A 43,048-nucleotide genomic window follows, 5' to 3' on the forward strand; every position below is an offset into this window, starting at 1 on the left:
GTCGAACGACGAGTGGGCGACTGGGCTGTCGGCGCCGCCGGCGCGTTCGTGACGCTCGCAGCAGATGGCACTATTACTGACGCCGCCGTCGGGCTCACCGCCCTCGGCCTGGACCACACTGTCGCCGGGGCCGTTGAACTGCTCCGCGGCCAGCAGCCCCGGGAGGAACTGTTCGTGGCGGCCGGACGGCTCGCCGCGGCAGCCTGCGACCCGGTGGCCGACCAGCGCGGCCCCATCGACTACAAACGGCACCTCGCTGACGAGCTCACCCGGCGGGTACTGCGGCAGGCCTGTGCCCGCGCCGCCCAGACACAGGAAGGCTGAAGCGGATGCAAATCAGCATGACCGTCAACGGCAACGAAGTCACCAACGACATTGAGCCCCGTGTGCTCCTGGTCCACTACATCCGCGAGGTCCTGGGCCTGACCGGCACCCATTGGGGATGCGACACCAGCAACTGCGGCACCTGCGTGGTCCTGATGGACGGCCAGCCGGTGAAGTCCTGCACGGTCCTCGCGGCGATGGCGGCAGGACACGACATCCGCACCGTCGAAGGGCTCGCCAGCGGCGCAACCCTTGACCCTGTCCAGCAGGGCTTTATGGAGGAACACGGGCTGCAGTGCGGCTTCTGCACTCCCGGCATGATGCTGACCGCCCGTGCCCTGCTGGACAAGAACCCGCACCCGGACAGCACCGAGATCAGGAAGGCCATTTCGGGCCAGATCTGCCGGTGCACCGGCTACGCCACGATCGTCCGGTCGGTGCAGTGGGCAGCCTCCCACCCGGCGGGCGCCGACAGCGTCGCCACGGTCGACGAGGTCATCGACGGAACCGACACCGTGGTTGAGGACATCGCAGCGCACACGGAAGACGCAGAGGTGAAGGCATGACAGTCATCCACGAACGGCCGTCCAATCCGGCGGCCGGTGACTCGGACCGCCCGATCGGCTACGGCCGGATCCAGCGCAAGGAGGACCCGCGCTTTGTGCGGGGCAAAGGCAACTACCTGGACGACATTGTCCTGCCCGGCATGCTGCATGGCGCCATCCTGCGCGCCCCCGTCGCGCACGCCCGGCTGGTCTCCATCGACACCACCAATGCCCTCGCCCACCCCAAGGTCCTCGCCGTCATTACCGGCAAGGACCTGCTTGGCCTCAAGCTCGCGTGGGCCCCCACGCTCTCGGCGGATGTCCAGGCAGTCCTCGTAACTGACAAGGTCCGCTTCCAGGGCCAGGAAGTCGCCTTCGTCGTGGCCGAGGACCGCTACGCAGCCCGCGACGCGCTCGAGCTGATTGACGTCGAATACGACGTCCTGCCCCCGGTCATCGACGCCCGGAAGGCCCTCGACGCCGGCGCCCCCGTGATCCGCGACGAGATCGAGGGCCGGACGGACAACCACATTTTCGACTGGGAAATGGGCGACAAAGCCGAAACCGAAGCCGTCTTCGCGAGCGCCGATGTCGTTGTCTCACAGGAGATCGTCTACCCGCGCGTGCACCCCGCCCCGATGGAGACGTGCGGCGCGATTGCCGACTTCGACGCCGTCGACGGCAAGCTGACCCTGTACGAAACCACGCAGGCCCCGCATGCCCACCGCACCCTGTTCGCGATCGTCGCCGGGATCCCCGAGCACAAGATCCGTGTGGTGTCCCCGGACATCGGCGGCGGCTTTGGCAACAAGGTCGGCATCTACCCCGGCTACATCCTCGCCGTCGTCGGCTCGATCGTCACCGGCCGCCCGGTGAAATGGGTGGAGGACCGCTCCGAGAACCTGATGTCCACCTCCTTCGCCCGCGACTACATCATGCAGGGCGAGATTGCGGCCACCAAGGAAGGCAAGATCCTCGCGGTGCGCACCAACGTCCTGGCCGACCACGGTGCGTTCAACGCCACTGCGCAGCCCACTAAGAACCCGGCCGGCTTCTTCTCCATCTTCACCGGAAGCTATGACTTGAAAGCCGCGTACTGCTCCGTCACTGGCGTCTATACGAACAAGGCACCCGGCGGCGTCGCCTACGCCTGCTCGTTCCGCGTCACGGAGGCCGTTTACCTCGTCGAGCGGATGGTGGACATCCTGGCCCGCAAACTGGAAATGGACCCGGCGGAACTGCGGCTGAAGAACTTCATCAAGCCCGAACAGTTCCCTTACGCCAATAAGACCGGCTGGGTGTACGACTCCGGCAACTACGAGCCCGCGATGCGGCTCTCGATGCAGCTCGCCGGCTACGACGAGCTGCGCCGCGAGCAGCAGGAGAAGCGCGCCCGGGGCGAACTGATGGGGATCGGCATCTCCTTCTTCACCGAGACCGTTGGTGCCGGCCCCCGCAAGCACTTCGACATTGTGGGCCTCGGCATGGCCGACGGTGCCGAACTGCGGGTCCATCCCACCGGCAAGGCAGTGGTCCGCCTCTCGGTGCAAAGCCAGGGCCAAGGCCACGAAACGACGTTCGCGCAGATCGTCGCCGAAGAACTGGGCATCCCGCCGGAAGACATCGACGTCGTCCACGGCGACACCGACCAGACGCCGTTCGGCCTCGGCACCTACGGGAGCCGCTCGACGCCGGTGAGCGGCGGCGCCGTCGCCCTCGTCGCCCGCAAGGTGCGGGAGAAGGCGAAGCTGATCGCCGCAGCCATGCTGGAGACCCGGCCCGAGGACCTCGAATGGGAGAAAGGCCGCTGGTTCGTCAAAGGAGATCCCAGCGCCGGGAAGACCATCTCGGAAATCGCCATGGCTGCCCATGGCACCATGACGTTGCCCGAGGGTGTTGATGGCAACCTCGACGCCGAGGTCACCTACGACCCGCCGAACCTCACGTTCCCGTTCGGAGCCTACATCTGCGTGGTCGACATCGATCCGGGCACCGGGCACGTCAAGGTCCGTCGCTTCATCGCCGTCGACGACTGCGGCACCCGGATCAACCCGATGATCATCGAGGGCCAGGTCCACGGCGGGCTGACCGACGGCGTCGGGATGGCCCTGATGGAGATCATCGAGTTCGACGCCGACGGCAACTGCCTGGGTGGATCGTTTATGGACTACCTGATCCCCACCGCGATGGAGGTGCCGGACTGGGAGACCGGATTCACGGTCACGCCGTCCCCGCACCACCCCATTGGGGCGAAAGGCATCGGCGAGTCCGCCACCGTCGGCTCACCGCCGGCGATTGTGAATGCCGTCGTCGACGCACTGGCCCCCTACGGGGTGGTTCACATGGACATGCCCTGCACACCGGCCCGGGTCTGGGCCGCCATGCAGGGCCGGGCAAGGCCGCCGATCTGACATGGCACCGACTGGAGATTCCCTCGCGGCCCGGGCGAATGACCTCGCCTCCCGCCGTGAGCCGTTTGTGCACGCCACTGTGGTCCGGGCCCAGCACCCCACCAGCGCCCACGCCGGGGATACAGCCCTCATCCTGCCCGGCGGCGAGATCCAGGGCTTCGTCGGCGGGAGCTGCGTCGAGTCCTCGGTGCGGGAGTACAGCCTGCAGGTCCTGGCCTCGCAGGAACCCCTGCTGCTGCGCGTTGTCCCCGGCGAGCCGTCCCGCAGTGCTGAGGAGGGGGCTGTTGAGGTGTCCAACCCCTGCCTGAGCGGCGGGGCGATCGAGATCTTCCTTCAGCCGCGCATCCCGGCGCCCCGGGTTCTGGTGGTCGGTACAACGCCCGTGGCCCAGGCGCTCGAGAGCCTCGGCTCCGGCGTCGGAATGGCAGTGGAACTCACGGACGGCGAATCCGCGGCTCCGCGGGGAGACGACGCAGCGCTGATTGTGGCCTCCCACGGCAAGGCGGAGGAGGCCGCGCTTGAGTCCGCACTGCGTGCCGGGGTGCCGTATGTCGCGCTTGTGGCCAGTGGGACCCGGGGCGCAGCGGTACTGGAATCCCTTGACGTCGACCCGGCGCAGCGTTCGCGGGTGTTCACCCCGGCCGGCTTGCAGCTGGGGGCCCGCACTCCCGGCGAAATCGCGCTCTCGATCCTGGCGCAGCTCATCCAGGAGCGGTCGACATCACGGCAGCCGGCGACGGCAGACCCGGCGACGGCAGCGGAAGTTCCGCCCACCGCGATCGACCCGGTCTGCGGCATGTCCGTTGCGGCGGCCGACTCCTCGATCCACCTTGCGCACAACGGTGTGACCGTCTACTTCTGTTCACCCGGCTGCCGTGCCGCCTTCCGCAAAGATCCGGAGCACTATGACCTCACCCCCTGAACGTCCACCCGCACGGCACCGGACGGCGGGGCTGATCCTGGCGGCCGGAGCGTCGCGGCGCCTGGGCCGGGCCAAGCAGCTGCTTCCCTACGGGACGGGGGTGCTCCTCGACGCCGTGCTTGCTGTCGCCCGGGACTGCGGCCTTGAGCAGACCGTGCTGGTCCTGGGAGGCTCTGCCGGGGAGGTCCGGCGCACGGTCGACACCACAGGCTGCGAGATTGTGCTCAACCCGGACTTCGGGGCGGGCTGTTCCTCCTCGATCGCCGCCGGCATCGCTGCTCTCCACCCGGAAACGGGCGCCGTGCTCCTGCTGCTTGGTGACCAGCCGGGTGTCCGTTCCGTCGACGCCCGCGCCCTGCTGCGGCTCCTGGCCGCTGATACGGATCATGGTGGAAAAAATGCCCCCGGCATCGCCGTCTGCCGCTACGACGACGGCGTCGGCCACCCCCTGGCGTTTACCCGTCGGATGCTCCCGGACCTGGCCGCCCTGCACGGCGACAAGGCAGTCTGGAAGCTGCTGGAGCAGCGGTCCGACGACGCGGTCGAACTTCGCGTTCCGGGACCCGTGCCGCTCGACGTCGACACCGACGAGGACTACCGGCGGGTCCTGGCCGGGCTGGAGGGCGAGCTGTGAACGCCGCTGCGCGCGCCGGCGCGGAGGAGGATATCCAGCGGCGGATCCCCGACGTTGCGTCCCTGGTCTCGGCGCTGGACAGCAGCGACTACCTGGCCGACGTCGGACTGGCCACCGCGCTGTTCCTGGCCGTCCGGCTGCCTCAGCCACTTCTCCTGGAGGGCGAAGCGGGCGTCGGCAAGACCGAGGTGGCGAAGACCCTTGCCGGACTGCTGGATACGCCGCTGTACCGGCTGCAGTGCTACGAGGGGATCGACGCCGGCGAGGCCCTCTACGAGTGGAACCACCAGCGGCAGCTCCTCGGCATCCGGCTTGCCGAAGTGCGGGATGCCTCCGTGACCGAGACCGACCTCTTCGGCCCGGAGTACCTGCTGCGCCGGCCGCTGCTGCAGGCGATCGAACATCCCGGACCGCGCCCGGCGGTGCTGCTGCTGGACGAGATCGACCGCGCCGACGCCGAATTCGAGGCCTTCACCTTCGAATTGCTCGCCGAAGCCGCCGTCACGATCCCGGAACTGGGCACCATCCGGGCCACCCATCCCCCGATCGTTATTCTGACTTCCAACCGGACACGGGACCTGCACGATGCCCTGACGCGGCGATGCCTGTACCACTGGATCGATTACCCCGGTCCGGAGCGGATCGCTGAAATTGTCCGCCGCCGTGTGCCTGCCAGCAGCGGCCCGCTCGCTTTGCAGGCCGCCGCCATGATCACCAGGCTACGCACGCTGGACCTCGCGAAACCGCCGGGGATCTCCGAGGCCATCGACTGGGTGTCCGCCCTCGCCGTGCTTGGCATCGAGCACATTGACTCGACGACAGCGGAACGAACCCTCGGGTCGATCGTCAAGAACCGCGACGACCTGGAACTGGTTGGCGCCCGGGGGGCCAACTGGCTTGTGGCCGGTGCAGGCGGGTGAGCGCGTTGACCGCCGGAACAGTCCAGGATACGGCCCCCGTGCCCCCCGCAGTGGAGGCGGCCGCCTTGTCCGCTGCGTTTGTCACCGCCCTGCGCAGGGCCGGGCTATCGTGCTCTCCGGACCGGGCAGTCCGGCTGGCCGAGGCTCTCCGCCTGGTCCCTCCGGCCGACGTCGAAACCCTCTATTGGGCATCCCGGGTGGTCTTGGTGTCAGCTCACGGACAGCTTCCCGCGTTCGATGCCGTCTTCGCTGCCGTATTCCGCGCCGGATTCGACCCCGCTGCACCGCCGCGCACCACCGCCCCGGCCGCCCCGCCGCCCGGCCCCCCGGAGCAGGCACGCACCAGGCCCTCCCCGGCCGAGGACCGTGCCCCGGGCAACGCGCCGGCCGACCCGCGGGCGACGCCGCCGGTTGCCGCCGCGGGACCGGACAGCGACGGGGACAACCACGCCCCGGAACGGGAAGCAGTCCTCGCCATGGCCTCCACCGATGAGCAGTTGCACGCGATGGCTTTCGCTCAGCTGACCGACGCGGAAGTCCTGGAAATCCGGCGGCTGGCGTCCGGGTTGCTGCTCGCCACCCCCACGAGATTGAGCCGCCGCACCCGCAAGTCCACCCACAGCAGCGCCCGGCTGGACGTCCGCGCCACGGTCCGCGCGTCGCGGCGCTCCGGCACCGACACGACGGGGCTGTTGTACGCACGGCGCCGTGAGCAGCGCCGGAAGCTCGTGATGCTGTGCGACGTCTCCGGTTCGATGGAACCGTACGCGCGGATCTTCATCTCACTGCTGCAGGGAGCCGTGGCAACAGCCGGCGCCGAGGCCTTCGGGTTTTCCACCCGGCTGACGCGTCTGACCCGGCAGCTGGCGCTACGCGACCCGGACGAGGCCCTGGCCCGCGCCGCGGAGGCCGCCCCGGACTGGGCCGGCGGCACCCGTATTGCCGACAGCATCAGGCACTTCGTTGATGACCACGGCCGCCGCGGGCTGGCACGGGGCGCGGTGGTGGTCATTTTCTCGGACGGCTGGGCGCAGGAGGACCCCGACAACGTCGCGGCGCAGATGGCACGGCTGCGGCGCCTGGCCCAACGGATTATCTGGGTCAATCCGCGCAAGGCAGCCCCGGAATACCAGCCGCTGGCGGGCGGCATGGCGGCCGCGCTGCCATACTGTGACGCCTTCGTCAGCGGACACAGCTACACGGCTTTGGCTGCGGTGGCGGCCGCAATCCGCGGCGACAGCCAGCCATCACTCAAGGGAAGAGGGAACTGATGCAAATAGACAGCACCTTTGCGGTCGTAGCACCGATCGGCACCGTCTGGGACACCATTATGGACTTTGAACGTGTGGCTGGCTGCGTCCCAGGCGCCAAAATCCTGAACAAACTCTCCGACGACGCCTACCAGGTGGGCATGGGCGTGAAACTGGGCCCGGTTAACATGCAGTACAAAGGCCTGCTCAACGTGATCGAGCGCAATGCCGGCGAACACCGTGCCGTACTCGGCGGAAAAGCCCAGGAAACCCGCGGCCAGGGCACCGCCGAAGCCACAGTGACGCTGCTTCTGACGGAAGAGGCAGGCGGCACAACCCGAGGGACAGTCAAGGCCGAGCTATCGCTTTCCGGCAAGGCCGCCGCGATGGGCAAGGGTGTGATCGGCAGCGTCACCGAACAGATGATGACCCTCTTCGCCAGCAATCTGCAGGCCATGATCGCCGCGCCCGCCGCGCCCGGCACCGTTCCGGCAGACGGGGTCCCCGGACCGGTGGCCGCCCCGGAAGCCGGGGCCGCAGCGGTGGCCCCGGCGCCGTCGTCGGAACTTCCGGGACTGCGGCCGGGCGCCGTGCCAGCAGCGGGCGCGCCTGCCCCGACAACCGCCCCGGCATCTGCCACCGCCGGCAGTTTGGACGCACTCAGCCTCGCCAAGGGCATTGCAACGGATCAGCTCTCCAGCCCTGTCAAGGTGCTGGCACTTGTAGCCGTGGTGGCGTGCATCTCCTACGTGGCCGGGCGGCTCTCGGCGTTCCGCCTGATCCGGGCGATTGGCAGGCTGAAGTCCGACCGTGCGTGATGTCCTGGCGGCCATGATGACGGGCTGGCGGAGGGGTGACACCGCCGGCCTCGCCACGGTGGTGGGCACGTTCGAGTCAGCCCCCCGCCTCCCTGGGGCGTCCATGCTTGTCACGGCTGAGGGGACGGCAGCCGGCTCGGTCTCCGGCGGCTGCGTCGAAGGTGCTGTGTACGAGCTGGCCACGCAGGTCAGGCAGGACGGCACTCCCGTCCTGGTGCGCTACGGGATCAGTGACGACGACGCGTTCGCCGTCGGTCTGAGCTGCGGCGGGATTATCGACATCTTCGTGGAGCCGGTTTCCCGGCAACGCTTCGCCGAACTCGACGCCGTCAGGCAGGACATCGACGACGGACGGCGCGTCGGGGTCGCGACAGTGATCGAACACCCGGACAGCAGCTGGCTGGGCCGGCACCTGATTGTGCGGTCCGACGGTTTCGAAGGCGACCTCGGGTCCGGGCGGGCAAATCATGCCGTGGGCGATGACACCCAGGGCCTGCTCGCCGCGGGACGCTCCGGCATCCTGAGCTACGGCCCCGATGGCGAGCGGCTGGACACCGGGATGCGGGTCTTCTTCGCGAGCTACGCGCCGCCGCCGCGAATGCTCATTTTCGGCGCGATCGATTTCGCTTCTGCGCTGGCCCGGTTGGGGACCTTTCTCGGCTACCGCGTCACGGTGTGCGATGCGAGGGCCATTTTCGTTACGCCCGCCCGCTTTCCCGACGCCGCAGAGGTCATCAACGCCTGGCCGCACCGCTACCTCGCCGAGCAGCTGGAACAGGACCTGGTGGATGAGCGCACCGTGATGTGCGTTCTGACCCACGATCCGAAGTTCGATATTCCACTGTTGGACGTTGCCCTGCGCGGCCGGCCCGTGGCTTTTATTGGTGCCATGGGTTCGCGCCGGACCCATGACCATCGGGTCGCGAGGCTGCGTGAGGCGGGAGTGGACGAGGAAGCGCTGGCGCGGCTGCACAGCCCCGTGGGACTCGACCTTGGCGCGCGGACTCCCGAGGAGACAGCGGTGTCCATCGCTGCCGAGTTCATTGCCAAGCAGTGGGGCGGCAGCGGGGCAGCACTTCGGCAACTCGAGGAACGCATTCACCACGAAGAGCAGCATTGACCGGGCTCCGTTGATCGCTAACGACGTCGCGCGCTGGGGGCTGACGGCACTGCTGCTGGCAGCGTCGCTGTTCGCGGTTTTTCAGGCCAGCCGCAAGTCGCCACCGGCCACTAGGGTTGAATATTGCCTCCATGCCGCGATGCTGGCGGCCATGGCGGCCATGCTTGCTTCCGGGGACCGGTGGCCCGCGCTCCCCCAGATTATGGTCTTTGGCCTTGCCGCCTGGTGGTTCGTGCTCCGCGCCGTCTCCCGGCGCCCCATGGTACTCGCCGTACTGAACGTCACCGCCGCCGGACCATGGCACGGCCGCCGCGAGGGCGAAGCCAGCCGTGGCAGGTTGCTGTACAACGCCCTAACCATGGCTGCCATGGCCTACATGCTGGCGGTCATGGACTTACGCGGCACCCACCGGACACCGGCCGCTCCGACGGCCGCCGGCCTTGCGGACCTGGCGGCGCACCACGGTGGCTCCAGTGCGCGGCCGTCGCTGGCAGGGTCCTTTCCGGCCGCGCTGCCGGAATGGACAAGCCTGTCCGCTCCCGTCCTGGCGGTAGCCTTCGGGGCGGCCGGCGCCGTGTGGGGCGTGCTCCTGCTCCGGCGCGCCCGACGCCGCAACCGGACGGGCAGCGGCGCGCCGTTCCTGGAACTTGTGTCCGCGGTTTCGATGGCAGTTATGTTCGCGGCTTTCGCTGTATAAGAGCCCGGAGCTGGCATTCACCCGCGTGGGATCGATCCGACCCTGCCGCCAGCGGACCGGAAGATGACTCACGGGCCCTGCGGCAGGCGGTCCAGCCACCGGCGGCGGTAAGCTCGTGCCATGGCGAGATACTTCGATGTTCACCCAGAAAACCCCCAGGCGCGCTCCATCAGCCAGGCGGTGGAAATGATCCGGTCCGGCGGGCTGATCGCGTACCCCACCGATTCCTGCTACGCGCTCGGTGCTCAGCTGGGCAACAAGGAAGCGCTGGACCGGATCAGGACTATCCGCCACCTCAATGACAAACACCACTTCACGCTGGTCTGCAAGGACTTTGCCCAGTTGGGCCAATTCGTGCAGATCGACAACGACGTGTTCCGGAGCATCAAGGCCGTCACGCCGGGAAGCTACACCTTTATCCTGCCCGCCACCAAAGAGGTTCCCAAGCGCCTGCTGCACCCGAAAAAGAAGACGGTGGGGGTGCGTATCCCGGACAACCGGGTTGTCCAGGCTTTGCTCGCCGAACTTGGCGAGCCGTTGCTCTCCAGCACGCTGTTGCTGCCGGACGAGGAAGAGCCGCTGACCCAGGGCTGGGAAATCAAGGAACGGCTTGAGCACGTGGTCGACGCCGTCATCGACTCCGGCGATTGCGGCGCGGAGCCGACCACAGTCATCGACTATTCCAGCGGCACTGCCGAAATCGTCCGGCGCGGCATGGGTGACCCCGCACGCTTCGAGTAGCGCGGCCCGGGGGCTAAGCTGACGCCGTTTCGGCGTTCCCCGCGACGCCCGACGCCCGGTGGCGCAGCCAGCGGCGTGACAAGTCCAGAGCCGCGAGAAGTCCCGCGAGCGGCGTGAGGACGGCTGCGACATAAACGAACAAAAGCCAGCTAAGCGTGGTCAACGGCGTCTGGTGGTCGCTCAACAGCGACAGGCCCCCGCAGAGTCCTAGGATCCAGAACACCGCCACGCCGGCGAGCACTGCTGCCGCGGGGAAGTACTCGCTGGTGACGGCGTTTTTTGCAATACTCATCGTTTTCATAAACTGTCCTCGTGCGGGCGGAAAGGAAAGAGGTCCGCTGGGCCTTTTCCAGTATGGGGCCCGCAGCCCCCGGATTTTCGGTGAATGCCCGTCGCGTGATGAAGCTAACGCCCGTTCCTGCTCATCGGTGGCATGCGACGCGGCTTTTCATTCACGTGCGTTCCCGAAGCGGCGGCACCGCAGCGGACTTCAGACCGCCATGGCCAGCGCCTGTTGCATAAAAGAGCCGAGCACCCGGCCGGCGTTCTCCTGCAGGCGCCGGGAGTCCGCCGCGGCAGGCTGCACCGATTTGGAGCCATGCAGCCGCTCCCCCAGATAGAGCACCGCTGCCAGGACTTCCGAGAGCTCCGCGTTTCCCTCGGCTTGTTGCCTCAGCAGCCTCAGGTGGGCAGTCTGCAAGGCTGGCCCCGGAGCGCAGCCCAGGTCACGGTCGAACAGCCGGCGGCAGCGCTCATACGCTGAGAGGCCCTCAACCGGCAGGCCCGCCTGCTCGTATCCGGCGACAAGGACCGTCCATGCACGTTCGTTGAGCGGCTCGGACCGGATTACGGCCTGCGCCAGTGAAATGGCGAGCTGGGGCCGAGCGAGGAACGCAGCCGTTTCAGCCGCGAGAATCTGGGCCCCCAATTTGTCGGCTTCGTGGCGGGTCCGGGCCTCCTCCGCCCAGTCGGCCGCGAGTTCAAAGCCCAGCAGCGGTTCCCTCGCCAGTTCCAGGGCCCGCATCGAGAGTGCATGCGCCTGGGCCGGCGGAGAGTTCCGGGCCGTGCGTAGCAGTTCGCGGAACTCAAACAAGTCCAGTGTCACCAGCTGCGGGTCCAGCAGGTAGCCAGAGTTTGCGGTACGAAGCGGGCCCGACTTGGTGTTGCCTGGCTGGATCGCGCGCCGGAGGCTGCTGACATAGCTCTCCAGTGTGGCGACGGCGCCGCCGCTGGCCCGGGGTCCCCACAGGATCTCCACAAGCCGGGCCTTTGACACCGGTGTGCCAAGGTTCAGCAGGAGAATCTCCAGGATGTGGCGCGGCTTGCAGCCTCCCAGGTCCGCTGCTTTGAGGACGGTGCCGTTTCGCCGGACCTCGAACGATCCGAACAGCCGGACCGAAATTGCCACCGTGGGTTCGCTCGGATTCTCCACGTTGATCCCCTCCCCAACTATCAACTAATCGCGCCTGGAAGCGCCGAAAGGAGCTATTCGGATCCGCCCCTGAGACTCAATTCCATCCGGCCTTCTAGGTAAACCGTTGCACGCGGATCCGGGTGCAACAAGAAGTGCAACTACCCGATCCTTTGTTCCGTGGAAAGTCGGGTATACGTCCTTGTGGCCCCAAGTATTAGGCGGGCGAATTCTGAGTACCCGCAACGTAGGGCAGGTACCGCAGCGCCGGACCGGTGGGGCTGCGGCGGCACAACACAGCGCCGGAGCCGGGCAACCCGGCGCCACAGTTCAGCTGCCGGGCAATCCGCCGATAGGCTCAGAGGAGACCAGCCTTTCACCTACAGGAGAACCTTCGTGAACCGAGCGTCCGATCCAGCCGATCGACTGCCCCCGCTGGGCCTCAGCTGGGGCGTCAAGCGCAGCTTCATCGATTACATCGCCAGCCTGGCTGATGGGTCCGTTTCAGCAACCAGCGGGGCTGCCAAGGCCGATGACTCGCTTTTCTGCTTCGGCCCCGGTTCCTGCGACTACGACGTTGCGCGCGGAACTGGAGTGCTGCGCTTCCGCGGAGACGTCCGGCTCGCCGGCCACCATGGAATGCTCTTGGTCAGGTTGCTGGACCCTTGGATCACCTTCACGGGCGGCAGCGGAGTGCTCTCCATCAGCACCGGCGACGGCGGCGGCCAGGACCGCGCCACTATTGGTTTCCTCAGCCCTGCAAGACCAAACCAGTCCGACGGGTCCCTGGTGTGGGATCACATCGACGTCGTCATATCTCCGGAAGGATCCGAACTCTTCGACGGACAGTACGCTGCCGGCCAGCCGATGGATCCGCTCTTCATCCGGGTCACCCAGTAGGAGAACCCTGCGGGCTGCAGCCACGGACACCCCTGATCCAGGGTGCTGGCACGCACGCTGTGTTGCCTAGTTCTCTTTGGTGCCCTGCGGCAGCAGGGAAGGTTTTCCAAACAGCCAATCGGAGACGTCGCTGCGCAGCACCAGGTGGGGCCTGCCCGTGTCGCTGACACTGCCGCTGGGAACGTAGTAGCCCCGCCCGGAGCCAGGACCGCCTGCTGCCCGGTCAAGCGCATCCGTGAGATCCCTGGGCAGGTGACCGGCCGGCCCGCAGGCCCGGAGGCCTTGAACTTCCTCGGGCGTAAGCCTTCCTAGAACTGCGGTTATATCTGCCATAACGTCTCCTCTGCGGCGGCTGGTGCCTAAGTAATCAGGCTAAGACCCCGGCGTAAACGGCAGATGACATCCGGGCGAAGATCCTTACACACCCGGGATGTAGGTGACGGCCAGCCGGAGGTGTCGTGAGGGTCACTGCCCCGGGGGCGCCCGCCCGCAGCTATTGCGCACGTGGATGCTGTACCGTTCAATCCCGGGAAACTCAGAACTATGGAATCGAGAATCAACCAGGTGGCAACCGATTATGACGAAGTCCGATCCGACGTTGCGGAGACCCGCAACGCTTCGCTGGAGGCTCTTCGCTCCGCGAACGCACCGGACGCGCGCAGCGTAACCCGCGAACTCGACGAGGCGGACACCTCCGAAGGTGTGGAATTGCCGGGCGCTGACTTGTCCGGCGAGGAACTGACGGTCACCGTCATTCCGCAGAAAGACGACGAGTTCATGTGCTATTCGTGCTTCCTGGTCCGGCACCGCTCGCAGCTGGCCCGCGAGAAATCCGGCCACTCGTACTGCGCTGACTGCATGAACTGACGGACTGTCCGCGTCACATTTTCCCGATAGCGACGCAGGTCATGGCTTGCGCGGCCCGTTCCGATACGCTTTTCCTTGACGATTCGGCGCGTGCCGGTGCGGAGCCGGAGGCGGAATCATGCGGAACTGGACCACGACGCCGGAAGACAGGCCTGCGGTGGCGGCCGGGGCTGCCCCGGACGGGGACGTTGTCCTCAACAGCTTCGGCACCGGCAATGCCGGTACCGAAGCTGTTCCCGCAGGCACCGCGACCCGACGCCCCGGGCGCACCTGGAGCCTCAAGACTGAATGGTCCAGGGCGTTCGCAGTAATGCTGGTGGCGCTCCTCCTGGGGGCCGTCGCTACGGTTGCCGGAGTTCGGGCCGTCGGTAACCAGGTTCAAAACGCTTCCGCCGGACTCCACAGCGCGTTAGAGACAGTCGCGCAGTTGCGCACTGCAGTTGATACCCACGAACAGGCCGCGCAGCGGCTGCTGTCCAATGCTCCGGTTGACCGCACGGAATTCCTGCGCCAGCAACTGGACGTGTCCCGCCGCTTCGACGAGGCGATCCAGGTCCTGCCGGCAGAGAGGGACATGCGCGGGACCGCCGCCACAGCCCAAGCGCAGTGGCAGGACGGTCTCGCAGCACTTGGGCTGTGGGGCAACCAGGTACAGGGCGTCACGGCAAGCCGCCTGACCGGCGCACCGGCCCTTGCCATGTCCGGCTCCGGGGTCCGCGTCCTGCTGGATGAGATCCAGCAGTCGGCCCTTGAAGCGATGGACTCCGGTCTGGCCTACAGTGCTGAGCTGGAGCAGACAGTGATCGCAGCGCGCAGCGCCCTTTTCGCCTTGGCCGCGGCTGCCGTCATCTACTTCCGCGGCAGATTGGTCAAGTTCCTGATCCGGCCCGTCGAGGGCATGCACGTCGGTGTCCTTAAACTGCAGGCCGGGGACTACAGCCACCGCATCGACGTCGTCCGGCGCGACGAACTGGGTGAACTGGCAGAAGCCTTCAACTCCATGGCCGCTGCTGTCCACAACAGCCATCTGGCCCTGACGCACCGGGCCACCCACGATCCGCTCACCGGGCTGGCCAACCGGGCGGCGCTGACTGAGCGTCTCGCGGTCTCCTTCGAGCCCGCTTCCGAAGGCAAGCCCCGGCACGAAGGACTTCTGATCGTCGATGTTGACGACTTCAAAGATGTCAATGACACGCTGGGCCACGAGGGTGGCGACGCGCTGCTTATCCAACTGGCCGGCCGGCTGCGGGCCTGCGTGCGCTCCGGCGACCTCGCCGCCAGGCTCGGCGGCGATGAATTCGCGATCGTCGTAGCGGACGACGCCGACGGGTCCGCCACGGCCGCGATCGCGGAGCGGATTCACAACGTTCTCGGGTCGCCATTCGCCGTCGGAGACGTCCGGTTGAAGGTTTCAGTCAGCATGGGGGCCACCCTTCACCGGCCCGAAACCGGGGAGCCCGCGGATCTGCTGCGGCAGGCCGACTTCGCGATGTACATGGCAAAACAAGGAGGCAAGGGGCGGTTCCAGAGCTTCGATGCCGAGGGCTATAACAGGATGACGCACAGTGCGGCACTGCGTGCCGCGCTGGCCGCGGCAGTGCCCGAGCGGCAGTTGCAACTCGCCTATCAGCCGGTCGCTGACCTGGACACCGGGAGAATCCTCGGCGTGGAGGCACTGGTGCGCTGGAACCATCCCACACTGGGGTTGCTGGAGCCGGACCAGTTCATCGCCCTTGCCGAAGAAACCGGTGATATCGAGGCGATCGGCGGTTGGGTGCTCAGCACGGCGAGCCGGCAGGGCGCCCGCTGGCGGGCCTCGATCAGTCACTGCGAAGACCTTTGGGTGTCGATCAACCTCTCCTCCCTGCAATTGTCCAGTCCGCGGAACCTCGGCAGGATAGAGAGTGTTCTCGAGGATCCCGCTGCGGAAGCAGACAAAATTGTGCTGGAGGTCACCGAAACGGCTCTGGCCAGCAGCATCGACGGCGGTGTCCAGGCGCTCCACCGGCTAAAGACCTTCGGGGTCCGGATCGCCATCGACGACTTCGGCACCGGCTACTCCTCGCTGAGCACTCTCGCCGAGCTGCCTGCGGACATCCTCAAGATCGACCGCTCATTCCTCTCCGCCAGCGCTTCCGACACAGCATCCGCGGCCCTGCTCGAAGGCATCCTGGGACTGGCCCACAAACTTAACCTTGACGCGATCGCCGAAGGCATCCAGGACGACGCGCAACTGGCCCTGCTCCGCCGCCTGGGCTGCCGGATGGGGCAGGGCTACTTCCTCTCCCCGCCGGTGCCCGCATCAATGATCGAGTCCCTTCTCGCCGCCGAAGCGCGGCTCCAGCCGGCTGGCGGTTCGCCAGCGCCAGGCTTGTGAGGACGCAGCCCGCAGCCTGGTTTTGAACCGGCCGTCCAGTCCCGGTTCAGTGCACGGCAGGCCGCGGCTACGCACTGCTGTGGCGGGGGCCGGGCTGTGCTGTGCTGTGCACCGACGAGGCTTAGTCCCGGGGGCGGAGTCTGGCGTTCGGGAGCGCAGGGGCCGGCAGCGGTGCCGGTTCCCCGTTGGGGAACGTGCCGAACCGTGGTGCGGCCGGGTCCGTCCCCGTGGCAGCAGCTGGATCCCCGGCGCCGATCTCCGTCTGCCACTGCGAGCGGTACTCGACGATTTCTTCATGGTTGCGGCCCACGAAGTTCCACCACATCACGATCTGCTCGCCCAACGGTTCACCGCCGATCAGGAGCAGACGCAGCGGTTCGTCTCCGGCCACCAGCGTCAGGGACGTCCGTCCGACCGGCACGAAGGCGAGGTGGTCCTGCAGGACCGGGCGCCCGTCCAGGATGAGGGTTCCAGCGTCCACCAACAGGCCATATTCGAAGGTTGGATCGGTGTCCAGGCTGAGACTGGTTCCGGCGTCCAGCACGATCTCGGCGCCGAGCAGCGGGGTGTGGGTGGTGACCGGCGATGTTGTTCCCGCGATGGATCCCAGAAAGACCCGCATCATCCAGCCGGGTCCGGTCAGTGGTTCGGGGCGGTAGTGCTCAAAAGTCGGCTCCATCCCGCGTTCCCTGTCCGGCAGCGCCACCCACAGCTGCGCGCCGTGCAGGACATCCGTTGCGGGAGTGGAGAACTCGGAATGGCTGATACCGCGACCTGCAGTCATAAGGTTAACCTCGCCGGGACGCACGGCCGCGTGGAATCCGGCCGAGTCGCGGTGCTCAATCTCACCGGTGAACAGCCAGCTGACCGTCTGCAACCCGGTATGCGGATGGCGCGGCACGCGCATGCCCCCGGACCCGCCAACCCGGTCCGGGCCGTAGTGGTCCAGAAAGCACCACGCGCCGATGAGGCTCCTGCGCCGTTGCGGCAGTGTCCTTCGTACGTCCATGGCCCGCGGACCGCCCAGCGGGACCCGGCGCGGAACGAGAATCTCCACCCCGGCGCAGCCGACGTCCTCAGCACAAATAATCTCCTCCGGCGCCACCTCGGTATTGCTCATAACAACAGCGTAGCGACCGAGCCGCGCCTGCCGAAGTAGTCCGCGGCGTTGCAGCCGTCATGATGGAGTTATGACCGTCACCGAGTTCCCCGTCGCCATCCCTGTGGGAGGATCCTCCGTTTCGGGCCTTTATGCCCGCCCCGAGAATCCGAGTGCCACACTGGTTATCGCCCACGGGGCCGGGGCCGGCATGGAGCATCCGTTCCTCACCGGCTTTGCCCGCGCCCTGAACCAGCTGTCCATAGCCACACTTCGTTTTAACTTCCCCTCCCGGGAGGCTGGCCGGGCGTTCCCCGACCGGCCGCCGGCGGCCATGGCGGCCTGGCGCGCGGCCATGACCGAGGCGGCTTCCCGCTCCGCGGGCGAGCCGCTCTGGGCAGCGGGCAAGTCCTTCGGCGGACGGATGGCCTCCATGGCGGTTGCCGACGGAATGCCCGCAGCAGGACTCGTCTACCTTGGTTACCCGCTCCATCCGCCGGGAAAGCCGGAAAAACTCCGGGATGAACACCTCTACGGGCTGGGCCTTCCGATGCTCTTCCTGCAGGGCACCCGTGACCCGTTTGCCACGCCCGAGCTGTTGGCGGCGGTGGTGGCCGGGATTGGCCCGTCGGCGGTGCTTCAGTGGCGCGATGGCGGCGGCCACAGTTTCGATGTCGCGGGAACCAAACGCGGCCCGGACGAGGTCGGGGCAGCACTGGCCGGACCCACCGCGGACTTCATCGCAGCCCACCAGGCCAACTGAGGCGTGCGAAGGCTCAGAGCCACGCGGTCCGGCGAAGCGGCGGCTCGGCGCCGCCGGGCCGCTGCACCAGTACCTGGTTAACGCCGGTGATTCCGGCTTCGAAGCCCAGTGCGCTGGCGGCCATGTAGAGCCGCCACACCCGGGACCGGCCTTCGCCTGCGAGTTGCGTGGCCTGACCCCAGTGATCCTCGAGGTTCTGCACCCAGGCCCGGAGTGTCAGCGCATAGTGCCGGCGCAGGGCTTCGACGTCGAGGACCTCGAGTCCGCCGGACTCGAGGGCTCCAACCATCTCCGCGAGGCCGAGCATCTCACCGTCCGGGAACACGTAGCGTGGGATGAACGAGTCCGGATCCGGCGCGGTGGGGCCGGCGTTCCAGGAGATGGCGTGGTTGAGCAGCCGGCCGCCCGGCCGGAGCAGCCCGTGCAGCTTGGCAACATAGCCGGCCATCTGCTCGCGGCCCACGTGCTCAGACATACCGATGGAGCTGATCGCGTCAAAGGGCCCGTCGTCTACGTCGCGATAGTCCTGGACCCGGATGGCCACCCGGTCCGTCAAACCGGCGTCTGCCACCCGCTTGGCTGCCATGGCCGCCTGTTCACGCGAGAGCGTGACGCCTACGACCTCGACCCCGTAGTTCTCGGCCGCGTGCAGGGCAAAGCTCCCCCAACCGCAACCGACATCCAACACGCGCATACCCGGGCGCAGTCCCAGCTTCCGGCAGACCAGTCCCAGCTTGGCGTCCTGCGCCGCTTCCAGCCCGGTGTTCCCGTCCTGCCACACCGCGCAGGAATATACCAACGACGGGCCCAGAACCAGAGCGTAAAAGTCATTGCCGACGTCGTAGTGATGGGAGATCGCCGCAGCGTCACGCTTGCGGGTGTGCCGCCGGCCGGCGCGCACGGTCTTTGCCTCTTCCGGGGGCGGCGCCGGGTTCGGCCCCAGGGCGCCAAGCAGGGCGGCGTTTTTGAGAATCGTCCCAAACTCCCGGACCGTCAGCGGGCGGAAAGGTCCGGGCTCCGCAAACTTACCGGCGGAGCTGAGGGCGCCGAAGCTGGCGAAGACGTTACCCGGCGCGTCGATGTCACCGGAAATATACGCGCGGCTGAGTCCGAGCTGGCCCGGGGACCACAACATTCGTCGCAGGGCCCGCCGCGTGCGGAACTCGACGACCGGGGCGCCGACCGGACCCGCCTCCGAGCCGTCCCATGCCTTCAGCCGCAACGGGATCTCGGCCGTGCCCAAGACGATGGCCAGCACTTCGGCCAGCCGCGCTGCCACCCCGGTTCGCTTCGCCATCATCTTGGTCCCTTCCAGCACGACGTTCCACTTCCAATCTAATTCGGCGCGCCACGGCCGGACAGGGGCCGGATGGCCCTGACGCCGTCCCGGTAGCGGCGGCCTTGTCCTTCCGGTGGGCCGAGTGTGTTCCCGGCGCGGCGTTCTGCCCCGATATCGGCTACCCCTCAGCCCAGCGTCCTGCGGGACCGGACCGCCTCCGGAAGCGGGGCCTTGATGACAACTGGTTGCGTCGGCTTGGCGGGTTCACCGGCCGAGGGATGCGGGGTATCTGAGCCGTTACTCCTTGTTCCTGGCCCGGCTGGGCTGCACCCGCATCGGTTCGCCGGGCATCTTGGGAAAATCCGGCGGGAAGGGCAGCTCCCCCAGCCCTGCCGCCAGGTCACGTTCCCACCACTGGAGCAGAACGTCGATGGTGCCCGGCTTCGCGTGCATATCCGCCCACGGGTCTCCGGTGGCCCTGAGCCGTCCCGGCACGGTGGCGATGGTGAAGTCCTGGGCGCTGACGTGCTCGAGGTCCGCCCAGCTGATCGGGCAGGAAACGGTCGCCCCGGGGATTGCCCGCGGGCTGTAGGCCCCGGCCATGGTGCGGTCGCGGTTCGCCTGGTTGAAGTCCACGAAGATCCGAGCGCCGCGCTCTTCTTTCCACCATGCGGTGGTGACCTTCTCCGGCATACGCCGCTCCAGTTCACGGGCGGCAGCGATCACGGCGTGACGCACCTCAAGGAACTCCCTGCTGGGTTCAATCGGCGAGAAGACATGGAGTCCCCGATTGCCGGAGGTCTTGATGAAGGCATCCAGCCCGGCCTCAGACAACACGGTACGCAGTTCCTGCGCGGCGGGAATAGCGTCATCGAATCCGGTGCCCGGCTGTGGGTCGAGGTCGATCCTGAGCTGGTCCGGGTTGTCCGGATTGCCGGCCCGGGAAGCCCAGGGGTGGAAGACCACAGTATTCATCTGCACGGCCCAGACTGCAGCGGAAACCTCATCGAGCACAAGCTGGGGATGTGATCGTCCGCTCGGATACACCACCGTCACAGAGCCGACAAAATCCGGGGCGCCCCTGGGCGGGTTCTTCGAGAAGAACTGCTCGCCGTCGATAGTGCCGCCGAACCGCTGGAGTGTGAGGGGGCGGCCGCCGTTTGCGGCCAGGAAAGCCTCCCCGACGTCGACAATGTACCGGGCGAGGTCCAGTTTGGTAAGCCCGAGCTGCGGCCACAGCACCCTGCCGGGACTCGAAATCCGTATGTCCCGATCGCCGTCGGGGCGGCTGACTGTGATGGTGGCTTCTTCCTTGGCCATGGGGACAACCTACCCCCGGACCCAGGACAACTGAAGAGGCGAACGGATGGCCGCAGTGGCCTGTAGTTTCCGCATTTCATGTGGCACTTGGTGCTGCGGACATTCGGGATCACTGGAGGCGAAAGACTCTAGCTACGGATTTTTGCCCGTGGTTGCGTTAATGCGGGATCCGAAACAGATAGAGAATCGAGCATCCAATGACCGGATGGCTGGCCGCAGGCGTTGGCACGCTAGGGGTTGGAACCTATTTTGGCTGGGATGGCTTTACTATTCAGTCAGGAAACCTGGTCGTGATCATCGTAATGATCATCTTGTTCGTCGTTGCCCTCGTCCTACCCTTTCCCGGCGGGAATCGGCGCAAATGACTGCCCGGGCCACAACGGCGCACGGTTTGCCGGAGGAACGCGAGGCTCATACCTGGACCGGACGGGCCCGCCGGTGGCTGCTTGGGAAGCTTCCGCCGGAGAAGCTGTTGCCCGAGGACCAGCCCAGCTATGTGATGTCGTGGGCCTATGTGTTCGGCATGGGGGCAATAGCTTCGCTGCTGTGGATCATCATTTCCGGCGTCGTGCTGGGATTCAACGGGCCCCACTGGTATCACGTGTCCGCATTGGGCGGCTTCGTCAACAGCACCCATCTGTGGAGCGTGGAACTGTTCTTCATCTTTATGGTGGTGCACCTGTGGCTGAAATTCTGGATGGCGGCCTGGCGCGGAGGCCGGGTCCTGACCTGGATTACCGGAGTAGTCGCCTTTGTCGTTTCCATCGTCGCTGCCTTTACCGGGTATCTGCTTCAGACGAACTTCGATTCCCAGTGGATCGCTTTCGAAGCCAAGGACGCGTTGAACGCCGTCGGGGTGGGCGCCTGGTTTAATGTGGCCAACCTCGGGCAGATCTTCGTCTGGCACATCACCCTGCTTCCCCTGGCCGTCGGGGCCATCGTTATTCTGCACGTCCTCCTGGTCCGGGTGCACGGTGTAACACCCCCGCTGGAGGCAGGCGAGGGCGACGCCCAATTGATGCACAACAGCCCGGAGCCCACTGAACCTCCGGAGTCCACCAAGACCAAGGACGTCGCGCGGTGACGAGGCAGAACAACAGCACCTCCTGGCGTAAGGCGAACAACATCGCCAGTCGGCCCTGGACGGGCAGCGTCCGCGAGTACGATCTCGTCAAGGAACTGACCATCGGCGTTGTCGTGGTTGGCCTTCTTGTGCTCGGGGTGTCCGCCATCTTCGGGTCACCTGATGAGCCCAGTGTCAGTCTCAAGGGGTGGGCGATTGCCGCCCCGGCTGATTTCGTCGCCACCGCCGCAAAGGAACTTGGCAGCACCAGCGACACCGCAGGGTACGGGCCGCCGTACAACGCGACTCCGGATGCAGCGCAGAAAATCGGTCCCATCGACCTGCAAAGCCTCTCGGGCGTCCGCATTCGGGTGGATACAGCGAATGACTTCGTGATTGCGCCGCTGGAGACGTTGCCCTCTCCGCCGGCCGCCGTAGCCGATTGGACTGCCGCCACGGATCAGCAACGCTCCGACTGGACAGCCGCCTATTCCGATGCCCTCGACGCCGCCCCGGACAACGCCCCGGCCAGCGTAGCCGCGGGCGACTACGGCCCGGTTCCTGCGCTGACCGGCGCGCTGCTGGACATGGCACGGAACGGCAATCTGGACGGCGTGCTGGAAGGTGGCGGCAACTTCTACAACATGGACTACACCCGCAGCCTGCTGTTTCTCGGCGACGGCACCTATTTCCCGGACCTTGCGGCCAGCCAACACCTCACCGGGGACCAGTGGGGCGTCATGAACGAGACCGGCGACACGCCCGGGCAGTCCTGGCTGTGGCTTTTCTCGCTCCTCTATCAGGTGGAACCATTCAAGTCCTCGCCTAATGCCGATGCCCTTGTTGTGGTCACAATGCTCGTGTTGACCGCGTTGCTGGCCGCACTGCCGTTCATTCCCGGCCTGAGGTCGCTGCCGCGGCAGGTACCCGTGCACCGCCTGATCTGGAGAGACTACTACCGAAACCGTTGACCCCGTCAGCAACGGATCGGGTGCCACGGTCGGGCGGACTACCGGCCAAAGCCAACTGGTGACGATGTGGTTCGTTCCCAAGGGTTCGCCGCTGTGGTGTTCGTGCGTCTACAGTGCCGGCCGCCCCTCCCGCACCGCTCCGCCCTCGCCGAGGAAGCCACCCACTCCTGACCCTGCATGGGACAGCCCGTTCCTCAGCTCCGGTTTTTGGTCCGTGAGGTCGCCGGCGCCGTCCAAGGATCCACCGGCCAGGGATGCCTGGGGTAGCGTCCGCGCATCTCGGCACGGACCTGTGCGTAGGGCCCGGACCAGAACGAGGCGAGATCATCGGTAACAGCCAACGGCCGCCGGGCGGGCGACAGCAGATGGAAGAGCACGGGTACCCGGCCGCCCACCAGCCGCGGCGTCCGGTCCCAGCCGAAGCACTCCTGGAGTTTGACGGCGACGACGGGGCGGCCACTGCCGTCCCCATCAGCGGGGTAGTCGATCCTGACCCACGAACCGCTCGGCACCTCAAGGCGTTCGGGAACGAGTTCCCCTAGACGGGAGGCCTCGGGCCATGGCAGCAGGCGCCGCAGCGGCTCCGTCAGCTCGATCCCGCTCGTGGCGGCGCCGCCGGCCAGCGCCTCAAGCTCCGGCGCCAGCCACTCCTCGAGCCGGGCCAGCAGCGCCGGCTCGGAAACATCCGGCCAAGGCCCACCCAGTTCCCGGTGGAGCAGGGCGAGACGGCGGCGGAGTGCGTCCGCCGCCGTCGACCATCCAATGGTTCCAAGTCCTTCCTTTTCCAGCGCCCGGGCCACGGCTGTGCGCCCTTCAGCAACAGAGGGACGCACGGGAGTGGAGGACAGGACGATCGCGCCCAGCCGGCGGTCCTTGCGGGCGGTGACCCTGCCTTGCTTGAACCGTGCTTCCACGCTCTCGGTGAGGAGGTGCCGGGCTGCGGCCTCCGCCGTGTCCGCCGTCAGCGGCGCAGCGGAACGGATGACGGCTCCGGTGCCGGCCGCATCGCGTCCCTGGGCCCGGGAAACTTCGGCGACAGCGAGCCATTCGTGACCGGCCAGGGAACTTCCGGTGGGGAGACCGGCCCGCGTCCCGGAGCTGAGCAGGTAGCGCTCCGGGCCGTCACCGGCGACCCGCCGAGCGACGCGGTCCGGGAACGCGAGGGCAACGACGAAGCCGACTGATTCAGTGGCGCTTACCGCCGCCTGCGGCAGGGTTGTGGCGCCGAACTTCTTCTGGCGAGCGACCGACTCCATCCGCCGGACATCCTCCAGCCAGCGCCGGGATGCTGGTTCCCGGCCAGCGCGCAGCGCGGCTACCAGCCGCGGCAGGTCGGCGCCGGGGGCACGCTGGTCCCCGGCGACGACGGCGACGGCTTCCGCGGCGGCACGGATTCCGACGACGGCCCCGCCGTCCAGCAAGGCGCGGGCAAGCCGGGGATCGGCAGGAACTCTTGCCAGTTCCTTGCCGAGATTCGTGGCGAGGCCGTCCGGGGCCACCGCGCCGAGTTCGCGCAGCACCTCGACGGCCTCGTCCATCGCAGCCTGCGGAGGGGCGTCGGGCAGGGACAGGCCGCGGCCGCCAGGCGAACCCCAGCAGGCCAGGATCAGGGCGGAGGCGGTGAGGTCCGCGACGGCGATCTCCGGCGTCTGGTGGGCCGGCGCTGCACCGTAGCTCTTTTGGTCGTAGCAACGGACCGCGCGTCCGGGGCCTTGGCGCGCAGCCCGGCCGGCCCGTTGTTCGGCGGAGGCCCGGGAGCAGGAAACGTTCACGAGGCCGGACATCCCCCGGCCCACATCCCGACGGGGCTCGCGGGACAGGCCTGAGTCGATGACCAGACGGACGCCCGGGACGGTCAAGGAGGATTCTGCGAGCGACGTCGACACGATGATCCGCGGGCGCCCGCCGGTTTCCCGCCCGGAGACGGCGCGGTCCTGTTCTGCGGGTCCAATCTGTCCGTGCAACTCAAGGACGTCAGCACCGGTCCTGCCACGGAGCCGGCCGGCAACATAGGACACTTCCCACGCTCCCGGCACGAACACCAGTGCGTCCATGTCCTGGCCCGCCGCGAGTGCGTGGGAGTGCGACGATGCCGCGGTGTCCGCCACGTGGTCAAGGAACGCGCGCGTGACCCCGCGTTCATCCAGACGCGGCACCGCGGCGGGCACCCAGTCCACCTCGAGCGGATACAGTGCGGACGGGCAGTCAACCACCGGTGACGGCAAGCCGCCGTCGTGGTTTCCGGAATGACCCGCCGAACCGATCAGGGCGGCGAAGCGGGGCGCGTCCAGGGTGGCGGACATCGCGACGAGTCCGAGGTCGCCCCGGAGCTGGCGCACTTCCGTGAGCATACCGAGCAACAAGTCGGTTTCGAGGCCGCGTTCATGCACCTCGTCCAAAATGACGGCGCTGGCACCTTCCAGTCCAGGATCCGCGAGCAGCCGGTTCAGCAGGATGCCCGGGGTGACAAATTCGATCAGGGTGCCCGGACTCGTCTGCCGTTCCCCGCGGACTGTGTATCCGATGCGGTCCCCAACCCGGCTGCCGTCCAGAGCCGCCAGTCGCCTCGCCGCGGACCGGGCGGCGACGCGCCGGGGTTGGGTCACGATGATGCCCGGGGCGGGCCCGGGGCCGGGCCGCCAGGCAGCGCCCAGCGCCAGGTTGGCCAGCAAGGGCGGCACCAGGGTTGTTTTGCCCGTGCCCGGCGGCGCCTGCACCACAGCAGCGGCGCCGGGCCCCCCGCCCTGCAGCGCCCGGGCCAGCTCACCGAGCGAGTGTGCGAATGCCAAGCCGGCCCCGATGACTCCCAGATTGAAGGGGCCGGGAGCAGCGGGCAGCGGAGCGGCTGGAGAAGTCACGTTCCCATTGTGCCCACAAAGCCGGGGCCGGAGTGCAGCCGGACGTTCCCCTGGACCCGGCGGGCCAGCGCACCATGTCCGGCATGCCTAAGCCGGCGCAGGGCGGGCTCGTTGCTGCCCGGGTGAGGTAGGCGGGCTTGGGCTTCCAACCGCGGCCAGGTCCGGGCAGGTCAGCCGTTCGTCAGATCAGAGTGGTGGGCAGCGACCACGTTAGGGTGGGCCCGCACCCGGTAGCGCAGGGCATTGTCACCGTACGTTTCCAGAATCGGGCTGTTCGTCGGATCCACCGACAGGCCGCGGGCTTTGGCCTGGAACTCGGGGCTCACGGCGAGTTGCGGCATCGTCGCGTCCAGCGCGGGGTTGAAGAAGAAGGGCAGTGATATCCGGTCCGTGCCGCGCAGTGGCGAGATTACCCGGTGCAGCGTGGCCTTGAGGTACCCGTTTGTCGCCAGTTCGAGCATCTCACCGATATTAACGACGAACGTGCCCGGCACTTGCGGGGCATCGATCCATTGCCCCTGGTACTCGACCTGCAGGCCACCTTTGCCGGGCTCGACAAGCAGCAACGTCAGGACACCGCCGTCCCGGTGGGAGCCCACACCTTGCTTGGGTTCCGGGTCGGACTCCCCCGGGTACCGCACCACTTTGAGCAACGGAAATGCCCTTGCCGCGAAGGCCGCATCAAAGGTGTTTTGCGGCGCCCCCAGGGACACAGCCAGCGCTCGCAGGAGGTCCAGCGAAATGGCGCTGAGCCGTTCGGTCCACGCCAGGACGATGTCCCGCATTTCCGGGATGGCGTCCGGCCACAAGTTGGGTCCCTCAAGGCGCCAATAGTCGGCGACGCCGGGTCCCGGGCTCACAGCCGCCCGCTCGACGCCGATGTCGATCTGCTCGCGCCAGTCAACAGCGCCGTCGGTTAGCTCGCCGCCGACCCTGGTGTATCCGCGGAACTGCGGACTGTGGACATTTTCGACGGCGAGCTTCTGTTCGTCGGGAAGTTCGAAGAAGCGCCGGGACACGTCGAGCATGGCGTCCGTCAGCTCCTGCGGGATGCCGTGTCCGGCCAGGTAGAGGAAGCCAACCTCGTGCATGGCGTTGCGCAGCTCATCGCGAAAACGCGTGGCCTCCCGGTGACCTGCACTTAAGAGGGAGTAGTCCAGGACGGGCAATGATTCGAGTGTCATCCATTAGTCCTTATCAATGAACTTGGCAAGTTGCGGACTGAATACTCTTTAATATTACGGACGGCTGGTCAATGCGCGGCATTCAGATGTCGAAATAAGACCCTGGTGGGCCGCGGGTCCGGATATGCGCAGCAGTGGACGCTGGCAACGCCTGTCACCTGAGTGATGGGCGTGACGGCGGACTGTCGTGGCTCAGCTTTTACCCAGGGTTTACATGCCATCTCTTGCGGCGTCCCGTTGCCTGCAAGAGACTGTTGATCACGAGATGACGAGAGTCAGTGGTTGTTCAGTGGTTGTTCGGCCAGGACAGTGGAAGATCAACGCAGCGATGAGCCGGTGAGTCTTCTGCAGTGTGGACGACCGGGGAGGAACCGCAGACCGGAAGGATTGTTATGGCCGCCTCTTTTGAATTGTTCATCGACGCAGAGTCGCACTTCCGATTCCGCCTGCGGGCACCGGACGGGACCGTTGTGGCAGTATCGACGGCGTTCAACGACAAGTCCAAAGCCGTCGCCGGCATCGCCGAAGTGCGCGAATGCGCAGGCATGGGCCTGATCACCGACCTGTGCGCCGGGGGAAGCGCGCAAAGCCCTGTCCGGGAACCAGCGCCTTCCGGCCCGGCGCTGGCGGAGGGTCATGAACGGCATAAACGAAGCGAAAAATTCCATTCCCGCGCCCGGACAATCCGCAGGATCACAACAGCTACCAGGTGGAGCGGGGCAGCATAGGATCGTCGCTGAATGAGACCGGCAGGCGGGCCTGGGCCGGCACTCCGTCTCCGCACCACTTAAGGACGCGCAAGGCCCGCAGGGTGTTCCACCGACTGGGCCGCCCGTCGCCGTCTTCGAGCTGGAAATGGACCTGCCCCGGATGCGTGTTTTCCAGGAGCCAGGTGCCGTCCGGCTGCCTCTTCGAGCCAAGCAACTCGGTTGCGTCGGCTAGCCGCGGGTCCGGCGGATTCCCGGTGGAGCGGAAGTAGTCAAGGGCGCGAAGGACGTCGTAGTGCCAGCGCGTCGGGAAGCTGAACTTCAGCCAGGCCGGGTCGGCTGTTTCGCCAGTGCTTTTGCGTCGGAACAACCGCCGGTCCAGCAGATACTCCTCGCCGCGCCGCCGGGCCTCGCTGGTTTCAGCTGAACCTCCGGTTGCCTGCTCGTGAGCGAGCAGGCCTTCGAGGACATTGATCGTCGTTGCAACCGACGAAACCACGGCACCGTCGGCCGCCCAGCAATTCCAGCCGCCGTCGTTGAGCTGATCCCCTAGTAGCCGGGCCACGACGCCCTCGACGTCCTCACCGAAGTAGGCGCCGAGCCCGACTGCCATTCCATTGATGCAGGGCTCCACCTCACCGGTGAAATAGGGCTGGGCGCCTTCCTCCCAGCGGCAGTTTTCCCGCACGAGTTCGACGGTGCGGCGGATCTGGTCGTTTTTCGGGTCGACGCCGAAGTCCCGCAACTGCAGGAGGCTGTACGTGGTGGCGGTCCAGGGCTGGCACCCGGCGGCGGGAACGTCGGTCCCAACGGCGGCGGCCGGGAAATAGGCTCCCCCGGCCCATTGGCCGTCCGCCCCGCGCAGTGCCAGCAACCGGGCACCCCACCCCTCAGTGGCCACCCGCGATCGCTCAGCTGTCACAACGCCGGTTGTGGCGCCGTCGAGATCTCGGAGCACTTGCCAGCGAATGGCAGGATCGGAATCCCGCAGCCAGTCCAGGACTGTCATGCGCAGAGACTGCTGCCCGCGCCTAGCCCTCGCAATCAACGCAGTACAGGTGACCGTTCTTCTCGCGCGCGATCTGGGAGCGGTGCCGGACCAGGAAGCAGGAGTAGCAGGTGAATTCATCCTGCGCCTGGGGTATGACCTGGACGACTAGTTCCTCGGCGACGAACTCTCCGCCCGGCGCAATCGAACCGTCTAGCGAATCCGCCTCATCCAGGTCACGCACCACACTGCGGGCGTCCGGAGCGTTCTCAGATTGCAGCGCCTCCAGGGACCTGTCCTGCGACTCCTTGACGTCGGAGCGTACTTCATCATAATCGGTTGCCACTGGGGTGTTTCTCTCTTCTACGGAATGCTTGTCGGATAGGTGTTCAACAGACAGGAGTGCCCTGGTATTCCCCCTCACCAGAGATTAGCCCCGATAAGGCCCGGGCACGAGCCAGTGCGGGACTGTTGCCAAAGAATTACGGACAGCAATTGATTTGTACATTCGTTGGCGTTAAGGCTAGATTCGGGGAAGTTTCTTTGGGGGAAATCATGAACAAAGCGCAAAGGCGTGCCCACGTGGAGCCGCCGTGTCCGGAATGCGGCTCACGGGTCATTCCGATTTGGAAAGATGAACGGTCCGTGGCTTCCAAGCAGCCCGATTGGCGGGTGCGCGCCCGTCAATGCAGCGACCAGGAGTGTGCGCTCGGCGCCACCCCTGACGTGCTGTCGCCGTGAAAGGCGCCGTCCGGGCCGCCCTGCTGTCGCGCTCGGACCGCCAGCCGACAAAACACTTCCGGACACCAGCGGGTCTCCCCGATTCGACCGGAAGGGTGTTCAATAGTAGTAGGGGCGGCGCCCTTCCCACATTGCTCAAGGTGGCTGGCCCCAGTTGCTTGCCGGAGCCGCGAGGCCCGGTGCGAGACGGGGTCGGCGACGCTTGAGAACCCTCTGAGACCGGGGTTCTCTGCCCCAGCCGTCGTCGGCCCCCTGGTTGTTCCGGCCTCGTCACACTACCCGGCAGCGGGAGTGCGTCCCCGCCCGGTAGCCAGCTGACAGTAATGTACCTACATGAAACCTAGCGATGACCACCGAGGAACGCCATGACCGAACTCGATCTTGACGTGCGCTGGTACGAGGGAACCCGATCGCGGCCCAGCCGCACCGCACCGCCAATCCAGGTCCACCGGGCCGCACCGAACACCATAGTGCTCCGGCAAAACATCACCGACAATTTCGAAGCTCCGTTCCTGTACCTGCTGTTCGGCGACGAGCGCGCCTTCCTTCTTGATACGGGCGCGACGGCGGACCCCACCAGGTTTCCGCTGCGTGCAACGGTGGACACCCTTATTGACCGCTGGCTGCACGAACACCCCCACGACGGTTACGAACTCGTTGTTGCCCACTCCCACGCCCATGGAGATCACATTGCCGCAGACGGGCAGTTTACCGGCCGGCACCGGACAAGGCTCGTGGGACACAGTGCCGAGCACGTCGCCGCGTTTTTCGGAATCCACGATTGGCCGCACGGCACGGCCCGGTTTGACCTCGGCGGACGCATTCTTGAACTGATCCCCGTCCCCGGCCATCATCCGTCCGCCATCGCCGTCTATGACGAGGACACCGGCATCCTGCTCACCGGGGACACCGTCTACCCGGGACGGCTCTACGTGCAGGACTTTCCGGCCTTTCAGCATTCGCTGCGTACGCTCTGCGATTTCGCTGCGGCCCATCCGGTCGCTGCTGTTCTTGGTGCGCACATCGAAATGCCAGCCCGCCCGTTTCGGGACTTCCCGCTCGGTTCGACCTGGCATCCAGACGAAGCGCCGCTTCCGTTGGCAGCCGGGACACTCCAGGCGATCAGGGACGCCACCTTGCTCAATGACCGCCCCGGAGCGCAGCGTCACGCTAATTTCATCATCTGGAACGGGCCGTGCCGGCGCGAGTCAGTAGCCCAGTCCGTCCGGCTCCTCCTGTCCCGGGCGCTGGGCCGCGGACTCGGCCGCTAGCTGTGCCCCTGGGCCGGCGAGCCAGCACACCGCCCTAGCTGCCCGGGGGCGATGCCAGGGACGATCTGTTGAAGTCGGTGTGCCATACCCCGGTGGGTTGTCCGTTGCCGTCGGTGACCACATACTCTGGCCATCGATCGAAAGCAGAGCACGGATGGGAGATCCCCAAGTCGACCACATCCGTGACGGAAAGGCCCTCCGCTTCGGCCAGGACGGTGTGATGGTCAAAAAGGGTCCGCACCAGGGCTGTTGCGCCGTCTCGTGGGCCGCCGTCCGCAGTCAGGGCCGCCAGGAAGACCGGCTTTCCGGCGTCGTAGGGAAGGTCCCGTTTGCCGGCGCCGACGACGGCGGTTCCCGCCTCGGGAACGGACACTACGACGGCCCGGACCGAAAGTGCCGGCACCAGCCCCGGAACCGGACTGACACTTGCGTAGGTCCCGTGGTCGTGGGTGACGTAGCAGCCGGAGCGCAGGATCGTTCGGGTGCCGGGCACTTGGCTGTCGTCGGGAAGGTGAGCGGCAACGCGGTCCGGAAAGGCGGAGCCGCCCATGGTGTAGATGGGAGCGACTGTGTCGAAGTATTTCGCGGCAGCATAATACGCGTCCCGCACCAGCCGGCAGTGCCGGTCGACGGCGTCGAGCGTCGACTGGGTCCGGCTGTTGGGTACTACCCCTTCGTAGCCGGCAACACCGACGAGCCGGAGTCCCGCGGTGCCATGGATCAACTCGGCCAGGCGCAGCGCCTGCGGGAGGTTCCGGACGCCTGTGCGCCCGCCGGGAGTGCCGACGTCAATCAGCACCTCAAGGCCTGCGGCGGCCCCGGCGAAGACTTCGGCTGCCGCCGCAACACCGGCAGCAGAATCCACGAAGCAGCAGATGTGCCGACCGGAATCCTCCTCCAGCAGGGTACGGAGGCGCAGGAGGCCGTGCCGATCAACGATCTCGTTGGCGACGAGGACGCGCTGGTGTCCCCAGCCGATGGCCAATTGCGCTTGATCCAGGGTGGCAACCGTGACGCCAACGGCCCCGGCAGCCACCTGGCGGTTGATGATTGGCGCGGACATCGTTGTCTTAACGTGGGGAGCAAGTTCAACTCCCCGCTCCTGGCACCAGGCCGCCATGACTCGGATGTTGTTGTCCAGGGCCTCGATATTGAGACGCAGTTGAGGATACGCCGGGTTGCTGGCGGTTCCGGCCGCTGACTCTTTGTTGCTTCCGCAGTGAGGGTGGGTCGGGCTGATCACGGCGCTCCTTTCGCTCCGGTCCGCACGGCCCGCTAACCGCAGCAGTCCACGGGAGGCCATCGCTGGCGCTGTGTTGATTGTGTCACGCCGCGTTCGGGCCGCGGACTGGTGCGGGCACCCGGCCGCCGTGATGGTCGGCGCCGCGCATACGCACAGCCACAAACAGTCCGGACAGCGCTGTGAGTCCTGCCACGACGCCGACGGCGGCCGGGATGCCCATGGCGTCCGCGACGATGCCGGAGAGCAGTGCGCCGACAGCGAAGCCGCCGTCGCGCCAAAGCCGGTAGACGCCGACCGATCTGGCCCGCCACCGGGGATGGGCGACATCTCCGATAGCCGCAAGCAGGGTCGGGTAAACCATGGCAGTTCCGAGACCGAGAAGAACGGCGGCGGTCAGCCAGGTGGCGAAGTCATGGCCGACGGCGATCACTGCCAGGGCGGCGGCCTGGACCATCATGCCGCCGACGATCAGCCCTTTGCGCCCGTATTTGTCCGACAATGCACCGGTGAAGAGTTGCGCCGCACCCCAGACGGCGGGATAGGCCGCAGCGAGAAGACCGATCTTTTCGATCGTCAGTCCGGCGGCGGCAAACATAACGGGGAAGAGTCCCCAGGCGAGGCCGTCGTTGAGATTGTTGATCATGCCGGCCTGGCTTACCGACGACAGGGATTTGTCCTGGAAGCTGGTGAACGCGAAGATCTGGCGGTTGCTCAGCTCGGCGCCGGCCGCTTTGCGGTGGGCCGTGTTATTGGCGGCTTCGACCCCGGCGTAGTCCCGGGTTTCCTTCACGGCAAAGACCGACAGCCCGAGGCCGAGAGCGATGTAGGCGGCGCCGAGCAGGAAGGGCCCGGGCCGCAGACCGTAGGTGGCGGCGATGTGGCCGGTGGCGAGGGCGGTGCCGGCGACGCCGAGGTAGCCGGCGGCTTCGTTGAGGCCCATCGCCAGCCCGCGCCCGGATGGTCCCACCAGATCCATTTTCATCACGACTGTGGTGGACCACGTGAGGCCCTGGCTAATGCCCAGGATCACGTTGCCGGCGACGATCCAGCCCCAGCTCGGCCCAAGAATAAGCATCAGCGGAACCGGCAGAGCAACTATCCAGCCGGCTATCAGAATGGGTTTGCGGCCGTAGCGGTCCGAGAGGGTGCCCGCGAAATAGTTGGTGGCGGCCTTGGCGAGGCCAAAGGCCAGGATGTACGTCAACGCGCTGGTGTAGAGGCCGAGGTGGAAGACCTGCCCGGCCAGCAGCGGGAGCACTGTGCGTTCCTGGCCCAGGGTTCCTCCGACGAGGGCATTAACTGCGACGAGGAGCATAAACTGCGCAAGGTTCTGCCGCAGCCCCAACGTGATGCCGCTGGGGCTGCGCCGCTGCAGGCGTGAATCGGTGGTGCCGGACATCAGCATGCCTCACGTGGTTTGAGCAGAAGACCGACGGCGGCCCTGTCGCCAGGGCCGCCGACGGCGGTGTCAGGGTGTGAAGCTAGCTCGCTGAGACGGCATCCAGCGGCTGCCGCGATACCCAGGCGGCGTAACTGCCGTCCAGTTCCACGACGTCGTAGCCCGCGCGGCGCAGGGCGCTGGCCGCGACGGAGTTCCGGACGCCGCTCTGGCAGTAGCTCACGATGGTTCCTTCGGCGGGGAGCTGGTCGAGGTTCCACATCACCCGGCCGCCGCTGAGCTGGTGCGAGCCGGGGATGTGTCCGGCCGCGTGTTCGGTGCGGTTGCGGACGTCCAGGACCATGGCCGCGTCGAAGCCCGCGAGTTCCTCCGGCTGGATGAGTTTCGGAATGCTGACGGGCAGACCCTCGAAGCCGGTGACATAGCCGGCCACCGAGTCAATGCCGACGCGGACCAGATGGTCCCACATCTCCTGCGCGGAAGCCTGGTCCGGAGCCAGCAACACCAGCGGGTTCTTGTCCGTTTCCGGGTTGACCACCCAGGCTCCAAAGCTGGCCACGGACTTCCCGGCCGGGATGTTCACAGAGCCGATGACGGTACCTTCATGAACCTGGTCGTTGGGCCTGGTGTCAACGAATGTCACAGTATCGGCGGCGAGATCGGTGGCGACCGTCGCCAGGGTGAGCTCCTGCAGCGGTGCGCGGGCGCCCAGTAGCGCCGGTCCCTGCCGGTTTTCGCGCTTCATCCGGCCAAAGTACGCATGCGCGTCCGGCTGGCCCTCGAGTAGCTCGTCAATGAAGCCCTGCTCGTCATTCGCCGAGAGGTACGGGGCCCACCAGGCGAAGCGCCGTTCGTACCCGACAGTGCTGGACGGGATTGCGCCGAGGGCTTTTCCGCAGGCGCTGCCCGCCCCGTGGGCAGGGTGGACCTGGACGTAGTCAGGCAAGGTCACGAACTTTTCCCGCAGGCTGGTGAAGAGCTGCTTGGCTCCTGCGAATCGGGTATCCACACCGCCGGCGGCCTCATCCAGCAGATCCGGCCGGCCCAGGTCGCCGGAGAAGACGAAGTCGCCGGAGAGCAGGTACCCGGGATGGTCACTGAACGCCCCGTCCGTTACAAGGAAGGACAGGTGCTCCGGCGTGTGGCCCGGGGTGTGCAGCGCTTGGATGCTGATGTTGCCAAGAACAATCTTGTCGCCATCGAGCAGCCGTTCGCCGTCGAATCCGTACTGCCAGTCCGGTCCGCCTTCCCCGGAAACGTAGATTTTCGCGCCGGTAGCGGCGGCGAGCTCACGGGTGCCGGAGAGGTAATCGGCGTGGATATGGGTCTCGGTCACGGCCACGATCTTCATGCCGTTTTTCGCAGCAAGTGCCTGGTACACCGCGATGTCGCGGCGGCCGTCCACCACTACCGCTTCGCCCTTGGCCTGGCAGCCGATCAGGTAGCTGGCCTGGGCAAGGTCCTCGTCGTAAATGCGTTCCAGAAGCATGTGCTCTCCTTCGTCATGTGTCGGGGTGTCCCCGTGAACTAGGTTTAACACTAATACCCCCGGGGGTATCTGGCAAGCGGCCGATTCTGCCGAAGGCCGTTCTACGCCACGAGTCTCCCAGATACCCCCGGGGGTAGTCAAAATACTGACGGGGGTATCCTCGGTGTCGCCGCTGAAACGGACTCGCCAGTAACCGGCAGGGCCGCGGAGGACCTGGCGCCGGACGCCAGCAATGAACCCGCAGACCGGCCGGTGGCGAGGTGCTAGGTTCCGCAGAAGGTCCGGTAGGGGCCAAACTCGACCGGCGGCGCTGCAGCGAAGCGTTCCAGGCCCGGGCGCTCGACGAAGGGGTTGGTCACCGCGGCCAGAAGTTGCCCTAACGGTGCGAGGTCGCCGCCGGTACCGGCCGCGAGGGCGTCCTCTACAAGGTGGTTGCGCGGGATATAGGCGGGGTTGACCCGGTCCATTGCATCCGCGTCCGGATCTTCGGCACTCCAACGCTCCACCCATGCATCGAAAGCCGCCGGGTCGGGAAGCAGAGACCTCGCCGGCCCGGTGTTGCCGCGGGCGGCAGCACCAAGGCTTCGGAAGAAGGCGGTGTGGTCGGCACGCCCGGCCTGCAGGATGCTGAGCAGCTCGTCCACCATCGTGGCAGCCACATCGTCTTCGACGCCGGCAGCCAAGCCAAGCTTCGCCCGCATCCCGGCCGACCAGGCAGCGCCGTACTGCTGCCGGAACCCGGCGAGCGACTCCTGCGCCAGGGCGATCGCCTGCTCTTGCTCGTCGTGGAAGAGCGGCAAGAGGGACTCTGCGAGCCGCGTGAGGTTCCACTCCGCAATGGCGGGCTGGTTGCGGTAGGAATAACGTCCGGTCTCGTCAATCGAACTGAAGACCGTCGCCGGAATAAAGGCGTCCAGGAAGGCGCAGGGGCCATAGTCGATGGTCTCGCCGGAGATTGTCATATTGTCGGTATTCATAACGCCGTGAACAAACCCCACCAACATCCATTGCGCAACCAGCGACGCCTGGGCGCTGATCACTGCCTGGAACAAGGCCAGATGGGGGTGCCTGGCTGCGGCCGCGGCGGGATGGAGGCGGGTGATGGCGTGGTCGGCGAGCCGCCGCAGCAGGCCGATGTCCCCTGTCCCCCTGGCGTACTGGAAGCTGCCCACCCGCAGATGACTGCTTGCCACCCGCGTCAGCACGGCCCCTGGCTGCATCGTTTCGCGTTGCACCTGCTGCCCGGTGGCCACTACCGCCAGGGACCGTGTGGTGGGGATGCCCAGGGCATGCATCGCTTCACTGACGATGTATTCGCGGAGCATCGGCCCCAGCACTGCCCGTCCGTCGCCGCCGCGGGCAAAAGGGGTGCGCCCGGAGCCCTTGAGATGAACATCGCGGAGACGGCCTTCCACGTCCATCAATTCGCCGAGCAGGAGCGCTCTCCCGTCGCCCAGCCGAGGGGCCAACGAGCCGAACTGGTGGCCGGTATACGCCTGTGCCACAGGAGTCGCACCGTCGGGGACCAGATTGCCGATCAGCAGCCGCAGCCCATCGGAACCGCGAAGGTAGGCGGGATCAAGGCCAAGCTCTCCGGCCAAGGGCTTGTTGAGGACCACGAGCCGGGGGTCCGGGGCCTCGTCCGCCTGCCAGGGGATGGACATCTCCCCCAGCTCCCGGGCAAAACGGCCGTCAAAGCTGACAGGTGAGGAAGCTGTGGCAGTCATACTCCAAGACTAACTGTGGCGCCTCAGCGGGCTGCCACCTTCTTAATGGCTACCATCTCTATAATCCTGGTCGAGGGCTCTCCAACCAACGCCGGAGCCGTCACACCGGTCTTCCAGGTGTCGTTCTGCAGACGGCCCAAAAAATCCACAGCCTCTTCCTGGGTATCAAAATCCATCTCCAGCATGACGTAGTCCTCTTGGTCCAGCGGCCGCGAAATCCGGAACGACCGCACTCCCGAAGCGGCCCGGTCCAGCGGGTCACTGTCGAAAGCCCTCCTCCACATGCCGAAGTCCCGGACCTGGTGTTCGATCTGCAGGGTAATCATGTGACTCTCCTGTCGCCGTGGTTATTGAAGCCCAACTCTAGGCCCGAAGGGCTGCTCAACGTAAGGTGTCCGGGACCTGCCAGAAAGCGGGGCGGTCCCTGGATCCGCGCCAAAATGACTATTGCCTGCTGGTGATCAACGCAGAGCACGGGCGGGCCGCGGGAATCATTACTGCACGGAATCACTACTGCGCGGAATCGGTCGGCGCGGCGGCCTGATCGGCCCGGTGGCGCTGGCGGCGGCTGGCCAGCAGGAAAGGCGCGGCGACTAGCCCGATGATGCCGCCGACCGCCAGCGACGCGGAGTAGCCGTACACATCTGCTGCCCGGCCGAGCATCGGCTGCACCACCACACCGCCGCTTGATCCCATCAGCGAGTCAAAGCTAAGCACTGTTGCCCGTTGCCGCGAGGCGATCATGTCGTTGAGGTAAGCCTGCCGCACCGGGGTGCCCGCGGACGTTACCAGGGCCCAGAGTGCCAGCAGCACCAGGGCCACCCAGAACACCTGGATAAACCCAAGAGTGACCAGGATTACCGCCCCCATAACGCTGCTCAGAATGAGTAAGGTCGTCCGCCGCTGCACAAGGCGCCGCAGCCGTGGCGCCAACCAACCGCCAATCACCTGGGCAGCTGCCACGATTGCCGCCGCCACCCCGGCCACGGAGTACGCGTGCGGGTCGCCGAAAAGCTCCAGCAGGTACGGCTGGAGCGCGTAGAAGACATAGATCCCGACGCCGGCACTGAACGGCGCGGCGAACATCACGTACCGGACGGGCGGATTCTTCAAGCCGTTCTCAATCGAGGCGGAGAGTACGGCACGGGTCGCCTGAAGCGGGTGTCCCTTCCGTTCCGGAGTGAACCCGACGTCGTGCATGAGCCTAAAGGCCACAACGAACATCACCATCAGCACTCCCACCCGCAGCATAAACGGCACGCCGAGGTTGGTGGCCTGGGCGATGACACCGCCGGCCACCGAGCCAGCAAGCATTGCGATGCCCGAGACCATCAATCCCCGGCCGAGTACCGTCTCCAGGTCGCCTTCGTATCCGGAAAACCGCAACGCGTCGACGAGCCACGCTTCCACCGCCCCGGAGAAAAAGGTGAATCCCAAGCCGAGCACAACGGAAACCACTGCCCACAACCAGAATGGGGCGGAAAGCTGCCACAGCAGGTAATAGAGGTAGGTGGATAGCGCCAGCGTGACGGTGCCGAGCAGGAAGGAAACCCGGCGTCCCCAGCCATCGGCGATCGCACCGGTGGGCACTTCAAACAGCACCATCCCGGCGGTGAAAAAGGCGTTCGCGGCAAAAGCCTCAAGGTTGCTCAGCCCGGCATCGAGCAGGAAGAGGGTGTTGATCCCCCATATGAACGAGGCCGCAAGGGTATTGCCCAGCGTCAACGTCAGATAGATGCGCTGAATCGTTAGGGCTGCGGCGTTCATCGGGTTGCCGTCCCCGGCGGGGCGAGCGGCTGGCACCAGGCCATTCTCGTCTCCTTGCTCGATGAGAGCCAGAGAAGCGGGCGGAGGAAACCCGCACGCAGCTCGCTCGGTTCGCCGGGGCACCACTCATTGCGGCGCTACATCTCGCCGAGCTCGAAGATCTCCAAGGTGAACGTCCCTTTCCGCTCGGACAGGAAGGGGTGTCCGTCCGCCAGGGCTCTAGCCGCCGCGAGGCTTTCGGCTTCCACTATCGAATAGCCGTTCAGATCCGAAGAGTCCGCCACGGCACCGTCGTCCACCACCGCTGTACGGGAAGGCGTAAACGGTGCGCCAATATCGAGCAGGGCCGGCCCGATTTTCTCCACCCAGCCGCCCCAGGCGGCAGTCTGCTCCGCTGACTGCTCCGGGGTGAACTGGTCCATCGGTGTGGCCGGACCCTTGTAGAGATAGATGAACTTGCTCATAACATGTCCTTTCATCTGCGTTCGCCTTTCGAACGGCCCGGCATGGACGCTGAGACCGCCCCGCCCGTGCGAACTATTAGGAGGCGGGATTGTGCAAGGGATGCAGCAGATGCGGCCGCCCTGGCATTGTGTGCTCCTGCCGTGAGTTGGCTTATCAGATGCCGGCGACCTCACGGCCGGTGAACGCAACGAGGCGCTCCATGCTCGCCGCCGACTCATCGACAAGCGTCCCCGGGGCGAAGTCGCCGCCGCGCTGGTGAGAACTGATCGTGTTCCGGGCAAGGCCCAGCACGTAGTCCGCGAGTACCGGCGAGACGGTGAGCTCCTGCCCGGTGGCCTTCGCAAAGTCCCAGGCGTGGACCAGGAATTCCACATTCAGGATATTTGCCACCATCGTGGCGGGAAGTTCCGCGAAGCCCATGTCCACGCTTCCCGCCAGGCCCCGGGCCCGGAAAGCTTCCAGGATGATTTGCGCTGCGTCGGCGATTCTAACCTCGGGCGGGGCCGTCGGCTGGGCAGGAACGGAAACACCGAGTGCACTGCCGATCGATGCAATCGACCCGAAGAGATGGTTCAGGAGGCCTTCCACGGTGAAGCCTGCGCAGGGCGTGCGGGCTCCCATGTCAGAGTCCTTGAGTCCGCGGAGAATGCGTTGGACTACGGCGAGGGTGGCTTCGGCGCTGGCAAGCTCATCGATCGGATCCGGGGCTGCCGCCCAGTCATCGTCACCGGCGTCGCCGGTCGTGGCCAAAAGTACGAGTCGCGCCATAAAGTGGTTCCAGCCTTGGGCGTGGCCGATCTCCTGCTCCGCGGTTAGCCCGTCGTGGATCAGCTGGACAGTCGTTCCGCCGTCGACCGCTTCCAGGGTCACTGTCACAGTCGAGGCACCCGGCGGCAACTGGGTGTCCCCCTCCCATCCCCAGGTGTAGATGACACGTTTACCCGGCTCGATTTCCACAAACGTCCCCAGCGCCACATGTCCCGGGGTAACGGTCCAGCGATAGCTTCCACCGATGCGAAGCTCGACCCTGGCCGCGACGGCCTTCCAACGGCGAAGCCGTTCAGGCTCCGTGATGAGCAAGAAGGCGGTATCCGGGTCAACCGGGAGGAAAACAGTTTTTGTGTAGGACATCAGTTCTTCCCTTGCCGTGAAGGTGGGCGGAGCCGGCCGGCGTCAGCGACCAGCAGATCCAGTTCGTTGGTCCAGAAGGAGTCGAATTGTTCACGCAGCCGGACCATCCCCGAGGAGTCCAAACCGTAGTACCGGTTCCTGCCGTCCTTTCGGGCCGAGACGAGACCGACATCGGATAAAAGCAACAGATGCTGCGAGATCGCAGAGCGGCTCACAGGAAAGTTTGCGGAGAGCTCCGTTACCGTTTTCTCCCCCGCTGCCAAGAGTCGAAGCAGTGCCCGCCTGGTTGGCTCCGTGGCAACTTCCAGAAGATCAGGCACAATTAATACGTTAGCCTTGGCTAACGTATTGTGCAAGTGTTTGTCGGGCATAACACCCGCTCGCTGGTTGGCGCAGGCCCGGACACCGACCGCCGTTGCCGGGACCGTGGATTCGCCCATGGCGAGGCTCCAACTGCGCCGATATTGTGCGAGGCTTAGCGGATGGATCTGGAGGTGTCGGCCGCGCTCACGATTCCCGCGGCGGAACTGGGCTGGCGGTTCTCGCGTTCGTCCGGCCCGGGAGGTCAGCACGTCAACACCTCGGACAGCCGCGTCGAGCTCACGTGGAATGTCGTCGCCTCCGCGGTGCTTTCGGACGATCAACGACTGATGCTGGTCACCCGGCTGGATTCCCGCCTCATCGCCGGAAGCATCACAGTTACCGCTTCCGAGCGGCGTTCCCAGCTGCGCAACCGCGAAATCGCCTTGGCAAAGCTCGCCGGCCTCATAGCAGGCGGCCTTGCGCCCGAGGCTGCGCGGCGCCGCGCCACCAAACCGACGCGGGGTTCCAACCGCCGGCGACTCGCGGCAAAGGAACAGCGCTCGGCGACAAAACGGCAGCGGCAACGGCCGTCAGCAGAGTAGCCGGGCGGCGGATCCCGGACCTGCGGCTGACGGGCGAGCCGGCGCCCGCGCAGGCCTCAACCCAGCGTGCCCAAGATGGCGGTCCGGCTCCCTCCGGCGGCGGGCCGGGTGACGCTGGGTGTGCTGTGGGCCGGGGCGCCGCGGGCGCCCCGGCCCAGGCGATCAGCCGTTCCGGGACATGGGCACGCCCATGCCGGGATCTATCTTGTGCGGGCCCGCAGCCGACGGTGTGACATCGAAGTCGAAGATGGCTGTGGGGATGTAGACAGTCGAGCAGGAGTTGGGGATATCCACAACACCGGAGAGCCGGCCTTCAATGGGCACGGCTCCCAGGATCATGTAGGCCTGCTCTCCGCTGTAGCCGAACTTCTTCAGATAATCGATGGCGTGGAGGCAAGCCCGCTGGTAGGACAGGTGCGAGTCCAGATAGCGCTGTTCGCCGTCAAGTGTCACCGACGTTCCGGAGAAGGCCAGCCACTGCGAGAACTGCGGGTCGACGTTGCCGGGCATAAAGATGGCATTCTCGCTGACGCCGTAGGTGTCCATGCCGCCTTTGATGATGTCCACCCGGAGGTCTATAAAACCGCCCATTTCGATGGCGCCGCAGAAGGTGATTTCGCCGTCGCCCTGGGAGAAATGCAGATCACCCAACGAGAGGTTGGCGCCGTCAACGAAGACCGGATAGAAGATCCGGCTGCCCTTGGACAGGTTCTTGATGTCCTGGTTTCCACCGTTTTCACGCGGCGGGGCAGTCCTGGCCGCTTCCGCTGCGACCCGGCTAAAATCCGCCTCGGGCAGGTGTCCGAGTACAGCGTGCCCGGCCTCGGGCGGCAGCGCCAGGGGTGGGACGCGGTTGGGGTTGGTGGCAATGAGGTCACCTTCGCGCTTGTTCCACTTCGCGAGCAGTTGAGCCGACGGCGCCGTGCCCATCAGTCCCGGGTGGATCAGCCCGGTAAAGGAAACGCCGGGAACGTGCCGCGATGTTGCGATCTGTCCGGTGAAATCCCAAATGGCCTTATAAGCGTCCGGGAACTGATCGGTCAGGAATCCGCCACCATTGTTTCTGGAGAAAATACCGGTGTAGCCCCAGCCCTGCCCGGCGAGCGGGCCGGAATCTTCCTGCGGAATGGGACCAACGTCGAGAATATCAACCACCAGCAGGTCCCCTGGTTTTGCGCCTTCGATGGCGAAGGGGCCGCTGAGTTTATGGACGGTCAGCAGGGGAGCATTCAGGATATCGTCTGCCGAGTCGTCATTGACGATCGCGCCGTCGAACCATTCCCGGCAGTCCACCCGGAACGACTCACCAGGCTTGACCGTGGCAATGGCAGGGATTTCCGGATGCCATCGGTTATGGCCTATTTTCTCCTGGTCCTCGAACTTCTTTGACGAGTCAAGGTTAAATATCTTTGCGGGCATTGTGTCTCCTTTGACTAGGTTCCGCTTCTTAGATTCCTAGGGCCGCGGTAGTTTCTGATGTAACGGGTTGGAGGTGTATGGCTGGACCCTCTTGGGGGCGCCCGGAATGCGGGAGTTCACCACCTGGGGTTCGGCGGCGCTGCGCACGGTGCTGTCGATAAGTTTGAACGCGGCTGACCCGGACCGTGAAAGGTAGGGACTGCTGATGACGCGGCGGGATACGCCGCCGCAGGCCGGGCATACTGCGGTCTCCGGCGCCTCTCCGATCGGGTGCTGCGATTCGAACAAAACCTCATGGGATGGGCAACGGTATTCGTAGGTGGCCATGGCCGGGTCCTCTCTTGTCCGGGTGGGAGACTATTCCCCCTACGGGATGTTTAAGCGGTCCGGGCCACATTGGTGGGCTGGGGCGCCAGGGCCCTGTTGCGCATCGCCTTCCGGCCGAGGAAGTAGGCCGCGGCCAGGGCCACCGCGGCAATCGCGGCAACCAGGGCCGCATACCCGTTGTTGGTCTCATAGCGGCCAAGAAGCAGGAAGAACGCGGGGATGGTGCCGGTCAGGTGGCTGATGAAGACGGTGAACCAACCGGTCATGGTGGTGAGCGAATCCTTCTTCAACCCGAGGACCAGGAAAAAGAGGAACCAGAGGACGGCCCAGACAAACCAGATGATGCCAAAGACCGGGTCCGCCACCAAGGTAAATTGCAGGACTCCGATCGCAACGGCACAGGCTGCCACAAACAGCGAGAACCAGCCCAGGCCTTCGCCGCTGATTCCTGTCATTTGCAGGATCCCTACATACAAGTAGGTAAACCCGAACAGATACAGACCGGCCGCACCGAAGATAACAGTGGGATCGTTGTTGGCCTGAAGGATGATAATCGTCGGAAACACCACCTGCATGGTGCCAACAAAAAAATTGAGGATTGCCGCAGACTTCCCCGGGATGACCCCCAAAAGCATCAGCCCGTTGATAAACAGAACTGCTCCAACGTAAAGCAAACCAACACTACCCATGTCAACTCCAGCGCGAGGTGAATAGAGACTTTGCGGGCGCTCCCGGCGTTCTTTGGCAAGTGCTGTGCCCGCCTAAAGAGCCGAAGCAAAAGAATGTCCTGAACTCAGGATTTATCCCTAGACTAGACCTCCCGGGCGGCACCCACTAAGGTCCTTTGGCCCTGCCGCTAGGGCCGAATTGACGGGGCGGTTATCGGAGCGGCGGCCCGGGCCTTGGGCCCGAGATAAGTAACGGGTTGGTGACGGTTCCCGGGTGACCCATCCGGGGTGGGGGGTGTTCCCGAAGTACTCCTGACAGACCAAGCC

General features: G+C 66.1%; 42 protein-coding genes (1 of these 42 only partly in view). 20 read left to right on the plus strand and 22 right to left on the minus strand.

The features are described 5' to 3' along the window. The 11 genes from QK287_RS09970 to QK287_RS10020 all read left to right on the plus strand — a co-directional run. Positions 1–324 carry the final stretch of a xanthine dehydrogenase family protein subunit M gene (locus QK287_RS09970; RefSeq protein ID WP_282359962.1) on the plus strand. 555 nt of this gene lie to the left of the window's left edge, so the window shows 324 of its 879 coding nt (coding positions 556–879); its start codon lies off the left edge, out of view; it ends in the stop codon at positions 322–324. 5 nt (positions 325–329) lie between these two features. Next, positions 330–890, plus strand: coding sequence for a (2Fe-2S)-binding protein (locus tag QK287_RS09975; RefSeq protein WP_282359964.1), 561 nt, complete (start codon positions 330–332; stop codon positions 888–890). Then, positions 887–3,280 (plus strand): aerobic carbon-monoxide dehydrogenase large subunit, encoded by a 2,394-nt coding sequence (locus QK287_RS09980; RefSeq protein WP_282359966.1) that lies wholly within the window; start codon positions 887–889, stop codon positions 3,278–3,280. The genes QK287_RS09975 and QK287_RS09980 overlap by 4 nt, the downstream gene beginning before the upstream one ends. Position 3,281: 1 nt before the next feature. Continuing rightward, a complete protein-coding gene (locus tag QK287_RS09985; protein ID WP_226773165.1) occupies positions 3,282–4,202 on the plus strand; it encodes an XdhC family protein in 921 nt (306 codons plus the stop codon). Next, positions 4,186–4,836, plus strand: coding sequence for a nucleotidyltransferase family protein (locus tag QK287_RS09990; protein WP_226773166.1), 651 nt, complete (start codon positions 4,186–4,188; stop codon positions 4,834–4,836). Before QK287_RS09985 ends, QK287_RS09990 begins: the two co-directional genes overlap by 17 nt. Next, positions 4,833–5,756: a MoxR family ATPase gene (locus QK287_RS09995; RefSeq protein WP_226773167.1), complete on the plus strand. Its 924-nt coding sequence runs from the start codon at positions 4,833–4,835 to the stop codon at positions 5,754–5,756. Before QK287_RS09990 ends, QK287_RS09995 begins: the two co-directional genes overlap by 4 nt. A 38-nt stretch (positions 5,757–5,794) precedes the next feature. Beyond that, positions 5,795–7,027, plus strand: a complete 1,233-nt coding sequence (locus QK287_RS10000) for a VWA domain-containing protein (protein WP_282359968.1) — start codon at positions 5,795–5,797, stop codon at positions 7,025–7,027. Beyond that, a complete protein-coding gene (locus tag QK287_RS10005; RefSeq protein WP_226774356.1) occupies positions 7,027–7,824 on the plus strand; it encodes an SRPBCC family protein in 798 nt (265 codons plus the stop codon). Before QK287_RS10000 ends, QK287_RS10005 begins: the two co-directional genes overlap by 1 nt. Continuing rightward, the gene (locus tag QK287_RS10010) at positions 7,817–8,944 is read left to right on the plus strand and encodes an XdhC family protein (protein WP_226774355.1); all 1,128 of its coding nucleotides are present in this window, start codon (positions 7,817–7,819) and stop codon (positions 8,942–8,944) included. The genes QK287_RS10005 and QK287_RS10010 overlap by 8 nt, the downstream gene beginning before the upstream one ends. A gap of 10 nt (positions 8,945–8,954) precedes the next feature. After that, complete coding sequence (locus QK287_RS10015; RefSeq protein ID WP_282359970.1) at positions 8,955–9,641, plus strand: DUF5134 domain-containing protein; 687 nt, start codon at positions 8,955–8,957, stop codon at positions 9,639–9,641. Between the two features lie 120 nt (positions 9,642–9,761). After that, on the plus strand, positions 9,762–10,382 hold the full coding sequence (locus tag QK287_RS10020) for an L-threonylcarbamoyladenylate synthase (protein WP_226774353.1): 621 nt from the start codon (positions 9,762–9,764) through the stop codon (positions 10,380–10,382). Positions 10,383–10,395: 13 nt separating this feature from the next. On the opposite strand, the gene QK287_RS10025 is transcribed toward QK287_RS10020, so the two are convergent. Both QK287_RS10025 and QK287_RS10030 read right to left on the minus strand, forming a co-directional pair. Beyond that, the gene (locus QK287_RS10025; RefSeq protein WP_226774352.1) at positions 10,396–10,674 is read right to left on the minus strand and encodes a hypothetical protein; all 279 of its coding nucleotides are present in this window, start codon (positions 10,672–10,674) and stop codon (positions 10,396–10,398) included. 198 nt (positions 10,675–10,872) lie between these two features. Next, complete coding sequence (locus tag QK287_RS10030) at positions 10,873–11,814, minus strand: BTAD domain-containing putative transcriptional regulator (protein ID WP_226774351.1); 942 nt, start codon at positions 11,812–11,814, stop codon at positions 10,873–10,875. Positions 11,815–12,189: 375 nt separating this feature from the next. Here QK287_RS10030 and QK287_RS10035 point away from each other — a divergent pair, with 375 nt between their 5' ends. Then, positions 12,190–12,693, plus strand: a complete 504-nt coding sequence (locus tag QK287_RS10035; RefSeq protein ID WP_226774350.1) for an HtaA domain-containing protein — start codon at positions 12,190–12,192, stop codon at positions 12,691–12,693. Positions 12,694–12,759: 66 nt separating this feature from the next. On the opposite strand, the gene QK287_RS10040 is transcribed toward QK287_RS10035, so the two are convergent. Beyond that, positions 12,760–13,026 carry a hypothetical protein gene (locus tag QK287_RS10040; protein ID WP_226774349.1) on the minus strand — a complete coding sequence of 89 codons (267 nt, stop codon included), beginning with the start codon at positions 13,024–13,026 and terminating at the stop codon, positions 12,760–12,762. A 231-nt stretch (positions 13,027–13,257) separates the two neighbouring features. Here QK287_RS10040 and QK287_RS10045 point away from each other — a divergent pair, with 231 nt between their 5' ends. Further along, complete coding sequence (locus QK287_RS10045; RefSeq protein WP_226774361.1) at positions 13,258–13,560, plus strand: DUF4193 domain-containing protein; 303 nt, start codon at positions 13,258–13,260, stop codon at positions 13,558–13,560. Positions 13,561–13,678: 118 nt separating this feature from the next. Continuing rightward, positions 13,679–15,937 carry an EAL domain-containing protein gene (locus QK287_RS10050; RefSeq protein ID WP_282359971.1) on the plus strand — a complete coding sequence of 753 codons (2,259 nt, stop codon included), beginning with the start codon at positions 13,679–13,681 and terminating at the stop codon, positions 15,935–15,937. A gap of 121 nt (positions 15,938–16,058) precedes the next feature. Here QK287_RS10050 and QK287_RS10055 read toward each other — a convergent pair whose 3' ends face one another. Then, positions 16,059–17,057 (minus strand): pirin family protein, encoded by a 999-nt coding sequence (locus tag QK287_RS10055; RefSeq protein WP_226774347.1) that lies wholly within the window; start codon positions 17,055–17,057, stop codon positions 16,059–16,061. A 70-nt stretch (positions 17,058–17,127) separates the two neighbouring features. On the opposite strand from QK287_RS10055, the gene QK287_RS10060 reads away from it, so the two are divergent. Then, positions 17,128–17,799, plus strand: coding sequence for an alpha/beta family hydrolase (locus QK287_RS10060; protein ID WP_226774346.1), 672 nt, complete (start codon positions 17,128–17,130; stop codon positions 17,797–17,799). 13 nt (positions 17,800–17,812) lie between these two features. Here QK287_RS10060 and QK287_RS10065 read toward each other — a convergent pair whose 3' ends face one another. Then, the gene (locus QK287_RS10065) at positions 17,813–19,096 is read right to left on the minus strand and encodes a cyclopropane-fatty-acyl-phospholipid synthase family protein (protein ID WP_226774360.1); all 1,284 of its coding nucleotides are present in this window, start codon (positions 19,094–19,096) and stop codon (positions 17,813–17,815) included. 279 nt (positions 19,097–19,375) lie between these two features. Next, positions 19,376–20,398, minus strand: a complete 1,023-nt coding sequence (gene ligD / locus QK287_RS10070; protein WP_226774345.1) for a non-homologous end-joining DNA ligase — start codon at positions 20,396–20,398, stop codon at positions 19,376–19,378. A gap of 361 nt (positions 20,399–20,759) precedes the next feature. Between ligD and QK287_RS10075 the strand changes: the two genes are divergently transcribed. Together QK287_RS10075 and QK287_RS10080 are read left to right on the plus strand one after the other, a co-directional pair. Further along, complete coding sequence (locus QK287_RS10075; RefSeq protein WP_226774344.1) at positions 20,760–21,482, plus strand: cytochrome b N-terminal domain-containing protein; 723 nt, start codon at positions 20,760–20,762, stop codon at positions 21,480–21,482. Then, positions 21,479–22,432, plus strand: a complete 954-nt coding sequence (locus QK287_RS10080; RefSeq protein WP_226774343.1) for a hypothetical protein — start codon at positions 21,479–21,481, stop codon at positions 22,430–22,432. The genes QK287_RS10075 and QK287_RS10080 overlap by 4 nt, the downstream gene beginning before the upstream one ends. Positions 22,433–22,626: 194 nt before the next feature. Here QK287_RS10080 and hrpB read toward each other — a convergent pair whose 3' ends face one another. Then, positions 22,627–25,290 (minus strand): ATP-dependent helicase HrpB, encoded by a 2,664-nt coding sequence (gene hrpB / locus QK287_RS10085; protein WP_282359972.1) that lies wholly within the window; start codon positions 25,288–25,290, stop codon positions 22,627–22,629. 170 nt (positions 25,291–25,460) lie between these two features. Further along, entirely contained in the window at positions 25,461–26,474 is a 1,014-nt protein-coding gene (locus QK287_RS10090) for a 2-oxoglutarate and iron-dependent oxygenase domain-containing protein (RefSeq protein WP_282359973.1), read from the minus strand. A 392-nt stretch (positions 26,475–26,866) separates the two neighbouring features. On the opposite strand from QK287_RS10090, the gene QK287_RS10095 reads away from it, so the two are divergent. Beyond that, on the plus strand, positions 26,867–27,202 hold the full coding sequence (locus tag QK287_RS10095; protein ID WP_226774340.1) for a DUF1508 domain-containing protein: 336 nt from the start codon (positions 26,867–26,869) through the stop codon (positions 27,200–27,202). Here QK287_RS10095 and QK287_RS10100 read toward each other — a convergent pair. Together QK287_RS10100 and QK287_RS10105 are read right to left on the minus strand one after the other, a co-directional pair. Further along, complete coding sequence (locus QK287_RS10100; protein ID WP_226774339.1) at positions 27,177–28,190, minus strand: hypothetical protein; 1,014 nt, start codon at positions 28,188–28,190, stop codon at positions 27,177–27,179. The two genes, QK287_RS10095 and QK287_RS10100, sit on opposite strands and share 26 nt — an antisense overlap. Positions 28,191–28,212: 22 nt before the next feature. Continuing rightward, entirely contained in the window at positions 28,213–28,515 is a 303-nt protein-coding gene (locus QK287_RS10105; protein WP_226774338.1) for a DUF4193 domain-containing protein, read from the minus strand. Positions 28,516–29,275: 760 nt separating this feature from the next. On the opposite strand from QK287_RS10105, the gene QK287_RS10110 reads away from it, so the two are divergent. Then, positions 29,276–30,181 (plus strand): MBL fold metallo-hydrolase, encoded by a 906-nt coding sequence (locus tag QK287_RS10110; protein ID WP_226774337.1) that lies wholly within the window; start codon positions 29,276–29,278, stop codon positions 30,179–30,181. A 34-nt stretch (positions 30,182–30,215) separates the two neighbouring features. Here the strand turns inward: QK287_RS10110 and QK287_RS10115 are convergent, their stop codons facing one another. From QK287_RS10115 to QK287_RS10155, 9 genes are all read right to left on the minus strand, one after another. Next, the gene (locus QK287_RS10115; protein ID WP_226774336.1) at positions 30,216–31,424 is read right to left on the minus strand and encodes an alanine racemase; all 1,209 of its coding nucleotides are present in this window, start codon (positions 31,422–31,424) and stop codon (positions 30,216–30,218) included. Between the two features lie 82 nt (positions 31,425–31,506). Further along, on the minus strand, positions 31,507–32,823 hold the full coding sequence (locus QK287_RS10120) for an MFS transporter (RefSeq protein ID WP_282359974.1): 1,317 nt from the start codon (positions 32,821–32,823) through the stop codon (positions 31,507–31,509). An 82-nt stretch (positions 32,824–32,905) separates the two neighbouring features. Next, positions 32,906–34,312, minus strand: a complete 1,407-nt coding sequence (locus QK287_RS10125; protein ID WP_282359976.1) for an MBL fold metallo-hydrolase — start codon at positions 34,310–34,312, stop codon at positions 32,906–32,908. Between the two features lie 263 nt (positions 34,313–34,575). Next, entirely contained in the window at positions 34,576–36,039 is a 1,464-nt protein-coding gene (locus tag QK287_RS10130) for a protein adenylyltransferase SelO (RefSeq protein ID WP_226774333.1), read from the minus strand. Positions 36,040–36,062: 23 nt separating this feature from the next. Next, positions 36,063–36,365, minus strand: a complete 303-nt coding sequence (locus tag QK287_RS10135; protein WP_226774332.1) for a hypothetical protein — start codon at positions 36,363–36,365, stop codon at positions 36,063–36,065. 184 nt (positions 36,366–36,549) lie between these two features. Beyond that, positions 36,550–37,806, minus strand: coding sequence for an MFS transporter (locus QK287_RS10140; protein ID WP_282359982.1), 1,257 nt, complete (start codon positions 37,804–37,806; stop codon positions 36,550–36,552). A 137-nt stretch (positions 37,807–37,943) separates the two neighbouring features. Then, a complete protein-coding gene (locus tag QK287_RS10145; protein WP_226774331.1) occupies positions 37,944–38,270 on the minus strand; it encodes a YciI family protein in 327 nt (108 codons plus the stop codon). Between the two features lie 154 nt (positions 38,271–38,424). Beyond that, positions 38,425–39,402: a TIGR03086 family metal-binding protein gene (locus QK287_RS10150; protein WP_282359977.1), complete on the minus strand. Its 978-nt coding sequence runs from the start codon at positions 39,400–39,402 to the stop codon at positions 38,425–38,427. Next, positions 39,402–39,842 (minus strand): helix-turn-helix domain-containing protein, encoded by a 441-nt coding sequence (locus QK287_RS10155; RefSeq protein WP_348774846.1) that lies wholly within the window; start codon positions 39,840–39,842, stop codon positions 39,402–39,404. The genes QK287_RS10150 and QK287_RS10155 overlap by 1 nt, the downstream gene beginning before the upstream one ends. Positions 39,843–39,884: 42 nt before the next feature. On the opposite strand from QK287_RS10155, the gene arfB reads away from it, so the two are divergent. Beyond that, positions 39,885–40,307 carry an alternative ribosome rescue aminoacyl-tRNA hydrolase ArfB gene (gene arfB, locus QK287_RS10160; RefSeq protein WP_226774329.1) on the plus strand — a complete coding sequence of 141 codons (423 nt, stop codon included), beginning with the start codon at positions 39,885–39,887 and terminating at the stop codon, positions 40,305–40,307. Between the two features lie 162 nt (positions 40,308–40,469). Here the strand turns inward: arfB and fmdA are convergent, their stop codons facing one another. From fmdA to QK287_RS10175, 3 genes are read right to left on the minus strand one after another with little or no spacing between them, the layout of a single operon-like run. After that, a complete protein-coding gene (fmdA, locus tag QK287_RS10165) occupies positions 40,470–41,726 on the minus strand; it encodes a formamidase (RefSeq protein ID WP_226774328.1) in 1,257 nt (418 codons plus the stop codon). Positions 41,727–41,762: 36 nt separating this feature from the next. After that, the gene (locus QK287_RS10170) at positions 41,763–42,053 is read right to left on the minus strand and encodes a zinc ribbon domain-containing protein (protein WP_226774327.1); all 291 of its coding nucleotides are present in this window, start codon (positions 42,051–42,053) and stop codon (positions 41,763–41,765) included. A 50-nt stretch (positions 42,054–42,103) separates the two neighbouring features. Further along, positions 42,104–42,742: an AmiS/UreI family transporter gene (locus QK287_RS10175; RefSeq protein WP_226774326.1), complete on the minus strand. Its 639-nt coding sequence runs from the start codon at positions 42,740–42,742 to the stop codon at positions 42,104–42,106. Between the last annotated feature and the right edge of the window lie 306 nt (positions 42,743–43,048).

The organism is Arthrobacter sp. AL05 (genome assembly GCF_029960715.1).
In the GTDB taxonomy this organism is placed as follows: domain Bacteria; phylum Actinomycetota; class Actinomycetes; order Actinomycetales; family Micrococcaceae; genus Arthrobacter.

Coding starts and splice junctions, on each gene's coding strand:
- QK287_RS10175 (WP_226774326.1), bottom strand. CDS start 42,742: ATGGGTAGTGTTGGTTTGCTTTACGTTGGAGCAGTTCTGTTTATCAAC.
- QK287_RS10120 (WP_282359974.1), bottom strand. CDS start 32,823: ATGTCCGGCACCACCGATTCACGCCTGCAGCGGCGCAGCCCCAGCGGC.
- QK287_RS10005 (WP_226774356.1), top strand. CDS start 7,027: ATGCAAATAGACAGCACCTTTGCGGTCGTAGCACCGATCGGCACCGTC.
- QK287_RS09985 (WP_226773165.1), top strand. CDS start 3,282: ATGGCACCGACTGGAGATTCCCTCGCGGCCCGGGCGAATGACCTCGCC.
- QK287_RS10065 (WP_226774360.1), bottom strand. CDS start 19,096: ATGGCGAAGCGAACCGGGGTGGCAGCGCGGCTGGCCGAAGTGCTGGCC.
- fmdA (WP_226774328.1), bottom strand. CDS start 41,726: ATGCCCGCAAAGATATTTAACCTTGACTCGTCAAAGAAGTTCGAGGAC.
- QK287_RS10130 (WP_226774333.1), bottom strand. CDS start 36,039: ATGACTGCCACAGCTTCCTCACCTGTCAGCTTTGACGGCCGTTTTGCC.
- QK287_RS10150 (WP_282359977.1), bottom strand. CDS start 39,402: ATGTCCTACACAAAAACTGTTTTCCTCCCGGTTGACCCGGATACCGCC.
- QK287_RS10140 (WP_282359982.1), bottom strand. CDS start 37,806: ATGAACGCCGCAGCCCTAACGATTCAGCGCATCTATCTGACGTTGACG.
- QK287_RS09975 (WP_282359964.1), top strand. CDS start 330: ATGCAAATCAGCATGACCGTCAACGGCAACGAAGTCACCAACGACATT.
- QK287_RS10025 (WP_226774352.1), bottom strand. CDS start 10,674: ATGAGTATTGCAAAAAACGCCGTCACCAGCGAGTACTTCCCCGCGGCA.
- QK287_RS10100 (WP_226774339.1), bottom strand. CDS start 28,190: ATGACAGTCCTGGACTGGCTGCGGGATTCCGATCCTGCCATTCGCTGG.
- QK287_RS10090 (WP_282359973.1), bottom strand. CDS start 26,474: ATGACACTCGAATCATTGCCCGTCCTGGACTACTCCCTCTTAAGTGCA.
- QK287_RS10095 (WP_226774340.1), top strand. CDS start 26,867: ATGGCCGCCTCTTTTGAATTGTTCATCGACGCAGAGTCGCACTTCCGA.
- QK287_RS10040 (WP_226774349.1), bottom strand. CDS start 13,026: ATGGCAGATATAACCGCAGTTCTAGGAAGGCTTACGCCCGAGGAAGTT.
- QK287_RS09980 (WP_282359966.1), top strand. CDS start 887: ATGACAGTCATCCACGAACGGCCGTCCAATCCGGCGGCCGGTGACTCG.
- ligD (WP_226774345.1), bottom strand. CDS start 20,398: ATGGCCAAGGAAGAAGCCACCATCACAGTCAGCCGCCCCGACGGCGAT.
- QK287_RS10135 (WP_226774332.1), bottom strand. CDS start 36,365: ATGATTACCCTGCAGATCGAACACCAGGTCCGGGACTTCGGCATGTGG.
- QK287_RS10170 (WP_226774327.1), bottom strand. CDS start 42,053: ATGGCCACCTACGAATACCGTTGCCCATCCCATGAGGTTTTGTTCGAA.
- QK287_RS09990 (WP_226773166.1), top strand. CDS start 4,186: ATGACCTCACCCCCTGAACGTCCACCCGCACGGCACCGGACGGCGGGG.
- QK287_RS10020 (WP_226774353.1), top strand. CDS start 9,762: ATGGCGAGATACTTCGATGTTCACCCAGAAAACCCCCAGGCGCGCTCC.
- QK287_RS10125 (WP_282359976.1), bottom strand. CDS start 34,312: ATGCTTCTGGAACGCATTTACGACGAGGACCTTGCCCAGGCCAGCTAC.
- QK287_RS10110 (WP_226774337.1), top strand. CDS start 29,276: ATGACCGAACTCGATCTTGACGTGCGCTGGTACGAGGGAACCCGATCG.
- QK287_RS10050 (WP_282359971.1), top strand. CDS start 13,679: ATGCGGAACTGGACCACGACGCCGGAAGACAGGCCTGCGGTGGCGGCC.
- QK287_RS10145 (WP_226774331.1), bottom strand. CDS start 38,270: ATGAGCAAGTTCATCTATCTCTACAAGGGTCCGGCCACACCGATGGAC.
- QK287_RS10060 (WP_226774346.1), top strand. CDS start 17,128: ATGACCGTCACCGAGTTCCCCGTCGCCATCCCTGTGGGAGGATCCTCC.
- arfB (WP_226774329.1), top strand. CDS start 39,885: ATGGATCTGGAGGTGTCGGCCGCGCTCACGATTCCCGCGGCGGAACTG.
- QK287_RS10075 (WP_226774344.1), top strand. CDS start 20,760: ATGACTGCCCGGGCCACAACGGCGCACGGTTTGCCGGAGGAACGCGAG.
- QK287_RS10055 (WP_226774347.1), bottom strand. CDS start 17,057: ATGAGCAATACCGAGGTGGCGCCGGAGGAGATTATTTGTGCTGAGGAC.
- QK287_RS10155 (WP_348774846.1), bottom strand. CDS start 39,842: ATGGGCGAATCCACGGTCCCGGCAACGGCGGTCGGTGTCCGGGCCTGC.